Here is a 57,002-nt window from a genome sequence, read left to right as displayed (position 1 = left end):
TCGCCATTGATCATTTTCCAGATGTGCTGCCATGTTTCCGGCTTCAGCGCATCCAGCGCCTTGCCGTCGCCGATGACGCCGTAACCGAACATGACACCGAGTACAGCCGCAATTGCGACGCCGAGCAAGAACAGCAGCACGCGCAGCCAGATCGGGATCAGCCGGATCTGGACCCAGCGGCCTACCTCTTGCTTGCTGCCTTGCGATGCAGCCTGTTTTCCTGCCGGTTTGTTCTTGACAGCGGCATGCGCCTTTTCCCGCTCTGCGGTCCGGTTCGTCGCCCTGAACACTTTTCCGTTTGTGCGTTCTGCGGACGGGACGAAAGCCGCCGAAGCACTTTTCTTTGCTGTTGCTTTCTGCCGTTCGACAGTCCGGTTGGTCGCACGGAATGTGCGCTCATCGCCTGAGCGGCTGATTGTCCGGCCTGTTTGCCGCTTGCCGGTATTCTGTTCTAGCTTGTCTTTTCCAGTCATTGCAATCTCCCTAATCCATGCACTGATTTAGCCTTTGACGAATACCGTCCGCTGGCGATCCAGCATAATGCCCGTGCCTGTCACGACGCAACCTGGCGAATCGTCTGCCAAGTAGACCGGTACCTTCACCTGCTCGGACAGGAGGCCGTCGATTCCATGGAGAAGCGCACCTCCACCGGTCAGAATGATGCCGCGGTCGATGATATCGGCCGATAACTCCGGTGGCGTCTTTTCCAGGACGTTCTTTGCGCCCTGTACGATCATCATGACCGATTCCCGGATAGCCCCCGCAATCTTGTCCGAATCCACCGTTACGGCACGCGGAAGGCCGCTGACGAGGTCCCGCCCACGGATGTCAATCGTCTTCTTTTCGGAACCGGGCAGCGCCGTCCCGATCTCTTTTTTAATCAGTTCCGCTGTCGGTTCCCCGATCAGCAACTGCTCATGCTTTTTGATGTATTGCAGAATGTCCGCATCAAATGTGTTGCCGCCGACTTTGACGGACTGGCTGGTGACAATACCGCCCATTGACAGCACCGCGATATCAGTCGTTCCGCCGCCGATGTCGATGATCATGTTGCCGCTCGGCTGGAAGATGTCCATACCGGCTCCGATTGCGGCCACCTTCGGCTCTTCTTCTATGTATACTCGACGCGCGCCTGCCTTGAGCGCGGCATCCTGGATCGCCTTCTGCTCGACCGCGGTCACTTGGACCGGGCAGCAGATCAGGATTCTCGGCTTCCGGAGAAAGCCCTTTACACCGAGACGATCGATAAACTTCGTCAGCATGGCTTCTGTCATGTCAAAATTGCCGATGACGCCGTCTTTTAGCGGACGGATGGTCTGGATGGTCCCCGGCGCACGGCCGAGCATCCGGTACGCCTCGTCACCGACTGCCAGCACCTGTTTCGTTTTCAGGTCGACCGCGACGACCGACGGCTCGTTCAGCACAACTCCGCTTCCTTTCACGTGGATCAGCGTGTTTGATGTGCCGAGATCGATTCCGATATCCCTGTAGAACATATCCGTGCTCCTTCCGTCCATCTCCCGTATGATTTCTGTCTTGTCCCATTTTATCATAGCGGCCAGACAATGAACATACGGGAATCACCACTCTCGTCCCATGAAAAAAGCGCCCCGGCGTTCCGGCAGAACGCCGGACGCGGACCACTTTTTCAGGAATTCGGGGCCGCCGGTTCCTTGCACCCTTCCGACCCGGTGCGGGTGCGGCGCCACTTGTCGCGCGTCGCCTCGCCTCCGCGCAGATGCCGGATCGCCTTATGGTAGGCGAGCACCTCCGCGACTTCACGTGCCAGCTCCCCATCCACATTTGGGAGCCGCTCCGTCAGATCCTTGTGGACGGTGCTTTTGGAATACCCCGTCGATCGGGCAAGCGCCCGGACGGTCGCCCTCGTCTCCAGCAGCAATTCCCCCAACTTCAGGCATCGGCGCCGGATATGTTCGTGCACGTTCTCTTCCTTTCCTCATGTAGGAACGCTTTTCACAACATATGCCGCCGCAAACGGATTCAGACCGGATTGGGTAAAATCGGCTTTGGGAAGAAAGGCGGAGACGAATTTTTTTCTGGCGGATTGTTTTGTACAGAAACCGGACAGCGGAAAGTGCAGCGATGTCTCAATGAAGTATGGCAACTTCCCATCTCAGAACGGCATCGTCTCAACGCTCCCGTCCTAAAAACGGGAAAACCGGACAGCCCGACTCTCGGTCGGCCGTCCGGCTCCAATCAGAATGCCAGGTAATTGCCCGGGTTGACGGCAACGCCGTCTTTTTTCACTTCGAATAACAGATGATTGCCGGCAGTCGGGTTCCACTCGTTAGCGGCAGTGGTCCCAATTGTCTGGCCCTGTGCAACCTGGTCGCCCTTTTCAACAGTAATGCCTGTCACCGAGCCATACGTCGTTTCCAGACCGTCCGCATGCTTGAGGGTGACTTTGTTGCCCATGAATTCATCGACCACCACTTCTTCCACTGTTCCGCTCAGCGCAGCCTTCACTTCGAAAGGCTCGTCATTGTTCGAAAGTGTCACGCCGCTGTTTGTCACATACGTCTGACTAAAGACGAGAAGGGCTTTTTCTCGCTGCTCTGAATCTGCTTCCATGTCATAGTATTCCTGGATAACGGATACGCCATCGAGAAGCGCTTCATCAAACGGGAACTTCATGGTTTCGTTTGATGCATTGGTCTCCACTGTGACGTCACCGCCCCCTGCCGGATTGCCCGACTGAGACACTTCAACCTTTTCATCTGCATCGTTCGTAACTGCCTGATAGGTCCAGACCATCCCTACGAATAAGACCGCGAATCCTGAATAGATGGCAGGCCACAACCAGCTTTTGCGATTCTTGTTCTTCTGAGAAGGATTATTCGGTTTCTCTTCTCTCATTATCATCACCTCAACCGCATTGTTGGCAGGTTAAGGGGATTTTAAACACTCAGGATCAGCCGCTTCCAATTTTTTTATTGTCGTTCCCTCATAATAGTGGAATAAAATCTTTTCTGCGGGCCATCCTTCGCGCGCGAAGGCCTCAGCCCCGTACTGGCTCATTCCGACGCCATGGCCATAGCCTTTCGTGAATACATGAACAATTTTCTTTACAGGGTCGTAGGCGATATCAAAGTCCGTGGAGGGTAAGCCGAGCTTGTCCCGCATCTCACGTCCATCCATCGTAAATCCGTTTGCTTCCGCCTGCTGGACACGTCCCGTCTCGTTCCGCTTCAGGCGGAGGGTCCCGAACATGGCGGCATTCCAGTCGCCTCCGAGTTTTTTATTCCATTGGCTGAGCGTGAATGTCTCCGAATCCTCGAACCTCGGTGACATATCCGCATCCTCGGGACTTTCTACGCTACGCAAGTACGGGATATCCGTCCCTCCGTAGTTTTTTGCAGTTTCTGTTTTTCCGTTGCTGGTAGAGTGGAACATGGCGGAAATGAGCTCCCCTTCATGGATCAGCACTTTGCCTTCCGTCTCGGTCACCGCTTCCCTCACTTTCCGCTCGTTTTCCGGATACCCCTTGTCCCACTCCTTTTTCCGCTCTGCCTCAGGCCTGTACACCTGATGGGCGGTGTCCTTCCGGATCGTTTCCTTGCCGCCGGACGTGACCCGGAGCGCGTATGTGCGTGCTGCAATTGCCTGTGCCTTCAGCGCTTCCTTGCTGAAACCGGCTGGCATCTCGCCCGAGACGACGCCGACAACGTACTCTTCGAGCGGAACCGGTTCAGGCTCGCCCTCCACAGTCAGGAACACTTCGCAAGCGGCACCTGTTTCCGGGGCCTGGGTCTCTTCCGGTCCGGCAGGCGGCTTGACCACTGCCGTACCTTCCGTTTTCTTCAGCAGGATCGGCATGCTGAACAGAAAAATGATTAGTCCGAGTGCAATCAACTTTTTCATACCTGATTCTATGTGCCCGGCGGAAGAGATATGAAAAAGCGGACCGGCTCAAAGCCGGTCCGCCTTTATTATAGATAGATAAGGAATAAGATTATTGCATGATTGGCGTTGGCGCCGGCAGTGCCGGCCTTCCACGAGGTGCAGGAGGGCGGGCGCCGCCCTCCCGAAGGATCATACCAGTTCCTTTTCCTTTTCATCTGCTGTTTCGTCGTCGTTCACCCGGATAATATCTGCACCAAGCCGCGCAAGCTTACCGTGGAAATCGACATAGCCGCGGTCCAGGTGGATCAGTTCCGTCACCCGTGTGATGCCTTCCGCTGCCAGACCGGCCAGAATCAGCGCAGCTGCGGCACGCAGGTCAGTAGCCGCCACTTCGGCCCCCTGCAGGCTGGACGGGCCGTTCATGATGACGGAACGTCCTTCGATCTTGACGTTTGCGTTCATGCGGCGGAATTCTTCGACATGCATGAACCGGTTTTCGAATACCGTTTCTGTAAGGACTCCGGTACCTTCCGCTGTCAGCATCAGTGCCATCACCTGGGACTGCATGTCTGTCGGGAAGCCCGGGTACGGCATCGTCTTGATATCCACCGAACGGAGCGGCTTTTCAGCGCGGATGCGCAGGCCGTCATCAGTGTCTTCAATTTCGATGTTCATTTCCTTCAGCTTTGCGATGAGTGCGGCATTGTGTTCAGGAACCGCATTCTCGATGATGACATCACCTTTCGTGATTGCGGCTGCCACCATGAATGTACCGGTTTCGATCCGGTCAGGGATGATATGATGGGTTGCTCCATGCAGAGACTTGACGCCCTCGATGCGGATTGTGTCCGTACCTGCACCGACGATACGGCCGCCCATCTCATTAATATAGTTTGCCAAATCGACAATTTCCGGCTCTTTTGCCGCGTTTTCGAGAATCGTCGTCCCCTCTGCCAGTGCAGCCGCAGACATGATGTTCTCTGTAGCGCCGACACTCGGGAAGTCCAGATAGATGCGGGCACCCTTCAGGCGGCCATCCACTTTTGCTTCAACATACCCGTTGCCCGTCTTGATTTCGGCGCCCATTGCCTCAAAGCCCTTCAGGTGCTGTTCAATCGGACGGGAACCGATTGCGCAGCCGCCCGGCTGTGCAACGCGCGCAAAACCGTTGCGTGCAAGCAGCGGTCCCATGACGAGGATGGATGCCCGCATCTTGCGGACATATTCAAACTGCGCCTCGCTGGACAGCGGGGCGGATGCATCGATCCGTACTTCGTTCTGCTCCGCATTGAATTCGACCGTCGCGTTCAGACTCCTCAATACTTCATTGATGGTGTATACATCCGACAAAATCGGGACATCCTTGATGATGTTCGTTCCTTCCGTTGAAAGAAGTGCGGCGGCAAGAACCGGCAGAACCGCATTCTTCGCCCCTTCGACACGAACCGACCCATTCAGCGGCCGTCCGCCCTTAACAATAATTTTTTCCAATATAAGTCCCTCCGGCTTCTCTCTCGTATCCATATGATCCATAATCTGATTTTTCTTGTTTTCTCGACAACAGCGGACCGCGACTGAGGCCTTCAAACCAGCACTTCGCGTGTCCATTTTAAAAACACAAACCATTAACAGTTTACAATGCTTCCAGCACCGTTTCAAGATTTGAGCTGAGCTGACGGCCCTGGTAAATCCTAATTGTGAACACATTCACCATACTATACGTCGATTCTTCTGTTTTTGTGTCGGTAAGCGCCCACCGGCCGGTACGGGTCTTCTTACCTAATTTGTTCATTCCCTATGAAGTTTGTCTCAAACAGCTTTCTGCCTTTTTTATGATCTGTCCCTCATGGACCGAGGCAGGAACAGGCTTTCCCGTTGCTCCGCACGCCCGTCCATGAAGGACAGCACTCAGCCTAAAAGGCCGGGTAGCTGCCTTGACCAATAGGATATGTCCAGGAAGAAATTCGATACAGCCGAACCGATGGCGATACTTAGCAGAATATACAGGAGCTGTGCCTGGAACACTTTGTTTTTCCGGATCCAGCTTTCCGGCATGATTGCCTGCAACGCGTAAAACGCGATGGCAATAAAGAAAACATGGGAAATTAGCCCGGTAACGGATTGGAAGGCAAAATATTGGTCCATCTCCTCTTCCGCCTTTCTGTATGGATTTTTCCGGATACATCACTTATGATCTCACATGGCATTCAATGCTGCAGAAAAAAGAAAAGAAAGCGGGCAGATCAGTTCTGCCCGCTCTTCTTTGTGATGATATCGTTAGATTTTGCCTTTCGCGACGTCCAAACGGTTCATCGCGCGTCTGAGTGCCAACTCTGCACGTTTGGCATCCAGGTCCTCCTGCTTTTGCTGAAGACGTTCCTCGGCACGCTTTTTCGCCTCTATGGCTCGGGCCGCATCGATGTCTTCTGCCAGCTCGGCGGACTGGGCGAGGATCGTGACCTGATCCGGACGGACTTCCAGGAACCCGCCGCTGACCGCCACACGTTCGGTGGATGAGTCTTTGTTCAGGCGGACCGCGCCGATCTCAAGAGGCGCAACCATCGGAATGTGGCCGGGAAGGATTCCCAGCTCACCAGTCGTGGTGACTGCGATGACCATGTTTGCATCCGAATCATATACCGGACCGTCGGGAGTGACGATATTCACTTTGATTGTGCTCATGCTTTTCCCTCCTGGTCAGGATAATCAGACTTCTACGCCCATTTCCTTTGCTTTCTCGATAACTTCCTCGATGCGCCCGACGAGTCGGAATGCATCTTCCGGCAGGTGGTCATAGCGGCCTTCGAGGATTTCCTTGAAGCCTTTGACCGTTTCCGCTACTGGAACATACGAACCTTTCTGGCCCGTGAACTGCTCAGCAACGTGGAAGTTCTGGGAAAGGAAGAACTGGATACGGCGCGCACGGTCGACGACAAGCTTGTCTTCGTCGCCGAGCTCGTCCATACCGAGGATTGCGATGATGTCCTGAAGCTCACGGTAGCGCTGTAGCGTTTGCTGGACCTGAGTCGCGACTTCGTAGTGCTCTTCGCCGACGATTTCAGGGGAAAGCGCACGGGAAGAGGACGCCAGCGGGTCAACCGCAGGATAGATCCCCATCTCCGAGAGCTTACGCTCAAGGTTTGTCGTTGCGTCGAGGTGGGCGAATGTCGTTGCAGGAGCCGGGTCGGTGTAGTCATCGGCAGGGACGTAGATTGCCTGGATCGATGTGACGGACCCTTTGTTTGTGGATGTGATCCGCTCCTGCAATTTACCCATCTCGGTTGCCAGTGTCGGCTGGTAACCAACCGCGGAAGGCATGCGGCCGAGAAGGGCCGATACTTCAGAACCGGCCTGTGTGAACCGGAAGATGTTGTCGATGAAGAGAAGAACGTCCGCGCCTTTTTCGTCACGGAAGTATTCAGCCATCGTCAGACCCGTCAGAGCAACACGCATACGCGCACCCGGCGGCTCGTTCATCTGGCCAAAGACCATTGCCGTCTTCTTGATAACACCGGAGTCGGACATCTCGAAGTAGAGGTCGTTCCCTTCACGGGTACGTTCTCCGACACCCGCGAAGACGGAAATACCGCCGTGCTCCTGTGCGATGTTGTTGATGAGTTCCTGGATCAGGACTGTCTTGCCGACACCCGCTCCGCCGAACAGGCCAATCTTACCGCCTTTGATGTAAGGAGCAAGCAGGTCGACAACCTTGATGCCCGTTTCAAGGATTTCGACGTCTGTCGTCAGTTCCTCGAATTTTGGAGCATCCCGGTGGATTGAGTCGCGTCGTTCGGATGCAGGAATTTCCTCGTTCAGGTCGATCGTGTCTCCAAGAACGTTGAAGACACGGCCGAGTGTGATGTCTCCGACAGGAACCGAAATCGGTGAGCCTGTGTCGGTGACGACCGCCCCGCGCTGAAGGCCATCCGTGGAGGACATGGCGATCGTGCGGACGGAGTCGTCGCCCAAGTGAAGGGCAACTTCAAGCGTCAGTGTTTGCGCCTCTTCGTTCGGGCGCGCAATCTGGACTGTAAGGGCATTGTAGATCTCAGGCATGTTGTCGCCGTCGAATTTTACGTCGACGACCGGACCCATGACCTGGAGGACATGTCCTTGGTTCATGCTGTTCCCTCCTGTCTGTATGCTGCGGGAGCCATGCATGGACAGGGCCGGCGCTTATTCGAGCGCTGCGACCCCGCCGACGATCTCAGTGATTTCCTGGGTGATCGCTGCCTGGCGCGCACGGTTGAATGAAAGTGTCAAATCGTCGATCAATTCCTTCGCGTTGTCGGTCGCCGCCTTCATCGCGGTCATCGACGAAGCGTGCTCGGAAGCCTTGCCGTCAAGCAGAGCGCCGTACATCAGGCTTTCCGCGTATTGCGGGAGGAGCACTTCGAGGATGGCTTCCGCTGAAGGCTCGAACTCGTAGGAAGCGGTCGATTTCATCGAAGAGAGGTCAGTCAGCGGAAGGACCTTTTTCTCGGTCACTTCCTGGCTGATCGCACTGACAAAGTGGTTGTAGTACATGTACAGCTGATCGTACTCACCGTCGATGAATTTGCCGACCGCTTCACGCGTGACGTCTTTGATCTCGGCAAAGGTCGGGTGATCCGAAACGCCGATGACGCTCTGGATCACGTTATATCCGAGCTTGTTAAAGAAATCAACGCCGTTGCGTCCGATGGAAAGGATGACGACTTCATCTTTGGATGTGTGCCGTTCACGGATTTTGCCGAGAGCCGCCTTCAGGACGTGGGAGTTATAGGCTCCGACAAGTCCGCGGTCGGAAGTGATGACGAGATAGGCGGTCTTCTTGACCGGCCTGCTCTCGAGCATCGGGTGTGTCGCATCCGGTGCGCCGGCTGCAATCGCCCCGATCACTTCCTGGATCTTCTCCATATACGGGTTGAACGACTTTGCGTTCAGTTCCGCCTTGCTCAGTTTGGAAGCCGATACCATGTGCATCGCCTTCGTGATCTGGCTCGTTTTTTTCGTGGAGTTGATCCGGCTCTGGATTTCGCGTAATGATGCCATCGGTTGTTCACCACCTTCTCGTTATTGGATCTGCCGGAACTCAGTCTTCGGAGCGGACGAATGTTTTCTTGAATGCGTCAAGAGCTGCTGTCATTTCTTCATCAGCCGGAAGAGCTTTTGTTGTGCGGATATGATCCAGTACGTTCGTGTGGTTGCTGTCGAGCCAGCTCAGGAATTCCGCTTCGAAGCGGCGGATGTCCTGGACAGGGATGTCATCAAGATGGCCGCGGGTCAGCGCGTAAAGGATCGCGACCTGCTTTTCGACTTTGATCGGCTTGTTGAGGTCCTGCTTCAGGACTTCAACCGTGCGCGCACCGCGGTCGAGCTTCGCCTTGGTTGCGGCATCGAGGTCCGAGCCGAACTGTGCGAACGCTTCGAGTTCACGGTAGGCAGCCAGGTCAAGACGGAGCGTACCGGCAACCTTCTTCATCGCCTTGATCTGCGCGGAACCGCCGACACGCGATACGGATAGACCCGCGTTGATCGCCGGGCGTACACCCGAGAAGAACAGGTCGGACTGGAGGAAGATCTGTCCGTCAGTGATCGAGATGACGTTCGTCGGGATGTAGGCGGAGATGTCCCCTGCCTGTGTCTCAACGAATGGCAGTGCCGTAATGGAACCGCCGCCGAGGTCGTCGTTCAGCTTCGCTGCACGCTCAAGAAGGCGCGAGTGGAGGTAGAAGACGTCACCCGGATAAGCTTCGCGGCCCGGAGGACGGCGGAGCAAGAGGGAAAGTTCACGGTAGGCAGCAGCCTGCTTGGACAGGTCATCGTAGACGATGAGGGCGTGCTTGCCCTGGAACATGAATTCTTCAGCCATCGTTACCCCTGCATAAGGCGCGAGGTAAAGAAGCGGTGCAGGGTCGGATGCGCCTGCGGAGACGACGATCGAGTAGTCGAGCGCGCCGTTTTTGCGGAGGGTTTCCACAAGGGCACGGACCGTCGATTCTTTTTGTCCGATTGCGACGTAGACACAGATCATGTTCTGGTCAGCCTGGTTGATGATCGTATCGACCGCAACCGTCGTTTTACCGGTCTGGCGGTCACCGATGATCAGTTCCCGCTGCCCCCGGCCGATCGGAACAAGTGCGTCGATCGCCTTGATACCGGTCTGGAGCGGCTCATCGACCGACTTACGTGCCATGACGCCTTGCGCCGGGCTTTCGATCGGACGTGTTTTTGTCGTGTTGATCGGTCCGAGTCCGTCGATCGGCATGCCGAGCGGGTTCACGACGCGGCCGATCAGTTCTTCACCGACCGGAACTTCCATGATCCGGCCTGTGCGGCGGACTTCGTCGCCTTCCTTGATGTCCGTGAACGGTCCAAGGATGACGATACCGACGTTGTTTTCCTCGAGGTTCTGCGCCATGCCCATGACACCATTGGAGAACTCCAGGAGTTCACCGGCCATGACGTTATCGAGGCCATGCGCGCGTGCGATTCCGTCACCGATGGTGATAACGGTACCGACATCGCTGACTTCCAACTCAGATTGGTAGTCCGCAATCTGCTGTTTGATGAGAGCGCTGATTTCTTCAGCTTTGATGCTCATGCATGTCACCCCTTCATTTCAAAAGATTATGCATTCACGAGATCACGCTTAAGGTGATCCAGTTTAGTTCTGAGGCTGTTGTCGTAGATCCGGTTACCGATACGGATACGCAGTCCGCCGATCAGCGACGGATCCACGATGTTCACGATGCGGAGCGACTGCTTGCCGACCTTGCCGGCAAATGCAGCGGAAAGTTCCTGCTGTTCCGTATCGGATAGCGGCCGGGTGGAGTACACTTTCGCTTCCGCGATGCCTGCTGCCTCGTCCACGAGGGAGATGAAGTCGTTTGCGACATTCACCGTCTCATTGAGGCGGCCTGCATCGGAAAGTACGTAAAGTGTATTGAGCGTCAGCTGGTCCGCGCCGTTGAACAGCTTGGCCAGAAGCGCCTTTTTCTCCCGGTTCGAAAGTTTGGGGGAAGTCAGGAGCGTACGGAGCTCGCGCGTTTCGGCGAATACCTTGCGGACCTCGCTCATTTCGGCGCTGATGACTTCCGTCTTCCCTTTTTCGCGGGCCACTTCAAACAGCGCGAGCGCATAGCGCTTGGCTACAGTGGACTCGCTCATCGGCTTTCCCCTGCCTTCTGGATCGTCTCCTCGATGAGGGCACGGTTGTCCTCTTCAGAGACTTCCTTGCCAAGAACCTTCTCTGCAGCCAGGATGGACATCGAGACGAATTCTTCGCGTACGGCCTGGATGGCCTTTTCTTTTTCGTTGGCGATTTCTGCCGCTGCATTTTCTTTCAGGCGGGCTGCTTCCGCACGAGCGGTTTCCATGATATCCGCACGCTGGGCGTCACCCTGCTGCTTTGCATTCTCCACAATCGCCTGTGCTTCAGTACGCGCTTGTTTGAGGAGCGCGCGCTGCTCTTCCAGCAGCTTGGCGGATTCGGCGCGGCTCTTTTCCGCTTCGTTGATTTCGGAAGCGATCAATTCGGCGCGCTGGTCCATGATGCCCATGAGCGGGCCCCATGCGAATTTCTTGAGAAGAAGCATGAGCAACGTGAAGAAGAAGAGCGTGGCGAGGATATCACCGGTGTTCAGTTTATCCAAAATCCCATCGCCGGCTGATGCCGCCAATACGAACTGGTCCAAAGACACGATTGTCTCACTCCCTTCGGAAACTAGGGAAGCCGGCAGGCCGGCTCCCGTCAGATAGTGTTGCCTTCAATATCCGTACATAAAGGAATGGCGAAGGGTTCAATCAAAGCTCTTCGCCATTTTTTCGCATTGCCCTATAATTATCGACCCATTACGATAAACGCGATAACAACTGCGATGATCGGAAGGGCCTCGACGAGTGCGACCCCGATGAACATGGTCGTCTGAAGGACGCCGCGCGCCTCTGGCTGACGTGCAATACCTTCTACTGTCTTGGATACGATGAGACCGTTACCGATACCGGCGCCAAGTGCGCCCAATCCTACTGCGAGTGCTGCTGCAAGAAGACCCATTTTATAATTTCCTCCTAAAAAGTTGGTTTTGTTTTGTCGCCCGCTAAGCGGGAATTATATGATCAATGATCTGTCTGCACCTTGTGAGCCATGTAGACCATCGACAACATAACGAAGATGAACGCCTGGATGGTCCCGATGAAAATCGAGAAGCCCTGCCAGGCCATTGCCGGGATGATGGCTCCGATGAAGCCGCCAACACCTGCAGTTGCAAGGCCCGCGAGAAGTCCGATGAGGATCTCACCCGCATAGATGTTTCCGTAAAGACGAAGGCCGAGTGTCAGCGTGTTTGCGAATTCCTCGATGATCTTAAGCGGCGTCATGAAAGCGAGCGGCTTTGTGAAACCAGTGAGGTAGTTCTTCACGCCAGTCATCTTGACGCCATAGTAATGCGTCAGGACGAGAACCATGACTGCGAGAGTCATGGTGATGGTCGGATCCGCGGTCGGAGATTTCCACCAGAGCACGTGGTCATACGCAATGGCGAATGGAAGACCGAGCATGTTCGCGACAAAGATGAACATGATGAGCGTCAGGGCGAGCAGGTGGAACCGGCCGCCTGTTTTCCAGTCCATGTTGCTCTTGATGATCCCCTTCACGAAATCCATGACCCATTCCATGAAGTTCTGCATGCCTGTCGGCTTCAGTTTCATATTGCGGGTCGAGATGAACGCAATGAGGAAGACTACGAGGCATGTCACCGCCAACATGAGGATGTTGGACGGGTTGAACGTCAGCCCAAGAAATTCCCACTTGGGGTTTACGTGGTTCATTATATGTTCACCTCTCTTTCCCCCCAGGATCCGGGTGTTTCATTTGCGAGATGATCCGCTCTGCCAAAAGGAACAGATAAGGAATCATCAGGCCGATCACCGTGGCGATCAGATTGAATGTCTCCGGCAGTGAAACCGCGATGGCGGCAGCTGCAATGCCCGAGGCGAAGCGGAGTCCGGAACCCAGTGAGGGCGCCTTTTTCCCATTCGCCAAGGCACGGTCGAACCGTTCCATCCTCCTGGTAAGGATCCAGAAGTTATACAGACCGAAAAGGACCCCGAGGATCAACCCGGCAAACACAGTCGGCCAAGGGGAAAATCCCCAACCGAGGGCAAGCATTGCGAGCAAAAAAAAGAGAGCCCTCTTCTGCCTATTATGGATTTGCCGTAAATTCTCCATTTTTCGAGGTCCTCCGCATCTTGTTTTCCGGACGTTTCCGACTGTCGGAGCGAGTATGATAGAATGCAGTCTTAGCAAGTGCACAAGCGTAGAAAAACGCCTGAAACCCTTGTCATTCTTACCCTTCAAAAGCATACAATAGGGGTATTTTGATGTCAATTGATTCCCGTGAAATTATTCACAAGCGACCACGTTTGTCAAAGATTCGACAAATTCATGACAGACATCCGCGAAAGGCTCTTGAGCCTTCTGCGGGTGTTTTTTAGCGCTTATGCTGGAGGAATTCCAAGAGGGCCCCGACGATCCGTTTCGAAGCATGGCCGTCACCGTATGGATTGGACGCATGCGCCATACGGTCGTAGGCTTCCCTATCGCTGAGCAGTTCATCCGCCAGCCTGTATATGGTCTCCTCATCAGTTCCTGCAAGCTTCAATGTGCCGGCTTCGATTCCTTCCGGACGTTCCGTCGTATCCCGGAGGACTAGCACCGGCTTGCCGAGCGACGGTGCTTCTTCCTGGATGCCTCCGGAGTCGGTCAGGATCAGGTGTGATCGTGCCGCGAAGTTGTGGAAGTCGACCACCTCAAGCGGTTCAATCAGGCGGACACGCGGATGGCCCGCCAGGATTTCATCAGCCACTTCCCTGACCGCCGGGTTCAGGTGCACTGGATAAATGACCCGGGCGTCTTCATGCTTGTCCAGCAGGCGGCGGATCGCCCGGAACATATGGCGCATCGGCTCACCGAGATTTTCCCTGCGGTGAGCAGTCATGAGGATCAGGCGGCTTTCGGATGCCCAGTCAAGAAGCGGATGCCCGTAGTCGTCCCGCACCGTCGTCTGCAGTGCATCGATTGCCGTGTTCCCCGTGATGACGATGCGGTCCTCCGGCTTCCCTTCCGCGATCAGGTTTCCCGCAGACTTTTCGGTCGGTGCAAAATGCAGGTCTGCAAGGACGCCCGTGAGCTGGCGGTTCATCTCCTCGGGATAGGGGGAGTACTTTTCCCAGGTCCTGAGGCCCGCCTCCACATGACCGACTGACACATGGTTGTAGAAGGCGGCAAGACTCGCAATGAAGGTTGTCGACGTGTCCCCGTGGACAAGCACGATGTCAGGCTCCGCTTCCTTCATGATTCGGTCAAGCCCCTCCAGGCCCCGGGCCGCAACATCGGTGAGCGTCTGGCGGGCCTTCATGATGTTCAGGTCATGGTCCGGCGTGATGCCGAATGCGTCCAGAACCTGGTCCAGCATTTCACGGTGCTGGGCAGTTACGGCGACGATCGACTCGATCGTCTCAGGATGCTTTTCCAGTTCAAGGACGAGCGGCGCCATTTTAATGGCTTCCGGGCGGGTACCGAAGATCGTCATCACTTTCCAGCGTTTTCCCAATACAGTCAGACTCCTTACTTGGTCCCGAACAGGCGGTCTCCGGCATCGCCGAGGCCCGGTACGATATAGCCGTGGTCGTCAAGTTTTTCATCAAGCGCCGCGATATAGATATCTACGTCCGGATGGGCTTCCGCCAGTACCTCGACCCCTTCCGGCGCCGCGATGAGGCACATGAATTTGATGTTCGTCGCGCCGCGCGACTTAAGGGAGTCAATCGCGGCAACGGCCGAGCCCCCCGTCGCAAGCATCGGGTCGACGACAATGAACTCACGCTCACCGACGTCGGAAGGGAGCTTGGCGTAGTATTCCACCGGCTTGAGTGTGTTCGGGTCGCGATACAGGCCGATATGGCCGACTTTTGCGGTCGGAATGAGTTCAAGGATCCCCTCCACCATGCCGAGCCCTGCGCGGAGGATCGGCACAATGCCTAGCTTCTTGCCGGCGAGCACGTAGGATTCCGCGGTCATGACCGGCGTCTCCACTTCCGTCTTCCTGAGCGGCATTTCCCTCGTGATTTCATAAGCCATCAATGTGGCGACCTCATCGACCAGCTCGCGGAATTCCTTGGTTCCCGTATTGATGTCACGGATGAACGTCAGCTTATGCTGGATCAGCGGGTGGTCGAACACATGCACTTTTCCCATTGTTTCACTCTCCTGTTCAGTACCGGCATGGCCGGCCTGTTTGTACAGCCGGGCAAGATCCCGGCAACCTTTACAACCTCGTTTATTATAACAGTCACACGGGCTCATGCACAGTGCCGGAGGAAACAGGCGGAAGGGGCGGCGGCACCTTCGCCGGAGTGTCGAGTGGCCGATATTTAGCAAGCGAACTTCTTGGTTTCGTACGCGAACCCGGAGGCTCGGGACTTTTCGTGCGCAATCCCGGAACCGTGACATCGCGCTTTCCCCCTTTTAAAAAGGAGCCATCCCCCTCAACCGGGGAATGGCTCTTTGCCTGATCAGCGTTCTGCTGCAGCGGTTTCTTGTTTTGATTCGTAAAGCGGGAACTTCGCAGTAAGAGCCGCAACGCGCTCTTTGGCTTCCTGCTTTACGGATTCGTCTTCATGGTTTTTCAGGAGCTTGGCCATGATTGCGCCGATTTCCTTCATTTCTTCTTCCTTGAAGCCGCGGGAAGTGACGGCCGGCGTGCCGATGCGGATGCCGGATGTGACGAACGGCTTTTCAGTATCGAACGGAATCGTGTTTTTGTTGACCGTGATGCCGGCTTCGTCAAGCACATGCTCTGCTACCTTGCCCGTGATGCCGACAGAGCGGAGGTTCAGAAGAAGCAGATGGTTGTCGGTGCCGCCCGATACAAGGTCGATGCCTTCCGCTTTCAGGGATTCGCCGAGCGCCTTTGCGTTCTTGACGACCTGTGCGATGTATTCCTTGAACTCAGGTTTGAGCGCTTCGCCGAATGCTACCGCTTTTGCGGAGATGACGTGCATGAGCGGGCCGCCCTGAAGACCCGGGAAGATGGACTTGTCGATTTTTTTCGCGAACTCTTCAGTTGTCAGGATGATGCCGCCGCGCGGTCCGCGGAGTGTTTTGTGTGTCGTGGATGTAACGAAGTGTGCGTACGGAACCGGGTTCGGGTGAAGTCCTGCAGCGACGAGCCCTGCGATGTGTGCCATGTCGACCATGAAGTAGGCACCGACTTCATCAGCGATTTCGCGGAACTTCTTGAAGTCGATTTCACGAGGGTATGCACTGGCACCTGCTACGATCATCTTCGGCTTGTGCTCCAGCGCTTTTTGGCGGACATCTTCATAGTCGATCTTCTCGTCGTCTTTGCTGACGCCGTATTCAACAAAGTTGTATTGGACGCCGGAGAAGTTGACCGGGCTGCCATGTGTAAGGTGGCCGCCGTGGCTCAGGTTCATCCCGAGAACCGTGTCGCCATGCTCGAGCACTGTGAAGTATACAGCCATGTTCGCCTGGGCACCGGAGTGCGGCTGGACGTTCGCGTGCTCTGCGCCGAAGATTTCCTTCAGGCGGTCGCGTGCGATATTTTCCACAACGTCAACGTGTTCGCAGCCGCCGTAGTAACGCTTGCCCGGATAGCCTTCCGCGTACTTGTTGGTCAGGACTGAGCCTTGGGCTTCCATGACTGCTTCGGATACAAAGTTTTCGGAGGCGATCAGTTCGATGTTGTCTTGCTGGCGCTTTTTCTCGGCCATGATCGCCTCATATACTGCCTGGTCCTGGGACTTCACGTGTTCGAGTTTCATTCTTCATTCCCCTTCCATTTCATCTGTTTGTGATGATTCGAAACCAAGGTCATCCTCTTCCTCTTCTTGCTCCTGCACATAGACGGCGCGGGCGCCGCCGATCAGTTTTGGCCTCGTTGTGGCGGCCGTGACGACCGCGTCCCCGATTTTCTCCACCGTCGTCCGGAGCGGGACCGCGACCGGGCGCAGTTGCATCCCGATGAGTGTCTGGCCGATATCGATGCCCGCATGCGCCTGAACACCTTCCACGACGACCGGGTCGTCCATCTGGCGGTAGGCATAAGCGGCCATCGAGCCGCCGGCCGTCTGTACCGGAATTACCGAGACTTCATCCAGACCGTATTTCTCTGCCGCTTCGCGCTCGAGTGTCACTGCGCGGTTAATATGCTCACAGCTCTGAAACCCGAGCCAAAGGCCTTTCCGGTCGGCGAATTCACGGAGCGGGCCATAGAGGATGGAAGCGATATCCATCGCGCCGGCCGTGCCGATCCGGCTCCCCGCTACTTCAGAGGTGGAGCACCCGACGACAAACAGCCGGCCCGGGCGGAACTCCGCCTGCTCCTCCAGCTGGCCCAAGACCTCCTCCAGCTGAAGCTTCCATAATTGACGCGCATCCAAGAAGACCAACTCCCTTCAGTGCGGAAAAATTATTGCTCCAGCTGCTTCAGCTTTTCAATACGGCGCTCGTGACGGCCGCCCTCGAACTCGCCCTCGAGCCAAGTTCGGGCAATTTCCCTCGCCAGGCCGGGACCGACAACACGCTCGCCCATTGCAAGCACATTGGAGTCATTGTGGCCGCGGGTTGCCTTCGCGCTGAATACGTCGTGGCAGAGCGCACAGCGGATGCCTTTGATCTTGTTTGCTGCAATCGACATGCCGATGCCTGTCCCGCAGATCACGATGCCGCGGTCGAATTCCCCATCAGCCACGCGCTGTGCAACAGGCTTGGCATAGTCAGGATAATCGACGGACCCGTCATCTTTCGGTCCGAAGTCCTCATATTCAATACCCATATCATTCATCAGATCGATGATCTCGGCGCGCAACCGGTTGCCGCCGTGATCGGAAGAAATCGCTACTCTCATCCGCTTCCCTCGTTTCCGATATATTTCAACACCATCATATCATTATTTGACAAATAAAAATACAGCCCATAAATGGACTGTATTACATATTGCGCCGCAGCGAATCAGCGAGAACCGAGATCGCGTTGCGCAATTCTTCGAATGTGTGCCTGTAATCTTCCTGGTTGCCGCCGTACGGGTCAGCGATGTCCCGTTCCCCGATACCTGTATAGGCATTGAGAGTGAACGTCTTGCCAGCCGCCTCCCGGATTGTCTGCTCGAGCATGCGCTTATGAGAATCTGTCATCGTAAGGATGAGGTCCGCCCACTCTACAGCTTCCCGGTCCGCCGGAGCGGACGGTCCCGGCTCCTCGAAGCCCGCCTCCCGGATCAGAGCTGCCGAATGTCCGGAAACCGGCGCCCCCGAAAAAGCGGAGATGCCCGCGGACCGGACGGAGACGCCCGTGATCTGTTCCGCTTTCAGAATCGCTTCCGCCATCGGACTGCGGCAAGTGTTGCCTGTGCAGACAAAAAGAATATTCAATCCAATCACCGCCATTGTGCCCGTCCATCCCCCGATCAGCCGATCAGGGGAATAATCCCCATGACCGCCAGGCCGATGCCGCCTGCGATCCGGAGCTTCCGTCCCCCGAGCAACGCAACGGATCCACGAACATAAAGCGCCGCGCAGGACAGGACAAATGCGCTGACCCCTGCACTGAGGATGAATCGGACCATATCTAATTGAAGCATACCAAATGACAGGCTGACCGAAAAGGAATCGATACTGAGCAGTGCCGCAAGCAGATGGGGCGGCATTCTCATATCTGCCCCTTCCTCGCTCAACATCATATGAAGACCGAGAAAAATCAGCATCAGTGCAGACAGATAGATTCCGAGTCCCGCCAAAAGTTCAGCCGCCGCTCCGCCCGCCACGAATCCCGCGACCGGGAAAGCCATATGGAGCAGTCCTGTCCAGGCAGCAAGCAACAGCCGCTTGCGCCGGAGCGGCAGGACCGTATAGACTGCCGCCACGTCCATCGCCGTCAAAAGACCCGCTACCGGTTCCTGCCACATCCGTTGTCCCCCCGTTCCGACTCTGTCCAGCTTATGCGGGACGGAATGGGTGTATGTTCGCGGTCAGTTGCGGAACAGGCGCCCGCCGGCCGCCTTGTTCAGTCGGTTCATGACGGCACCGCCGATTCCTTCATCATTAACTGTCGTTGCAAGGATAATGTCGGCATCCGTCCCGTCGCAGGCACGGAGCGATGCATACAGTTGCACGGAGACGGATGCCGGATCGTTTTGGCGGCCTGTCCGGAAGTACCAGTCCGCCCCGGTTCCCCCGAAATCTTCCGGAGCGACAAGGGCAACCCTTTTGCCTTCCCCGTGAAGGAGGCGGACGGCATTACGGATCTGCTCCCGGTCCGGACCGATCAGCCAGACAGGTGCCTCCGGGGAGTAATGGGTATATTTCATCCCCGGTGAGCGCGGCGCTTCATCTTCCACATCTCCCGCATCTGCAGTCTGATTGACATCGCCTATGACCGGCCGGAGCATCTCCGCCGTGACAGCGCCCGGACGCAGGATCACCGGAGGGTTGGATGTAAGATCCAGGACAGTCGACTCGATACCGATACCTGTCGGGCCGCCGTCAAGTATGTAGGGGATTTTGCCATCCATGTCAGAAGCAACATGTTCTGCGCGTGTCGGGCTTGGCTTGCCGCTCGTGTTTGCGCTTGGAGCGGCGACCGGAAGACCGGACGTTTGCAGCAGCCCGAGTGCTGCGGGGTGGGCCGGCATCCGCAGGCCGACCGTGTCCAGCCCGGCTGTCACGGAAGGAGCAAAAACGCCGGGTTTTGCCCGGACGATGAGCGTCAGCGGCCCCGGCCAGAACGCTTCCGCGCATTTCCATGCCACTTCAGGTACTTCCGCCGCATAACGTTCGAGTTCCCCGGCCGTGCCGATATGTACAATCAGCGGATTGTCGGAAGGTCGCCCCTTGGCGCGGTAAATGTCTCCGACCGCCTTTTCGTTTGTCGCATCCGCTCCTAGGCCGTAGACGGTCTCTGTCGGAAACGCGACGAGGCCTCCATTTTTCAGGATTTCGGCTGCGTCCCTGAACAGCAATTCATCGCCCTGTCCCGTTAACTGTGTCATGACCGTATCCATTTCGGCATCACTTCCTTTCCGCCGGCATTATCCGAACAGCGACTTCAGCCATTCGACGATGAAAAAGGTAACCGGCTCCTCTTCTGTTTCCTCTTCTTCTGCCGCAATTTCTCCCGGTTCGCATACATCCGAGAAAAGTGCGCACCACCAGTTGTCTCCGCGGCCGCTCCCGACAGTCACGACGATAGAATCCGCCATGGTCTGCGGGATCATTCCCCCATTCACCACTTTTGGAGGGAAGAAAGCCGCCCCATACATGACGCGTACGGGCGCTCCGCCAGAGACCGTTTCGGCAGCATGCGTCATTTCCGGAATCAATGCTTTGATGCCGGACGGGTCCGTGAGCTCAGCCTGGCCGAGCACACGGCTGATTTCGTCGGCCACGCCTGCCTTCACCTGCTGGGCATCCGCCGTGTTGCTGTCAGCGATGACCCGGACCCGGAACGTTTCCCGAACCTCTTCTCCCGCCGCTCCGGACAGCAAGATCAGCGCGCACTGCAGCGCGATCAGCAGAAGCATGAATTGAATGAACGGAAGGACGGCAAGCAAGACTGCGCGGTGGCTGCCCTTCCTCTTAATATTGTAATCTGTCAGCATTTGATCGACCTCCTTGACCGCATTGTGGGCAGGAGGCCGGTAATCTATTCAATCAAACTGGAATTTTATTGTCCGGTAAAGCCCCCGGGAATCTCACAGAACACCATCCGGTCTTTGCCGTTGATATCCCTGACAATCTCAACTGCTGCATGCGGGAAGGCGGCCTGGAACATCTCGCGTACAGCTTGTCCCTGATCATGGCCGATTTCGACCCCAATGAATCCCGGGGCAGCCATCAGATCCGGCAGCGTTGCGGCAAGCGTCCGGTAATGGGCAAGGCCCTTTTCCTCCGCAAAGAGCGCGCTGTGCGGCTCGTAGCCAGTCACCGTATCCGACATTTCCGATTCATCGACGGGATCGATGTACGGCGGATTGGATAACACGATATCCCACTCCTTGCCGGAAAGCGGTTCAGTCATATCCCCTTCAAGAAAAGACACTCTTGCACCCAATTGCACCGCATTGTGCCTCGCGACACGAAGAGCGGAAGGGGAAATATCCGTTGCAGTGACCTCTGTACCCGGGCGCTCCAATTTGAATGTCACCGCAATCGCGCCGCTCCCCGTACCGATGTCAGCCATACTGAGACCGTCTTTTCCGGGCCAAATCCGCTCGGCTCGGGAAAGAGCACAGGATACCAGTTCTTCCGTCTCGGGGCGGGGAATGAGAACATCCTGTGTGACCGTGAATGAGCGCCCGTAAAACATTTCACTGCCCGTTACATACTGAAGAGGCACGCCCGCAGCCATTTCGTGAATGCCGGAAAAGAAACGGCTCCGCTCTTCTTCCCCGACCTGTTCTCGCAGCCGGATCAGGAATTGCGTACGGCTTACGTTCAGCACATGCATCAGCAACAGCTCTGCGGCATGCACTTCGCGACCGGTTTCGGATAATCTCTTTTTTCCTTCCGCGAGGATTGCGGCAGCCGTATCACTCTGCCGCATCAAGCGACTCCAGGCGCACTGCCTGCTCTTCCATGATCAGGGCATCCACCACTTCATCGAGCTTCCCGCTGATGATTTGATCCAGCTTTTGGATGGTCAAGCCGATGCGGTGGTCGGTCACGCGGTTTTGCGGGAAATTGTAAGTCCGGATCCGCTCGGAGCGGTCCCCTGACCCGACTGCGGATTTGCGGATCGCGTCATACTCTGCCTGTGCTTCCCGCTGGAACTTGTCATACACTCGCGCACGCAGCACTTTCATCGCCTTTTCCTTGTTCTTGATCTGAGATTTTTCATCCTGGCACGAGACGACGATCCCTGTCGGCAGGTGCGTCAGGCGCACTGCGGACATCGTCGTGTTGACCGACTGGCCGCCCGGTCCGCTTGATGCAAATGTGTCCACACGGATGTCCTTGTCATGGATGTCGATTTCCACTTCTTCTGCTTCCGGAAGACAGGCGACTGTTGCAGTGGAGGTGTGGATGCGGCCGCCGGACTCCGTCTCGGGCACACGCTGTACACGGTGGGCTCCGTTCTCAAATTTGAGGCGGGAGTAGGCCCCGTTTCCGCTGATCATGAAAATGATCTCCTTGAAACCGCCGAGACCCGTCGGCGAAGCATCGATCACTTCCGTCTTCCAGCCTTTGGACTCGGCATAGCGGCTGTACATGCGGAAGAGGTCTCCCGCGAAAAGTGCAGCCTCATCCCCGCCGGCAGCTCCCCTGACTTCCATGATGACGTTTTTCGAATCGTTCGGGTCTTTCGGCAGAAGCAGCAGCTTCAGCTTCTCCTCCATCTCCCCGATGTCTGTTTCAAGATCCGAGACTTCTTCTTTCACAAGCTCCTTCATCTCGGCGTCCAGCTTGTCATCGAGCATTTCCTTTGCACCCGATAGTTCATCCGATGCTTTTTTGTATGCGCGATAGACTTCCACCGTCTCAGCGATTTCCGATTGTTCCTTTGAATACTTCCTCAGAAGATCAGTGTCCTGGACAACCTCCGGGTCACTCAGCAGTTCATTCAGTTTTTCATAGCGGTGTTCCACCGCCTGAAGGCGTTCATACATAAGGGAATCCATCCTCCCGCAACATCAAATTATTTGCAGGGGCCTCAGCGGTCCCCTTGGCAAGTTTTCGGTTCATTCATCCCATCATTATAACCTAAAAAGCACCCGGCCGTCATCGGCCGGGTGTATCGGTCTAACATGTGCGTTTTAGTTTTCTGCGTCGGAGCGGCTTTTTACGGACACTCCATTCGGCACTTCATGGTGAAGGCGGCACCGTGGCTCGTATGCTTCATCTGCCCCGACAAGGATAACCGGATCATCGTAATGTGCCGGCTTCCCGTCGATCAGCCGTTGTGTCCGGCTGGCCGGTGATCCGCAGACCGCACAGACTGCCTGCAGCTTCGTGACCAGCTCGGCTGTGGCCATAAGCTCCGGCATCGGACCGAACGGCTTTCCTCGAAAATCCTGGTCGAGTCCTGCGATGATGACCCGGTAGCCGTGGTTCGCGAGTTCCGCGACCGTGTCGACGATTCCTTCATCGAAAAATTGGGCCTCATCAATTCCGACCACATCTACGGTGTCATCGATATGGCGCCAGATGTCAGCTGCTTTGGCAACCGGGAGTGCGACAATCTCATTCCCGTTATGGCTGACGACCGCCGTCTCGCTGTAACGGTCATCAATGGCCGGCTTAAATACCGCGATCGATTGTTTGGCAAACTGGGCCCGGCGGACACGGCGAATCAGTTCCTCGGATTTTCCCGAGAACATGCTGCCGCTGATCACTTCGGCCCAGCCTCCCTGCATTGATACGAACATCCGGTTTTCCCCTTTCAAACTCAGGGGCAATCCCCCGATCCTGGCATTCCAGATTCTCATCTTAACGGATTTCCTGAAGGATTTCCTGTCTTTATTTTTGGCGGCGGATGTGTTATAGCATGTCAATGCTGACCGCCATTCAGACACGCAAAAACCCGCCCGCCGTTGACGCGGCGGACGGGCTTTATGCAGGTATTACTCCTGGCCTTCTTCTTTGAGGCCATATTTTTTGTTGAAGCGGTCGATACGGCCGTCGGCTGCAGCGAACTTCTGGCGACCCGTGTAGAATGGGTGGCACTCGGAGCAGACTTCAACTTTGATGTCTTCTTTTACGGAACCAGTTTCGAAGGTGTTGCCGCAAGAGCAAGTCACTTTCGCTGTTTTGTATTCCGGATGAATGGCTGTTTTCATGAAATTCTTCTCCTCTCGCCCTGAACCATCTGGAACAGAGTTAAATTATCGTACTGCAGCCTTACACGACCATACAGGCGAGCCGTATATGCTGTCAGATAGTCACAAACTTACATCACACAGTATAGCATCGGAATCGGAGCAATGCAACTGATAAATTCGGGCTTTCGCCCGGACGTTTTGGCAGTTGTGACAGGATGTTAACGTCTCACTGGAACATGTTACCGTCTCACCTCAATACCGCAACGGTTCATCTTCCTGCGGCCGCATGCGCATTGATAACCGGTCATCAAAGCAGTCCCTTGCCGCCCCGCTTTTCTTTCATTTCCCTGTTCAGGAGTTCAAAGAATTCTTCGTTGCTTTTCGTGCTGCGGAGTTTTTTCAGGAAGCGTTCGGCAAAATCGGGCGTGTCGGAGAATGTGCGGCGGATCGCCCACAGCTTGTCCAGCCGCTGTTTCGGCAGGAGAAGTTCCTCTTTCCTGGTGCCGGAGCGGCGGATGTCCAATGCCGGGAAGATGCGACGTTCGGCAAGATGGCGGTCCAAGTGCAGTTCCATGTTGCCGGTCCCCTTGAACTCCTCATAGATGACATCATCCATACGGGATCCCGTCTCAACAAGCGCTGTCGCAAGGATAGTCAGGCTGCCGCCTTCTTCAAGATTGCGCGCGGCGCCGAAAAACCGCTTTGGCCTGTGGAGCGCGGCCGGGTCGATCCCTCCGGACAGTGTCCTGCCGCTTGGCGGGATGACGAGGTTATAGGCACGGGCAAGCCGTGTGATCGAGTCCATCAGGATGATGACGTCCCGCTTGTGCTCGACAAGGCGCATCGCCCGTTCAAGCACGAGTTCAGCCACACGCACGTGGTGGTCGGGCAGCTCATCGAACGTCGAGCTGACGACATCCGCATCGACAGAGCGTTCAATGTCGGTGACTTCTTCCGGGCGTTCGTCCACAAGAAGGACGATCAGCTCTGCCTCGGGATGGTTTTCCGTAATGGAATTGGCGATCTCTTTCAACAGCTGGGTCTTCCCCGCTTTCGGTTGCGCGACGATGAGGCCGCGCTGGCCGAAGCCGACCGGGGAGACAATGTCCATGATCCGGGTGGACAGCTTGTCAGGCGCCGTCTCGAGTTTGATCTGCCTTTCCGGATAAAGCGGAGTCAGTGCCGGGAAGTGGACGCGCTCTTTCGCGACTTCCGGGTCTTCGCCGTTGACCGCCCCGACCTGCAGGAGGCCGTAATAGCGCTCATTTTCCTTAGGGGGACGGACTTTTCCGCTCACCCGATCACCGTTTCTCAGGTCAAACCGTCGGATTTGGGATGCTGAAATATAGATATCTTCCATGCTTGGCGAATAGTTGATCGGACGGAGGAAACCATAGCCTTCTGTCGGTATGATTTCAAGTACGCCTTCCATGAAAAAGTAGCCTTCCTGCTCGGCACGGGACTTCAGTATTGCAAAAATAAGTTCTTTTTTCGTCAGTTTGCTGTAGTAGGAGATGTTCAATTTACGGGCTAGCCCGTAAAGTTCCTTGAGGGTCTTTTCCTGCATGCCAGCCAGTGTGAGCTCTTCCGCCATTGGGCGGTCACCTCTTTTCGTTCAGTTGGGGGATGGCAGCCGCCCGCAGGCGTTGCGAAGTGATGAAGAAGGAGATGCCCGGCGTTTCCGCCGGGCACAGATTGATCAGTATTCCATAACGTAGTGCGGTTTTTTCTGAAGGCTGTGCCGCCCCTCGACAAAGCGCACCGTGCCTGACTTGGCACGCATGACAAGGGAGTGTGTCGAACCATAGGCGCCTTTGAACTGGACACCTTTCAGAAGCTCGCCGTCCGTTACGCCGGTTGCAGCAAAGATGGCGTCGTCACCTTTGACGAGGTCTTCCATCCGGAGCACTTTATCGATTTCGATGCCCATCTTATTGCAGCGCTCGATTTCCGCTTCATTGGACGGAACGAGGCGGCCCTGAATCTCTCCGCCGAGGCATTTCAGGCCGACCGCGGAGATGACTCCTTCCGGCGCACCGCCGGAACCGAACAGGATGTCCACCCCTGTGTCGTCGAACGCTGTGTTAATCGCGCCGGCGACATCGCCGTCATTGATCAGTTTGATGCGCGCGCCGGCATCACGAATTTCCCGGATGATTTTCGCGTGGCGCTCACGGTGCAGAACCGTCGCAACAACATCCTCGATGTCTTTGTTTTTTGCCTTTGCGACAGCCCGGAGGTTGTCGATAATCGGGGCATCGATATCGACCCGGCCGACAGCCTCGGGCCCGACTGCGATTTTTTCCATGTACATGTCCGGCGCGTGGAGAAGGTTCCCGCGGTCAGCAACGGCAAGGACTGCCAGCGCATTCCAGCCGCCGGACGCAACGATATTCGTTCCTTCAAGTGGGTCGACCGCGACATCGACCGCAGGACCTGTGCCGGTGCCGAGTTCTTCTCCTATGTAGAGCATCGGTGCTTCGTCCATTTCGCCTTCGCCGATCACAACCACACCCTGCATCGGGATGGTATCAAAAACGGTGCGCATCGCACTTGTCGCTGCGTCGTCCGCCTCGTTCTTCAGTCCCCGTCCCATCCAGCGGGCAGAGTTGAGTGCGGCCGCCTCAGTGACACGGACCAGTTCCATCGATAAGCTGCGTTCCATCGTGCACTTCCTTTCTCCCCGTCTGGCGGGGAAAGCAAAATCAATTTTGCGGTCCGACCGGCAGGAAACCTGCCGCGGCCGCTGTTTCGTTTAAAATGATCAGGTCAGTGATTACCGCTATCTTTCACGGATGTGGCACCCTCCGGCAGACGAACCTTGCGAATGTCCGCACCGAGTCCGCCCAGTTTGCCGATCAGGTTGGAGTACCCGCGTTCGATATGGTGGATCGCCTGCACTTCCGTCTCGCCTTCTGCAATCAGTCCGGCAAGCACGAGCGCTGCCCCCGCTCTTAGATCGGTCGCCCTTACGGATGCCCCCTGAAGGTGCACCGGGCCCGCGATGATCGCCGAGCTTCCTTCGACACGGGCGGACGCATTCATGCGACGCAATTCATCGATATGTTTAAAGCGCGCGGAATAAACGGTATCGGTTACAACCGAAGTTCCCTCAGCTTGCGTGAGAAGGACAGACATCGGCTGCTGGAGATCGGTCGCAAATCCCGGATACACGAGCGTCTTCACATCGACCGCCTTTAGAGGACGTGCCGGTTTCGGAATGATGATCCGCTCCTCTTCTTCGATGACATCAACGCCCATTTCGCGAAGTTTTGCCGTCAGGGCCTCAACGTGGAACGGGATGACGTTATCAACCGTGACACCGGCCCCCACCGCGGAGGCCATGATCATAAAAGTGCCCGCTTCAATCCGATCGGGAATGATCGTATGGGTGGTTCCTGACAACGATTCCACACCCTCGATCCGGATGATGTTTGTCCCGGCACCTTTGATTTTCGCTCCCATGTTCGACAACAGTGTGGCGACATCAATGATCTCCGGTTCTTTCGCGGCGTTTTCAATAATCGTACGGCCTTCGGCGAGAACAGCCGCAAGCATGATGTTGATTGTAGCGCCGACGCTTGCCACATCCAGGTAGATTTTCGCACCCCGCAGCTTTTCGGCACGCAGGTAAATCGAGCCGTGTTCATTCGTCACTTTCGCGCCGAGTGCTTCGAATCCCTTGATATGCTGGTCAATCGGACGCGGTCCCAGGTGGCAGCCACCCGGAAGGCCGATCACTGCTTTGCCGAAACGGCCGAGCATCGCTCCCATCAGATAGTAGGAAGCGCGCAATTTCTTGACATTGCCGTTCGGGAGCGGCATGGCGATCATTTCCGAAGGGTCTATCGTCATCGTCCCGTCCCGGAACGTGACCGCCCCGCCGATTTCCTCGAGCAGTGCTTTTAGTGTAAACACGTCAGCGATTTCGGGCAGGCCTTCGATCGAGACTTCCGAGCCGGCCAGGATGGAGGCAGGGATAAGGGCGACTGCGCTATTTTTGGCGCCACTCACCTTAATGGTGCCTGTCAGATCCCGTCCGCCGTTGATTTTGTAAACGTCCATATCATTTCCCTCGTTCCGAAAAAGTTCCGTCACTCGGCAGTCCGCTTGTTCCAGTCCGCGAGAAACGCTTCAAGGCCCTTGTCCGTCAGCGGGTGGTTAAACATCTGCTTTAGTACTTTCAGCGGAGTAGTCGCGATGTGTGCACCGTTTAGCGCAGCGTCCGTGATATGCTGCGGGTGGCGGATTGATGCCGCGATGATTTCCGTTTCGATGCCGTGCTGGATAAAAATTTCGGAAATGGTTGCAATGAGATCCATCCCATTGTGGCCGATGTCATCCAGGCGGCCGAGGAACGGCGAGACGTATGTTGCGCCCGCGCGAGCCGCGAGAAGCGCCTGGTTGGCGCTGAAGATGAGGGTGACGTTCGTCTTGATGCCCTCTTTGGCAAACGTGGAGCACGCCTTGAGTCCTTCCGGCGTCATCGGAAGCTTGACTGTGATATTCGGTGCGATTGCCGCAAGTTCGCGACCTTCACGGACCATCTCTTCTGCTTCTGTCGCGATCACTTCCGCGCTGACCGAGCCCGGAACCAATTCCGCAATCTCTTTCAGGCGGTCATGGAATGGCACGTTTTCTTTGGCGACGAGCGACGGGTTTGTCGTCACGCCGGATAAAATGCCCCATGCATGGGCTTCCTTGATTTCGTCAAAGTTGGCTGTATCGATGAAGAATTTCATGTTTGGTTCCTCCCTGGAGTTTCACTGATGAATGGAAAGAAGGAGATGATGCCCCGCACCTCTCCTGTTTTCTCCCCTGTTTTTAAGCTTTCCCGGAACTGCCGAATTCACGCATCTTGCCTTGGACGGTTTCCTTGATGGCTTCGCGTGCAGGACCGAGGTATTTACGTGGGTCATAGACCTGCTTGTCATTATCCAGGATTTCACGGATGACTTTAGTCGATGCAATCTGGTTCTCGGTGTTGACGTTGATTTTAGCCGTACCGAGGGAGATGGCGCGCTGGATGTCTTTAGTCGGAATGCCTGTACCACCGTGGAGGACAAGCGGTAGATCCGACTGCTTTGAAATTTCTTCCATTTCCTTGAACCCGAGATTCGGTTCGCCTTTGTACGGGCCATGTACCGATCCGAGCGCAGGCGCGAGGCAGTCGATATCCGTCTGCTTCACAAGCTCTTCGCACTCTTTCGGATCCGCATAGATGACGCCGTCCGCGATGACGTCATCTTCCTGGCCGCCGACGACACCAAGCTCCGCTTCAACGGATGCGCCATGTTTGTGGGCGTATTCGACGACTTCTGCCGTGATTTTGATATTTTCCTCAAGCGGCTTCGAAGACGCATCGATCATCACCGATGTGAAGCCTGCGTCCACCGCTTCTTTACATTTTTCAAAGGAAGATCCGTGGTCCAGATGGATGGCAACAGGAACAGTCGTTCCATAAGACTCCATCAGGCCTTTCACCATCGGCACAACAGCTTTAAAGCCGCCCATGTATCTGCCCGCGCCCTCAGAAACGCCCAGGATGACCGGGGATTTCTCTTCTTCGGCCGCCTGCAGGATTGCCTGTGTGAATTCAAGGTTGTTGATATTGAATTGGCCGACCGCATAGCCTTCTTTTCTCGCTTTATTCAGCATGTCCGTCATGGAAACAAGTGCCATACTCGATTCCTCCTTCGAAAATGGGAAGTCAGTATTTCGTTTTTACACCTTCTCATCATAACAAAAACAGGCAGTGTCCGCCACTGCCCGCCGGTCACGCGAGGATTCCGCCAATCTCGCTCCGAAGCTCGTGAATATCAAACGGTTTGGTAAAGTACTTCTCTGCGCCAAGCGCCTTTGCCGCATCAATCTGCTCCTGCTCCCCGTATGCGGTCATCATGAAAACCGGTATATCGGGTCTTTGTGATTTGAAATCCCTCAGTACTTCAATACCGTCCATCCCAGGCATTTTCATATCAAGCAGCACGCAGTCCGGCGGCGTGTCTTTGAACCGTTCAATCGCTTCGTATCCGTTTTTGGCGACGGACGTTTCGTACCCGTCACGCTTGAACACTTCTTCCAGCAGAAGGCGGATGCCGTTCTGGTCATCAACGATTAATATACGTTTCATAGGACAGTCCCTGCTTTCATAATATTCTATATTCTCTTTTATTCAAGATAATTCTAACATTACCTCTCGGATTTACGGAATACTTTTGCATCCGCAAAGTTTCTTTTCCTCCGCACAGCTTTTGGATGCTGCAGCAGCTTCCTTTATAATGAAGCCGGAGGGATTCAAATGAAAATGCTGACTACACAAATGTCCGGGCTGCTCCAACGCATCTCCGGGAGCGAAGAAGAAATGATCGGGATGACGGCCCGCCTGCTTGCCCAGGCGACAGCCGGCGAAGGACGCGTGTTCATCGCCGCGTTCGGAGAGCTAGGTGCCGTGAGCGCAAACGCAATCCGAGGACAAGAGCCGCTAAAAGGGGCCGTACGTTATCACGGTGAACAAATCGACAGCACTGACCGGGTATGGATTCTTACGCGCAGCGCTTCTGACGAAGAAGCACTGGAGCTTGCCCGCCGGCTGTCCGAGCAGTTCATTCCGTTTGCAGCCGTGGCAGACGAGCCGGAAGACGCGGAAGGCAATGAACTCGCCGAACTGGCATCTGCTTATGTGTCACTTGGCGTGAAGCGCGGTCTGCTTCCATCGGATGATGGCGGGCGCACCGTGTTCCCCCATGCATTGGCTGCCCTCTTCGTCTACGAAGCTGTTCGGATGGACTACGAAGATTTATTGGCAGAATACAGCTGAACCCCTTGCCCTGTTGTTGCACAGGGCATTTTCTATGTATGACTGTTGTGTAACCTATCATAAATCAAAACTGATATGTTGAATACCTCTATCTGTAAACATATGGTGTTTCTGATAGAAGTCGGACATCAGAAGACAACCCATGTCGTTGTGTGCAACGCTAAGCATTGCGCATCAGCATGTGAACTGTTTTTTGACAGCCCAGTTTTTTGCAAGTATCACCCAATGTCCGTGACATTTGCAAAATGGCGTCTTGAATTTAAGTTTTCGGAAAGCCCTATCGCAGAGTAAGCCTCATATCGGATTGAAGCGGAGGCCCCGAGACACCTGCGGGAAAAGCGTTGGCCAACAAAGCTCTTCCTGCTACCAAAACTCAGTTTTGGTAAGCAAGGGCCCGCAGCGGAAATCCGGAGGATTCTCCGGAAAACAAAAAACTGCAGACAAAGGAGTAATCCACTCACTTTGTCTACAGTCTGACCAGGCCCCGCTTTTAGCAGGGGCCTGGCTTGTCCGTTGTTCAGTTTTCGCCGATCGATGCGCGGATGAATTCGCGGAAGAGCGGCTGCGGGCGGTTCGGCCGGGAGATGAATTCCGGATGGAACTGGCAGGCGACGAACCATTTATGTTCAGGCAGCTCGACGATTTCGACGAGGCGGCCGTCCGGGCTGAGACCGGAGAAGACAAATCCCGCTTTTTCGAAAGTTTCACGGTATTCGTTGTTAAATTCGAAACGGTGGCGGTGGCGTTCGTAGACGAGATCCTCACCGTATGCTGCGTGTGCCTTGGTGCCCGGCTTCAGTTTGCACGGATAAATGCCGAGGCGAAGCGTGCCGCCGAGATCTTCAAGGTCTTTTTTATCCGGCATGATATCGATGATCGGGAATGCGGTCGACGGATCGAGTTCCGAGGAGTGAGCGCCTTTCATCTTCATGACATGCTGGGCATATTCTACAGATGCGAGCTGCATGCCGAGGCAGATGCCGAAAAATGGCACATTGTTTTCACGCGCGTATTCGACAGCAGCGATCTTGCCGTCAATGCCGCGGTCCCCGAAGCCGCCCGGCACGAGTACGCCGTCAACATCGGACAGAAGCTCCGCAGCATTTTCGCGGGTGATGTCCTCGGCATTGATCCATTTCACGTCAATCTCCGCATCGAAGGCAAATCCGGCGTGGCGCAGTGCTTCGACAACCGAGATGTAGGCGTCCTGAAGCTCCACGTACTTGCCGACTAGGCCGATTTTGACCGTTTTGGAGAGCGACTTGACTTTATCGACAAGTGCCACCCAATCATCAAGTTCCGGCTTAGGTGCTTCCAGGCGCAGATGATCGAGGACGAGGTCATCCATCCCCTGCGCGTGAAGCCGGAGCGGAATCTCATAGAGCGTCTCGGCGTCGCGGGATTCGATGACTTCTTCCGGACGGATATCGCAGAAAAGGGCGATCTTATCCTTCATGTCCTGAGGAACCGGCTGCTCGGTACGGACAACGATCAGGTTCGGCTGGATTCCGAGACCGCGCAGTTCCTTGACACTGTGTTGAGTCGGCTTCGTCTTCATCTCACCTGCCGCGTGGATAAACGGAATGAGCGTACAGTGAATGTACATGACTTCGTTGCGGCCGAGGTCGGAACGGAGCTGACGGATTGCTTCCAGGAACGGCAACGACTCGATATCGCCAACGGTGCCGCCGATTTCGGTAATGACGACGTCCGCGTTCGTTTCCTTGCCGGCGCGGAGTACGCGCTGCTTGATCTCATTCGTGATGTGCGGAATGACCTGTACGGTTGCGCCGTTATAGTCGCCGCGGCGTTCTTTCTTCAGGACGGTGGAATAAACTTTCCCCGTTGTCACCGCAGAATACTTCGTCAGATTGATATCGATGAATCGCTCGTAGTGGCCGAGGTCGAGGTCGGTTTCCGCGCCGTCTTCCGTGACATACACCTCACCGTGCTGGTAAGGGCTCATCGTCCCCGGGTCCACATTGATGTACGGATCGAATTTCTGGATAGTCACTTCAAGGCCGCGGTTTTTCAAAAGGCGGCCGAGGGATGCTGCCACAATTCCCTTCCCTAATGAAGATACGACACCGCCGGTTACAAAAATATACTTGGTCACTTCAAAATCTCCTCCTGTCATTCCCAAAAACAAAAAAGGCCCCCCTGCAAACCGTTCTGCAGGGGAGCGCATACGCACATTTCAATCTCCTCAATCAGAGGAGCCCGAATTAAATCATAAACCGGTGATCATGATACGTCAAGGTTAAACTTCTTCTTCCTCTTCCTCTTCCTCATCTTCGTCGGCAAGATCGATCTCGCCGTCGAGGAGCTCTTCGTCGTCCTTGTCATCATCGAGCTCGTCGACGTCCTCTTCTTCCTCGTCCTCAATTTCGAAGTCTTCTTCTTCGTCATCTTCGGCGAACTCGTCAAAGTCCTCATCAAAGTCGACGTCCTCGTCGTCCTCGATGATTTCTTCGTCATCGTCCTCTACGGCTTTTGCTTTCGCTTTCCGTTTCCGGGTTTTGACCGAAGGAGCAGTCTCTTCCTCGATCTTGTCGACCGGGTACCACTCACGGAGCGCCCAGCGCCCGTCACCGAGTGCAAGGAAACGCCCGTCAATATTCATATCTGTATAGAAGCGGACGAGGCGTTCCTTGGTCTCTTCCTCCGACAGACCGACCATCCGGCCGAGTTCTGCCATAAGGGCAGGGAACTCCATCGGCTCGCGGCGCTCTTCCAACAGAGCGAAGGCAAGGTCGATCAGGGCTTCTTCTTTTAACTGTTCCTGTGTTAGATCTTGAAGGTTCATCAGGAGCACGTCCTTTCTGCATGCGTTGGCATAATCACCATTATATACAATGGGGTTCCCGCTATGCCACCGTCAACTTTTGTTTTTAAGCGTTCTCCATCCGCTGAAGAACAGATAAAACAGCTGCGCGGACAGCAGAATCAGCGGAGCCGCGGCAAGACCATGGTTGTATAGGGCTATGGACAGGACGATCAGGATCACCATAATGACCACGTGATAGGACGTTTTCAACGGGAGCCCTCCTCTGCGCTACTTCCTACATTATACATCAGAAGAAAAAATAGATGTCCCGCAGAAGCGGGACATCGGAAATTTTTTCTTGTCGGAAACCGTCTTCCTCTTACATATTCCTGCGGTATTGTCCTCCGACTTCATATAGGGCTGCCGTGATCTGGCCGAGGCTGGCGACCTTGACCGTATCCATGAGAGCCTCAAAAATGTTGCCCCCTGTGACGGCCGCGTTTTTCAGGCGGTCGAGGGCCTCCTGCGTGCGGTCGCCATGGCGCTCCTGGAACGACTTCAGATTGCGGATTTGAGTTTCTTTTTCTTCTTTCGTCGCACGGGCAAGCTCCATATTGTCGATATCTTCCTCGGATGGCGGGTTCGGATTCAGATAGGTATTGACGCCGACAATCGGCAGTTCACCCGAATGCTTGAGGTGTTCGTAATACATCGACTCTTCCTGGATCTTGCCGCGCTGATATTGGGTCTCCATCGCACCCAGGACGCCGCCTCGGTCATTCAGGCGGTCGAATTCGGCCAGCACGGCCTGTTCGACAAGGTCGGTCAGTTCCTCGATGACAAACGAGCCCTGGAGAGGATTTTCGTTTTTCGAGAGTCCATGCTCTTTCGTGATGATCATTTGAATCGCCATCGCACGGCGCACCGACTCTTCTGTCGGCGTCGTGATGGCTTCGTCATAGGCATTCGTATGGAGAGAGTTGCAATTGTCCTGCAGGGCCATGAGCGCCTGGAGCGTCGTCCGGATGTCGTTAAAGTCGATTTCCTGAGCGTGCAGGCTCCGGCCCGATGTCTGGACGTGGTACTTCAGCTTCTGGCTGCGCTCGTTCGCGCCGTATTTCTCGCGCATCGCAATCGCCCAGATGCGCCGTGCCACGCGGCCGATCACCGTGTATTCCGGATCAAGGCCGTTCGAGAAGAAGAACGACAGGTTCGGCGCGAAGTCATCGATGTTCATGCCGCGGCTCAGATAATATTCCACGTAAGTGAAGCCGTTCGCCAGCGTGAAGGCAAGCTGGGAAATCGGGTTGGCCCCCGCTTCTGCTATATGGTAGCCGGAGATGGACACCGAGTAATAGTTGCGGACCTTGTGGTCGATAAAGTACTGCTGGATATCCCCCATCATGCGGAGGGCGAACTCAGTCGAGAAGATGCATGTGTTCTGGCCCTGGTCTTCCTTCAGGATGTCGGCCTGGACGGTTCCCCGTACAGTCTGGAGCGTCTGTTCACGCACTTCTGTGAACTCTTCCACATTCAGGGTGCGGCCGAGCTCCTCTTCCTTCTTCTTTACCTGCTGGTCGATCGCTGTGTTCATGAACATCGCGAGGATGATCGGCGCCGGGCCGTTGATCGTCATCGAGACCGATGTTGACGGTGCACAAAGGTCGAAACCGTCGTACAGCTTTTTCATGTCTTCAAGCGTGCAGACCGATACGCCTGACTCGCCCACCTTGCCGTAAATGTCCGGGCGGTAAGCCGGGTCTTCGCCATACAGCGTGACCGAGTCGAATGCCGTGGACAGGCGCTTTGCATCATCATCCTTGGAAAGATAATGGAACCGGCGGTTGGTCCGCTCCGGCGTCCCCTCTCCCGCAAACTGTCGCTTCGGATCCTCCCCCTGGCGCTTGAACGGGAACACGCCAGCCGTGTACGGGAAGGAGCCCGGCACGTTTTCCGCATACACCCAGCGGAGGATTTCTCCGTAATCTTTGAACTTCGGCAGGGCGACCTTTGGAATCTTCAGGCCGGCCAGGCTTTCCGTACGAAGGATCGTGCGGATTTCCTTGTCCCGGATCTTTGTGATGAATTCTTCCCCGGAGTAGGCTTCCTTCAGGCTTTCCCAGTTCTCGAGGATACGCCTGGACTCTGTCGTCAGCTCACTATTCACCCCGTCGACCAGCGACTGGAGAGATGCCTCAAGTGCCTCATCCCCGCCTTTTTCGCGGATCATGGCGAGTGCTCCTTCCAGCTGGAACAGCCTGCGGCCAAGCTCTGCCTGCTGTTCCGCGCGCTTGTGGTAGTCACGGATCGTATCGGTGATTTCGCGAAGGTAATAACGGCGGTCATTCGGGATGATGACGTTCTGCTTTTGTGTCTTGACGGACTGCTTGTAAGACGTTTCCCAGCCGAGGCCGAACTTGTCGTTCAGGACATCGACGATGGCCGCGAACAGCGAGTTGGTGCCCTTATCGTTGAACTGGCTTGCGATGGTGCCATACACCGGCATCTCGTCAAGCTGGCGGTCCCACAGCAGGCGGCTCCGCTGGTACTGCTTCTGCACTTGGCGGAGAGCATCTTCGGACCCTTTGCGCTCAAACTTATTGATCGCGATCAGGTCTGCGAAGTCGATCATATCGATTTTCTCGAGCTGAGTAGGCGCACCGAATTCACTCGTCATCACGTACATCGAGGCGTCCGCGATTTCTGCGACCTCGGCATCGCCCTGCCCGATTCCGCTCGTTTCGACGATGATCAGGTCAAAGCCTGCCGCACGGACCACATCCAGCACATCACGGATGGCACCCGACAGTTCGGAGCGGGATCCCCGTGTCGCCAGGCTCCGCATGTAGACCCTGTCGCTGAAGATCGCGTTCATGCGGATCCGGTCGCCGAGGAGCGCGCCGCCCGTTTTCTGCTTGGTCGGGTCGATTGACAGGATGGCGACTTTTTTGTCCGGCAGTTCATGGAGGAACCTGCGGATCAGCTCATCGGTCAGCGAGCTCTTGCCTGCGCCCCCTGTGCCCGTAATACCGAAAACAGGTGTGTTTTTCGACTTTTGCCGGACAGCTTCCAGCACCTTCTTTGCTTCATCGGTCTGGTTCAGATGCGCGTCTTCCGCCAGTGTAATCAGGCCGGACAGGAGCGGTACATTGTCCGCAGCCAGCTCCTCCGGATGGCCGAGGTCCTTTTTCTCGGACGTTTTGTAATCACACTGCTTCAACATTTCATTGATCATGCCCTGGAGGCCGAGCCGGCGCCCGTCTTCCGGCGAAAAGATGCCCGAGATTCCGTAGTCGTGGAGTTCCTTGATCTCCCTCGGGATGATGACGCCTCCCCCGCCGCCGTAGATGCGGATATGCGGCGCGCCTTTTTCCTTCAGGAGATCATGCATGTACTTGAAATATTCGACGTGGCCGCCCTGGTAGGAAGAGATCGCGATCCCCTGCACGTCTTCCTGGATGGCCGCATTGACAACTTCCTCGACCGACCGGTTATGGCCGAGATGGATGACTTCCGCCCCGCTTGCCTGCAGGATGCGGCGCATGATGTTGATCGAGGCATCATGGCCGTCGAACAGGCTGGATGCCGTCACGAACCGGACATGGTTCACCGGCTTGTAGACTTCAACTTGTGCAGTTGTCATTTTGCTTCCCCCTTCTGCAGACGGCCTGCCACCCCGTAGAGCAGCTGGTCCGTCAGCATATCGATGAATTCCCCTAATGTGAACTGTTTGCGGAGCGTCCAGCGGCGGAACGCCCACATCTGCCCCTGGACAATGATATGGTGTGCGCCGAGCCGGGCTTCCTTCTCGGAAAGCCTGATCTCGCCCGCTTCGGAGCAGCCGGCCAGCATCCGCTCGAACATGCCCGCCATTTCAAGCTCCTTTTCCAGTACATAGCTGAGTGCTGTTTTCGGCAAGGACTTTGTTTCCTGATACATGACCGTGAATTCGTCATCCATTTCATCGATCGTTTCGATATAGAGTCGGATGGCGTCCTTCAGGCCTTCTAGCGTGCCCTGTTTTTCAGCAAGCTGGGACAGGCGGTCATTGACTTCCTCATAGATGCGGTCGCAGACCAGATACAGGACGTCTTCCTTTGTTCGGATATATTCATAGAGCGTGCCGATGCTGAAGCCCGCTTCCTTCGCGATTTCCCGCGTGGTCGTGCGGTGGAACCCCTTCTCCCTGAACAGCTTCACCGCTCCGCGGATCATCTGGTCGCGGCGCTTCTCGATCAGTGACTCGTCTTTGACCGACGACTTGACCTCATGGCGCACCGACGTTTTCTTTCCGGTCATTTCGTCAGCATGCGGGAGATGACGAGGCGCTGGATCTCTTGCGTGCCCTCGTAGATCTGCGTGATTTTCGCGTCACGCATGAATCGCTCGACCGGATAGTCCTTCGTGTAGCCGTATCCGCCGTACACCTGGACCGCTTCCGTCGTCACCTTCATCGCGGTGTCGCCCGCCATGAGTTTTGCCATTGCGGACTCTTTGCCGTACGGGTGGCCGTTCGACTCGAGCCACGCTGCCTGATACGTGAGGAGACGGGACGCCTCGATCGACGTCGCCATGTCGGCGAGCTTAAATCCGATGCCCTGGTTTGCCGCGATCGGCTTGCCGAACTGCTCGCGCTCCTTCGCATAGGCAACCGAGTGGTCAAGTGCGCCCTGTGCAATACCGACCGCCTGTGCGGCGATGCCGTTGCGGCCGCCGTCCAGCGTCTTCATCGCGATGATGAAGCCCTGGCCCTCTTCGCCCAGCAGGTTTTCGGCAGGGACTTTACAGTTGTCGAGGACGACTTCCGTTGTCGGTGACGAACGGATACCGAGCTTTTTCTCCTTTTTGCCGACCGAGAAGCCTTCAAAATCACTTTCGACGATAAACGCACTCGTGCCTTTGTGCTTGGAAGAAGGATCGGTGACCGCGAAGACGATGTACGTGTCGGCAATGCCGCCGTTCGTGATGAACATCTTGGAACCGTTCAGGATGTAGTGGTCGCCGTCCTTTTTCGCAGTCGTCTTCATGCCGCCCGCATCGGACCCGGACCCTGCTTCCGTCAGGCAGTAGGCACCGATTTTCGAGCCTTCCGCCATCGGACGGAGATACTTCTGCTTCTGCTCTTCCGTGCCGTATTTATAGACCGGCCAGCCGGCCAGAGACGTGTGTGCGGACAGGACGACGCCTGCGGACGCATCCACACGGGAAAGCTCCTCGACCGCAATGACATACGCGAGGAAATCGGAACCGATGCCGCCGTACTCTTCCGGCCACGGAATGCCCGTCAGGCCGAGCTCCGCCATCTTGTGGAACAGCTCCACATCGAAGCGCTCTTCCTCATCACGCTCCGCCGCAGTCGGCGCGATATCTTTTTCTGCAAAGTCGCGCACCATTTTCCGGATCATTTCATGTTCTTCGGACAATTTAAAGTTCATTTCGTCTTCCACCTTTCGGTCAACGGCCGTGCCGTTTATTAGTACTTTCATAGAGCGCGTGGTACGGGGCGCAACAACCGGCAGTCGGCAGCCTTATTGATCTTTTATGGTCCGGTTCTGATCTTTCGCCGTGGCTTCATGATCTTTAGACCGCCCTCTCTGATCTTTCATGCAACCGGGCCAGGATATGCGCCCAACGTGTAATCTCGCAGCCCCAACGGGTAATCTCGCAGCCCCAACGTGTAATCTCAAGAAGTGAACGTGTATTCTTGAAGCACTAACCTGTAATCTCGATGTGCAACCCCTCACCTCGTGAGGGGTTGCCGCCAAACGCCCGCTCTTGGGCAAACATCTCACTTTGTGAGATGTTTACTGATGACTATCTTCTGGATCTCGCTCGTGCCTTCATAAATCTGAGTCACTTTCGCATCACGGAAGTAGCGCTCCGCCGGATAGTCTTCTGTATAGCCGTATCCGCCGAATACCTGGACGCCTTCAATCGCGCAGTCCATGGCCGCCTGGGAGGCGAACAATTTCGCCATTGAAGCTTCCTTGCCGGCGGGTACGCCGCGTCCGTACAGGTCCGCTGCCTGATAGACGAGGAGGCGTGCCGCTTCGACGGATGTCGCCATGTCGGCGAGCTTGAAGCCGATTCCCTGATTGGCTGCAATCGGCTTGCCGAACTGGACTCGTTCCTTTGCATAGGCGACGGCCGCTTCTGTTGCGGCTTCCGCGATGCCCAGTGACTGTGCGGCAATGCCGATCCGGCCGGCATCCAGATTGGCGAGGGCGATCTTGAACCCTTCGCCTTCCTGGCCGAGCACATTCTCCACCGGCACGTTCATATCCTCGAACGTCAGCTGGACGGTGCGGGAGCCATGGAGTCCCATCTTCTCTTCGTCCTTGCCGATGACGAAACCAGGCGTGCCTTTATCGACGATAAACGCCGTGACACCGCGGCTGCCCGCTGCCGGATTCGTGTTGGCGAAGACGATGTAGACATCCGCCTCGCCCCCGTTTGTAATAAACACTTTGGAACCGTTCAGGACGTAATGGCCGTCTTTTTTGACCGCCTTTGTCTTCATCGCGCCGGCATCGGATCCGGAGGACGGTTCGGTGAGGCAGAATGCACCGAGATACTCGCCAGACGCCATCTTCGGGATGTACGTCTGTTTCTGTTCTTCCGTTCCGAACTTCAGGATCGGATTGATGCCGACCGATGTGTGGACACTCAGGATCACACCCATGACGGCGCTTGCTTTGGACAGTTCATGGATCGCGATGATATAGCTCATATAATCCATTCCGGAGCCGCCATACTCTTCGGGCACCGTGATGCCCATGAGTCCCAGCTCGCCCATCTTTTCAAGCAGCGGGCGGGGGAACTCGCCGGCTTCCATCCTCGGAACAAACGGTTCCACCTCGTTTTTCGCAAAGTCGCGCACCATCCGGCGCATCATGTTCTGTTCTTCGTTGAATGCAAAATTCATGGTGTGCACCTCATTTGATAAATGCTGTACGGACGGACCGGCTTATTCGTAGATGTAGAAGCCGCGGCCTGACTTTTTGCCGAGCCAGCCGGCGTTGACGTATTTGCGGAGAAGCGGGCATGGGCGGTATTTCGGGTCGCCGAAACCGTCATGCAGCACTTCCATGATGTACAGGCAAGTGTCCAGGCCGATAAAGTCCGCAAGCTGGAGCGGGCCCATCGGGTGGTTCATGCCGAGTTTCATCACTTCGTCGATGGCTTCTTTTGTTGCGACTCCTTCGTAAAGCGTGAAAATGGCCTCGTTGATCATTGGCATGAGCACGCGGTTCGAAACGAATCCCGGGTAGTCGTTCACCTCAACCGGCGTCTTGGACAGCTTCCTCGTCATGTCCTCGACCGCCTGGTACGTCTCGTCGGTCGTGGCGAGGCCCCGGATGATTTCAACGAGCTTCATGACCGGCACCGGATTCATGAAGTGCATCCCGATAACCTGTCCCGGCCGCTTGGTGACAGCAGCGATTTCCGTGATCGGCAACGCGGACGTGTTCGTCGACAAAATTGCATGCTCCTGCGCATGTTCGTCAAGCTGCTTGAAAATCGACTGCTTGATCTCCATTTTTTCGACTGCCGCCTCGATGATCAGATCGGCATGTTTCGCATCGGAAAGATCCGTCGATTTCCGGATGCGTCCGAGTGCCGCGTCTTTTTCTTCCTCTGTCATCCGGCCCTTTTCCACTCCGCGGGAAAGGTTTTTCGTGATGACACCGAGTCCTTTTTCATAGGCTTCTTCGCTTATATCGTTTAGGGTCACGTCGAACCCGGCCTGGGCGCACACCTGTGCGATGCCGCCGCCCATCTGTCCGGCTCCAATGACCATGACATGTTTGATGTCCATGTTTACTCCCCCTGTTCCTGTTTCGGCACTTCGATCATGACGGCATCCCCCTGGCCGCCGCCCGAGCAGATTGCTGCAATGCCGACACCGCCCCCGCGGCGCTTGAGCTCATGTGCGAGTGTCAGGATGATTCGCGCGCCGCTCGCACCGATCGGATGGCCGAGCGCGACTGCGCCGCCGTTGACGTTGACTTTCTCCGGATCAAGTCCGGCGATTTTCGCACTGGCGAGCGAGACGGCCGCGAACGCTTCGTTAATCTCGAACAGGTCGATTTCCTCTAGTGACTTCCCTGTCCTTTTCAGGATTTCATTGATGACGAGTCCCGGTGTCTGCGGGAAGTTCTCCGGTTCGACGGCGACTTCCGCATGGGCGATGATCTCAGCCAGCACGTCCTTGCCTTCTTGAACCGCACGGTCCGCATCCATCAGGACAAGCGCACAGGCGCCGTCGTTCACGCCCGGTGCGTTGCCGGCCGTGATCGTGCCTTCCTTGCCGAATGCCGGCTTCAGCTTCGCGAGCGTCTCGGAAGATGTATCGCGGCGAGGCGCCTCGTCTTCCCCGACGAGGATGGTCTGCCCTTTCCGTGCGGGTACCTCGACCGGGACAATCTCTTCGACAAACAGGGCTTCATCGATCGCCTTCACGGCGCGTTCATGGCTGCGGAATGCCCATTCATCCTGGGCTTCGCGCGTCAGCTCCATCGTTTCCGCAGTGCTGTTCCCGTATGTGCCCATATGAACCCGGTCCGGGTGGAACGAGCAGGACAGCCCGTCATGGATCATTCCGTCGACCAGCGGTGCGTCCCCCATTTTCAGGCCAAAGCGGCCCTTCGGCATATAGTACGGCGCGTTCGACATTGATTCCATGCCGCCCGCCACGATCACCTGCTCCTCACCGAGGCGGATCAGCTGGTCGCCGAGTGTTACCGCGCGCATGCCGGATGCGCAGACTTTATTGATCGTTTCGGTCTTCGCCTTCCACGGGATGCCTGCCTTGTTCGCGGCCTGCCGGGACGGGATCTGACCCTGGCCGCCCTGCAGGACGGTCCCCATGATGACTTCATCAACGTCTTCCGGTAATGTTCCGGTCCGTTCCAGGGCTGCGCGGATTGCCACTCCTCCAAGATCGCTTGCCGTCTGGGACGCAAGAAGCCCGCCGAATTTGCCGAATGGTGTTCGTGCCCCGCCAAGAATCGCCGTTCTTGCCATGATCGATTTCCCCCTTTTCATGATGAGAGCGTTTTCATATTGTCCGGATTAAATGCCGGGCAGCGCCTGCCGCAGAGTGACTGAACGCTCGCTCGACATAATCTCCAAGAAAAAGGGAGTGACACGGCACTCCCTCTTCCATTTGTTTCATTGTATCGAATTTTCAAAGAATCTGCAACGGCTTACTGGAGAATCGGTTCTTCCTCTTTTTCTATCGCCGGTTCCAGGTTGTCCCCGAAAATGGAGCGTTCGAGAAGTTCCGCAACATCGTATGTGCCGACCTTGTCTTCCACTTCGACCGCCTTCGTGCCGTCAGAGATCATGGTCAGGCAGTATGGGCAAGCGGATGAAATAACGGACGGATTGACTTCCAGCGCCTGTTCGGTCCGTGCGACGTTGACCCGGTGGCCCTTGTCTTCTTCCATCCACATGAGGCCTCCGCCTGCGCCACAGCACATGGCATCCTGTCGGTTCCGGACCATCTCGACAAGTTCGACGCCCGGAATGGACTTCAGAATCTCACGCGGCGCGTCGTACACATCGTTATAGCGTCCGAGGTAGCACGAATCGTGGAACGTAATCTTTTCGTTCACTGCGTACTTCGGTTTCAGCTTGCCTTCCATCAGGAGCTTGTGCAGAAACTCTGTATGGTGGTAGACGATGGCCTGATAACCGAAGTCCGGATATTCGTTCTTGAAGATGTTGTAGGCGTGCGGGTCAATCGTGATGATTTTCCTGACGCCGTTCTTTTCAAATTCCTTGATGTTCGCTTCAGCCAGCTCTTGGAACAGGAATTCGTTTCCGAGGCGGCGAGGCGTGTCGCCGGAGTTCTTTTCCTTGTTTCCTAGGATAGCGAACTTGACGCCCGCTTCATTCAGAAGATGTGCAAACGACAGCGCGATTTTCTGGGAACGGTTGTCGAATGCCCCCATCGCGCCTACCCAGAGCAGGTACTCGAAATCTTCTCCGGATTTTTTGGCTTCCTTGACCGTCGGGATGTGGAGGTCCGGACGCGCATCGCGCCAGTTCTCCTTTTCCTTCCGGTTGAGGCCCCAGGGGTTGCCCTGGCGTTCGATGTTCGTCATCGCGCGCTGTGCGTCCGCATCCATGCGGCCTTCCGTCATGACGAGGTAGCGGCGGAGGTCGATGATTTTATCGACGTGTTCGTTCATGACCGGGCACTGGTCTTCACAGTTCCGGCAGGTTGTGCACGCCCAGATCTCTTCTTCCGTGATGACGTCCCCGATCAGGGACGGGCTGTAGATATCACCGATGACCGCGCCTTCGGCACCTGCCGCCACCGCGAGCTGGTTGCCGCGTGTGTCATTGAACATGAACGGCGGCACCCACGGTTTCTGCTTGGTCGTGACCGCGCCGGTATTGGTCAGGTGGTCGCGCAGCTTGGTGATCAGGTCCATCGGCGACAGCATCTTGCCGGTGCCGGTTGCCGGGCACATGTTTGTGCATCGGCCGCACTCCACGCAGGCATAAAAGTCAAGCATCTGGAGCTGCGTGAAATCCTGTATCTTCCCGACGCCGATCGACGGCATCTCTTCGCCGCCTTCTTCTTCCGAATCGTCTTCCTCAAGCGAGGCGAAGTCGATCGGCGCAAGCTTGCCTCGGCGGTCGAATCGCATGAGATACGTGTTGGCAGGACCCGCGATCAGGTGGGCGTGCTTTGATTGCGGAACATAAACGAGGAACGCGAGCAATGTCAGCAGGTGCACCCACCATGCGACAAAGAACACGGCGGCTGCCGCTGTCGGCGACATCCAGCTGAATGCGGAAGCGATCGCAGAGGCCATCGGTTCCGTCCAGGTCGTCCCGTGGCCGTGCCAGATCATGTTCATGCCGTTTGCAACGAGTGTCGACAGCATTAGTGTCCCGATAAAGATCAGAACGAGGCCGGCTTTCCAGCCCCGGCGCAGCCGGACGAGCTTCTCAACATAACGGCGGTAAAATGCCCAGACGACAGCGACGAGAATCATGAAGACAACAATTTCCTGGAAGAAGGTAAAGATCGGATAGACCGGTCCGAACGGCAAGTGGGAATCCGGCTTCAGCCCTTTCCAGATCAGATCGATTGCTCCGAACTGCACAAGAAGGAATCCATAGAAGAACATGACGTGGATCGTTCCGCTCTTCTTATCCTTCAGGAGTTTTTTCTGCCCGAAGACGTTTGTCCAGATCGCGCGCATCCGCTCGTCGACCTTGGCATCAAACTCCTCTTTCTTCCCGAGCCTGATAAAGTCAATGCGTGTTTTGACCACGTATGTGAACAATCCGAGCGCGTACGCAGTGACGGCCAGGAACAGAATCCAGTTGGCGATAAGCAATGGGTTCACAATGGCCCCTCCCTTTCCGGTACCGGCCGGCATTGAATCCGCTTTCACACGGTACAGTCCAAAGCCTGCTCCGGTATCTCTTTTATGACTCCAGTGTAATAATGAATGAGCATTCAGTCAATAACAATTTTAGAATTTTGTCCCGAGTAGCAAAAGTGAGGCATCGTGTTCCCAAGTTTACGGGAACTCGCATGCCTCTGCAATGTCTGTTTTTCTATTGATTGTCAGGGCGCTATAAAGAAATCTCCATCACGCCTCCAGGTCAGCCGACTTCATCGAAGTAGTTCCCGAAATGTCCCGATGCTTCCGCCTCTTTTCCCGGAACCACGCGGACGAACACAGCGGTCGCAGGTCCAGCGGAAGCCGCGGGATCGGCTCCCTCCGTCAATCGGGTCATGGGCCGTCCCGTCAGGCGCTCCCACTCCGCTCCGATTCCGCCTGACCCGGCCGGCCAGACGGCGTTAATGAGTTCCCCGTCAAGTGCACGTTTTACTTTCCCGAGATCTGCGCACTTTTCCGGCTCCCGGATGACAGCTTGGCCGACAAGCGGGCGGCCGTACAGAAACCAAGTCCCGCCTGACTCCTTGAGATCGCGGAACTTCCTTCCGATCATCGTCACGGCCATCGCCGATTGGAGCATTGCCATGTTCGTCTCGGAACTTCCCGATACCGGCGGAATGCCGAGCGCGCTTTCTGAGAACGCCCGCCGGATTCCGGAAAGATAGTCGTCCCAACTGGCGCCCCCCGTAAAATTATGAAGGATGACGGCAATCGGCTCCGCCCCGGCCGCCCATTGCTCGAGCAGTGTCACCCGCGCTGAGAAGTAGCCGACAAGATCATCCGGTGCCCGGACCGCATCGCTCTCCTTCATGCCGATGCCGCCCGAATTGTCCGTTGTGGCGACCAGCCCGCCGCCAAGGTCTAGGGCATTCCTCAACGTGCCGCCTCCTTACGCGCCGCGACGTTCCATACAACCGGCATGACGGCGCCGGCTATGACGGCATTCACCAGTGTCGCAGCCGGGATCGTGACGATCGCCGTCCAGAAAAACGCCGGTGACACAAGCCAGTAAAACGGCAGGACAGCAAGCACACCGTTTCCGACCAGGAAAAACCCCCACTTAAGAAGGTTCCGTCCATGAAGGTGCAGCCAGGCGAATCCACCGATCACGACAAACATTTCGGCGGCAATCAGCAAATGAAACGGCCCAAGTGGAGTCCCGCCGGTCACCGCGGATATCAGATGACCGATCATCGCAGCCGTCCCTGCAGCTGCCGGCGGCAGGAAAACCGCCGACAATAGTGCCGGTGCGGAATCCAGCGCCGCCGATCCGATGCCCATCGGAATTTTCACAAGCGCGCCGACCGCGCACAGTGCCGACACCATTGCAGTCAATGCCAGCAAACGGGTGCGCTTCATTCTTCATCATCCTTTTTCCCGGTCCGTTTCGTATTGCGGAACACCTTGGCGCTCCTTGCGTATTCGACATCGGCCCGGCCAACCCGGAAGTTTGCGATACGTGCCGCGGCAAACAGATAGTCAGACAGCCGGTTGATGTATTGAAGGGCGGTTTCCGGCACGCTTTCCCCGGCGTTCATCAGCCGGACCACCTGACGTTCCGCCCTTCTTGCCACCGTCCGGGCAATGTGGAGAGTCGCAGCCGGATCAGTCCCGCCGGGAAGAATGAACCGCTCCAGTTCCGGTGCTTCTTCTGTCAGCTCATCAATTCTCTTTTCAAGCCGTTCAATGGAAGACGGGTGGAGTTTCTCTTCCCGTTTTTTGGTGACAGTTGCCAGGTCTCCCCCGCAGTCAAACAACTCATGCTGGATATCCTCCAGGTCTTCAAGCAAATCACCGAACAGCTCTTCCGGCAGCTCGGCCATCGCTTTTCCGATAAATGAATTCAATTCGTCCGTCGTGCCATAAGCTTCCACACGGAGGTGATCCTTGGCCACTCTTGCACCAATCAGCCCTGTCATTCCTTTGTCTCCCGTTCGCGTGTAGATCCCCATCCTGATCATCCTCCTGCAGATTCACTTTAATTCTTGCGCAAGGCCATACCAGATTCGCGTAACCCGGCCGGCTTCCCGGAACAGCCGCTGATTCAAACGGCCGCACACATCGCGCAGCCAGCGGGTATGCGGATCAGCAGGGACAATGCCCCTGCCGATGTCCGTCACGATGATGGTCAGCCTTTCCCGGTCCGCGGCTTGGACAAAGCGGAACACGTCTTCCATGGCAGTTTCTTCATTCTCGTGATTGGCCGATAGGTATGATTCAAGCCCGGCCAGCACCACCCGGCCGGAGAGCGATTGCGGCAGCCGGGAAAGTTCTCCGGCCTCGATCCATTCCACTTGTTCACCGGCAAGCATTTCCCTTACATATTCGCGCTTCCCGTTATGGGCACCTCCGATAACGACGTGCACCGGTGTCCCTCCTCCCATGATTTATGGCCGGGCCACTCCATCTTGTATATTCCGCCCGGCGGAACGGTCCAGCCGAAAAACGGCCGCCGCTCCGGCGCAAGCCGAGCCAGCAGGATCCTGGCCGGGCCTGCGTGGGTGACGATAGCCGCCGAACGTCCCTTTTGCTCCTTGAGCTGGTCAATTCCACTCATCACACGCGCTTCCAGGTCGGCAAACGGCTCGCCGCCGGGCGGGTGTACCGCGGCCGGATCGTCTATCCAGCCGCGGTAGCGGACATCCTCTTTCAGGTCATCATACGTTTTCATATCCCATTCCCCGAAATTCGCTTCCCGGAATTCCTTCCTGGCTTCGTATGGCATTCCAGGAAACAGCATCGCGGCTGTCTGCCGGCAGCGGAGCAGGTCGCTGCCTATCAGATAATCCGTAGCGAATCCGGCCGGTCCGGTTTCCGTGCAGACGGGAACATCGCTCCATCCGACATAACGGCGCTCCCGATTGGCCGCTGTTTCAAGATGGCGGATCAGGTACAGAACAAAAGGATTGTCCATAAAAGCATCTCACACCCTTCGATAAATGCACCGGCCAGATCACCGGTTGCCCCTCCGAAATTCCTAGCCGTCCAGCTTCTGAAAAACAGCACCGCCACGGGTACCGCGATGGCGGCAACGACCGGAAACAGTAAGCTGCCGGACCACACTGCAGCCGCCGCTCCGCCTGAAGCAAGAAGCACTGCGGCAGGGAGGGCGAGAGGAAACCGTCCCAGTTTCTCCATGAAGAAAACAAGCAATCCCGAATGCTTTGCCTGTTTGGAAACCGACAGATAGATGGCAAGCCCCGCCCGTGCCGCGAACGGCACGAACACGACAAAGGCCGGCACCAGCCCGCCCCGGCTGATTAAATCTGTCAGAACCGCGAGCTTCCCCAGAAGCAGAAACAGGAGAGCCATCGTGCCGAATGCCCCGATCCGCGAATCTCCCATGATTTCCAGCCGTTTGTCCCGTTCCCGGTAGGAAAAGTACGCATCTCCCGTATCCGCCCATCCGTCAAGATGAAGGCCGCCGGACAAGGCGGCTGACAGGAGGACCAAAACAAATGCGGTCAGAAAGGGGCCCGTTCCGCCCGGGCCTGAAGCGAGAGCCGCCGCAGACCAGGACACGGCGCCGATCATGGCTCCGACCATCGGATAAAGGGTGAGCATCCATATCGTCTCTTTTCGTCCGATCGGCAAGCTTTTACGAACAGGCACCGCCGTGAAAAACTGGACAGCGAGGAGAAGTCCGCGGATCATCTGTTGTCTCCCCCGAAAATCAGCTGCCGGATGCGCGGCCAGTCCGCATGCTTTCGAAAATGCGCGGCCCATTCATCATACTGCGGTTGTTGCATGTCTTCTGCATGACCGAGAGAATCTTCTTCCTCGATTCCATGGTTTTCCAAATACGGAATCACGCCCAGTACGGGAAGGCCTGTGCGTTTCTCCAGAAATTCGATGCCGCTCCTGAACAGCCGGATATCCCCCCGGAACTTGTTGATGAGGAGTCCCCTGACCCGGTCCCGGTCCCGCGGGTCCAGCAATTCGAGCGTGCCGATGATCGAGGCGAACACCCCGCCCCGCTCGATGTCCGCGACGAGCAGTACCGGGACATTCGCTTCTCTGGCGACCCGCATGTTCACGAGTTCCCGGTCGTTCAGGTTGACTTCCGCCGGGCTGCCCGCGCCTTCGATCACGATGGCATCAAACTGGACGCCAATCAGTTCGAGTGACTTCCGAATCACTTCCAACCCTTTCCGGAAAAAGCGCTCCCGGTATTCCATCCCATCCATCCGGCCAAATGGACGGCCGAGAAGCAGGATATCGGCAGCCGTATCATCCGCTGGTGCCAGAACAATCGGGTTCATCTCAGCCACCGGACGGGTCTTGGCCGCTTCAGCCTGCACACACTGCGCCCCGCTGATCCGGAGGCCGCCGCCAATGTCCATTGTGAAGGACGACATATTCTGTGACTTAAAAGGCGCTGTCCGGACTCCCTCATCAGCGAGCAGCCGGCAGATGGCCGTGCATGTCATGCTTTTTCCAACATGCGATGCGGTGCCCTGGATCATGATCCCGTTCATCCAATCCCCCCTATCCGGTTTTCCGGCTTCCGCAGGAGCGGGATGCCCGCGTCCATTTCGTACGCAAGGTCCGCCGCTTCCACGAGCTTTTGATGAATTCGCCCTAGCAATTCCGAATAAGCCCGGATGTCCGCCGAATCCGGCAGCGGCTCGTCCAGCACTTCATTGGAGACCACAACGACCGCAGTCGCCTTGTCGGTCATTTCGGACAAGGCTCCGAGCAGTTCCGAAATCTTTTTCTCTATGCATCCCGTCCGGCTGTGGCAAGGCTGGCCGCTTTCAATGCCTTCATACATTTCATTGGCCAGCCATGTCGTCATGCAGTCGATCAAAAGTGCGTCCCCTTCGCGGATTATCGGCAGGATGCCCGGGAGATCCAACGGGCGCTCAATCGTCTCCCACAGTTCCGGCCGTGCAGCACGGTCCTGGCGGTGGCGCCGGATGCGGCTGTTCATCTCTTCATCCGCCGGTCTGCCCGTTGCGACATATATGAGGCGGCCGGATCGTTGGGCCCCCAGCCAATTTTCGGCAAATGCCGTCTTGCCGCTTCTGACGCCTCCATTTACAAAGACGAGTGTTCCCCGAACCATCCGGCAAGCGCCTCCTTCAGAACCTTCATCTTTTCCGGCTCCTTGATGCCCACCCGGAACCACGCACCATCCATGCCAAGGAAGTTTTCCGTGTGACGGAGGACGATGCCCTGCCTGAGCATTTCCCTATAAAGCCCGGCAGACCGTTCAGGGCGGAAACTGATGTAGTTCGTTTCGCTGTCGGTCACGGTGCATCCTGCCGTTTCCAGAAATCCGGCAAGCTGCCGTCTTTCCTCTTTGCAATACCGGACTGTCTGCCGGCGGAATGCTTCCTCCACAAAGCACAGCTTTCCGATCCTGGCGGCAATCCCATTGACATTCCAGTGCGGAACCGCTTTCCGGTGGCTTGCGATCCGTTCTTCGGAACCGATCATATAGCCGAGCCGGATGCCGGCAATACCGTACATTTTCGTCATTGACCGGACGACGACCGCATGAGGAAATTCCTCAAGGTGAGGGATAACCGAGTGCTCTTCCCCCGCAAAATCCATGAACGCTTCATCGATCACCAGCTCGCACCCGGTCCGAAGCCCGTGTTCCGCCAGCCGGCGGACAGTCTCTGCGGAGAGCCGTACTCCGGTCGGATTGTTCGGATTGCAAAGGTACAGCACATCCGATTCCTCCATCTTTTCCATCACTTGGTCCTCCGGAAAATCCGGGATTGCCGGGTCCGTCACGAGATCGGTGCAACTGGCACCCTTTGACAGCAGTGTAGCCTTGTATTCGGAAAACGTCGGGTGAATCAGGAGAGCGGTGCGCCCGCGGTACCGTTCCGCAATGACCGAAAATAATTCGGCGGCACCGTTACCGGCCAGCACCCGCTCGGCCGGCACACCGTGATAGTCCGCAGCGGCCGAGCGGAACGGCTCGCCGGCAGGGTCCGGATAATGCGGCAGCGCCGAAAGCAGTTGTGGCCAGCTTTGCCGGACCCCTTCCGGAACACCGAGCGGGTTCACGTTTTCACTAAAGTCGAGCACCCGGTCCGGCACTCCCATGCCGAGCCGGTCATACAGGCGGAGCGGATTCGCCCCGTGTTCAGGTAATTGCAACGGCGATTCCTCCGATCGTTAAGCCGATTATGATAAACGCCCATGACGCGGCGTGCATCGCGCGCAGGGATTCCGGAATATCCGCGGCCTCAAGCGGACGATCCGGACGGCCCATTCTTGCGCGTTCGGACGGCACCCCCTGATACGTGTTCAGCCCGCCGAGTTCAACTCCGAGCTGCCAGGCAGTGGCCGCTTCCAGCCAGCCGCTGTTCGGGCTTGGATGCTTGGCGGCATCACATCGCCATCCGGCGAGCCGCTCCCGGAACGGCAGCCCGCTCCTCTTCGGAGTGACGAGTAAGATAAGAACCCCCGTCAGCCTAGAGGGGATGAGATTCAGCACGTCATCAGCTTTTGCCGAGAAATAACCGAATTCCCCGTGCCGTTCGTTCCGATAACCGACCATTGAGTCCAGCGTGTTGACCGCCTTATAAACCCAAATGCCCGGCGCCCCGAGCAGCAGTGCCCAGAAAAGCGGCGCCGTCACGCCATCAGACGTGTTTTCAGATACGGTCTCCACCACTCCCCGCACAATTTCGGACTCGGGAAGAGAATCGGTATCCCGTCCGACAATCCAGCCGAGCTTTTCCCGGGCTTCCGGAAGATTGCCTTCCGCAAGAGGACGATACACGTTCAACGCGGCCTGAGCGAGGCTTTTCCGGGCAAGGCCTGCCGCGATCATCAGAGACTCCGCCACAATGCCCGCCGCCCGGTGGATGCCGTAAAACAGCCAGACGGCGGCAACCGACAGGAGGCCGGACAATACGGCGGTGATCATGAGCAACAGCAGCCCTTTGGCACGGCGGTTGCCGCCCGTATTCAGCCGGGTGTCCAAAAAGTTGATGAGCCGCCCGATCCAGCGGACGGGATGCGGCCATCCGGGAGGGTCACCGATTATCCGATCAATCAGGAAACCGGACAGGCAGGCGATCAGGTGGTTCAGGACCATTGGCCGCCCCTCTCCAGGCCCGACTTCCGGATGCGGTACCGGCGGATCGCTTCGGCGGTGCATTCAAACACACCGCTGCCGATCGCTTGCCCAAGTTCGGTGACAGTCCCGGCATACGGGTAACGGATGCCTGTCTGGGTGGCCGCGATCAGCAGGCTGTCGGTCGACGTTCCGGTTGCCACCGTCCCGGTCAGCGGATCGAGCACCTGCTCTGTCTGCATCGCCTTCGCCTTCGCTTCGGTTGCGGTGATCATTCCCTGGATCATCGCTTCTTCCGACAGATGACCGTTCACGACCACCCAAGTATTGATGGTTCCTGCGTAAGCGTCCCGGGAAGCGCCGAGCGAAGCGTCCACGGCATTGCCGACTCCCGCTGTCACGCAAACGATAACAGGAGTATCCGATGGACCGTATTCTCCGATCACAGCGTCTTCTGTCATGGCCGCCGTCATCATTGCCACCGTCTGGGTGAGCGGGAAACCGGTTTCATGCAGCCAGTCCCTCATCTCCGCCTCCGCATTATCCGTAACATAGCCCGCGTCAACTTTCCGGTTGACGAAATGGCGGAACCAGCCGGCGCCCGCCCGGTACACAGCGGAAGATACCGTCTTCAGAGGAATCCGGCTATCGAGATAGATAAACTTGCTTGATACTGCAAAATCGGTTTTCCTGATGATTTCCAATTTGTTTTCCGGTTCTTTGGCCGGAAGCAGCGTGATCTGAGGCTTCGGGATTTTCGGATGCATCCCTGCCCTGACCCGTGCTGCGTACACCATTTCCATCTTTTGTTCATCAATCACTTCGTCCGGAGTTCCGAGCGCAGCCACTTCTCCCCGGTCCATCAGCAGCAGCCGATCACAGTACAAAGAGGCCAGGTTGACGTCGTGGAAAACAGAGATGACAGTCAGCCCATTTTCGGTCGCCTGGCGCCGGATGGTATCCAATAGTTGCTGCTGATGCGCAATATCCAGATGGTTGGTCGGCTCGTCCAGCAGCAGCACAGGCGCTTCCTGGGCCAGTGCCTGGGCGACAAACACCCGCTGGCGCTCGCCTCCGGACATGAACTCAATTTCCGTATCCCGGTACTTGGCAATCCCCATCTGGTCCATCGCTTTTTGGACTGCGCGCTCATCCTCTTCGGACCAGCCGGCAAACAGGCCGGTCTGGTGGGGATACCGGCCGAGTGACACAGTCTGATACACGGAATGCGAAAACGTATCCGCCTGCAGTTGGGGGAGAACGGCGACCTGCCGGGCAAAAGCCTTTCGCGAATACCCGGAAATGGGCTTCCCCCCGATTTCGACCGACCCGGAATCTGCCGGAAGCAGCCCGCTCAGCATTTTCAGAAGCGTCGATTTGCCGCTCCCGTTTGGCCCGAGAATTCCGAGCACCGTGCCCGCTTCCACCATAAACGAGACTGACCGGACAACCGGCGTGCCGTCATACCCTCCTGTTAATTCTTTGACATCAAGCATGCCGGACCTTCCCCTTTCTCCGCTGTCTGTAGAAGATGAATGCAAACACCGGTGCCCCGATAAACGAAGTGATTACGCCGACCGGCAGCTCAGTGGGCGAAATGATCGTCCTTGCCACGAGATCACAGAGCACGAGCAGAGAGGCTCCGTTAATGAAGGATAGCGGCAGCAGATGCCGGTGGTCACTCCCCCATAAGATCCGTGTCATATGCGGCACAACAAGCCCGACAAATCCGATTGTCCCGGATACGGCAACCGCTGAACCGGTAAGAATTGAGCCCCCGCCGAGAATCATCCATTTGCGCTTCCGTACGTCTACACCGAGATGATGGGCCCGTTCTTCGCCGAACAGCATTGCGTTCAGCTCCCGCCGGCAAAGCCAGAGCAGAATTCCGCCGACCAGAAGAAACGGCAGGATCATCCAAACGTACTTCCAGCCTCTCATCGATACACTGCCAAGCAACCAGCCGATGATTTGCCGAAGCTCTTCTCCGGTCAGGGCAATCATGAGCGACAGCACCGAGCCGAGGAACGATCCGAAGATGACCCCTGTCAGGATGATCGTTTCCATCTTGAGTGACCGGTCGACCGCCCTGGAAAAGCCGATTACAAGCAGGAGCACCGCCATCGCGCCCGCCATGCTGAATACGGGCAGGGTATAGGCACCGAACAATCCGATACCGAAAAAGAGTGTCGCCACAGCGCCGACTGAGGCACCGGACGACACTCCAAGGGTGTACGGGTCGGCAAGCGGGTTTTTCAGAAGACCCTGAAACGCCGCCCCCGCCAAGGCAAGCGAGCCTCCGACGAGCCCTGCAAGCACCACCCTCGGCATTCGGATTTTCCATAGGATGTTCGCGGCTGTTTCATCCGCGCCCGGGTCCAGGAGCACCCGGAGCGGAATCTTCACCGATCCGACGGAAACGCCCAGCCAAAGCGCCAGCAGGAGAACGGCAGCCGATACGATGTATGCGGCAACCGGCTGCTTCGTCTTATGCTGCCTGATCTTCTTCATCTTGTTCTGCTTCCCCGAAGATTTCCGGATAAACCGCCTTTGCCACGGCTTCCAGGCCGTCGGCAAGACGAGGGCCGGTGCGGCTTGTGATGTTTTCATCAACTCGTACGACCGCCTTGTCCTTGATTGCCGTGATGGCGTCAAATCCTTCCCGGTCGTAGACCGCATCGACTGAGCTGTCGTCCCCGTACATGACCATGATGACATCCGGATTGCGATTGACGATTTCCTCCGGATCCATCATGACCCAGCCTTCCTGGTCGGCCGCGACGTTTTCCGCGTGGATGATGTCCAGGAACTGCTGCATGAATGTGCCCGATCCCGGCGTATAAATATCGGGTGCAGGCGAGGTTTCGACAAACACTTTTTTCTTGTCGGTGACTGCTTCCGCTTTTTCCTTGATCTCATCCACTTTGGCTTGCATGTCGCTGACGATATCTTCGGCTTCGGCGGAATAGCCGGTCAGCTTGCCGATTTGCTGGATGGTTCCGTAAGTTTCATCAAAATCCATAGCATTTTTTACGACAAACACGGTGAGGCCCGCATCGCGAAGCTGTTGCAGGCCTTCTTCTCCCGTACCAAGACCTGATTCATGGGCAAGAACGAGGTCCGGCTGGAGTTCGATGATCTTCTCCACGTTAAACTCCATCCCGCCGATTTTTTCGATGCTCTGGACTTCTTCCGGGTAGTTGTCATAGTCATTGACTCCGACGACCGTTCCCCCCGCTCCCACTTCGAACAGGATCTCTGTATTGCTCGGAATCATGGAAACAATTTTCTCAGGCTGCTTATCCAGTGTGATATCATTCCCGACGGCATCGGTTTCAGTGACCGGGAAGGTTGCTTCCCCATCCGCTTTGCCGCTTTGTTCAGCTGCCTGCTGCTCTGTCTCTTCGTTCTGGTTCTGCGCTTGATCCGCACTGTCATCTGCCGAGCCGCATGCTGTCAGAAACAGTGCGATCACGAGCATGAGAAGCCATTTGTTCCATCTGCTGTTCATCTCTGTTTTCCCCCTATTCATTGTTGTCCTGCTTGAAATTGAAAAGCCCCCGCGCAGGGCGGGGGCAGAGATACCGGCAGGACGGACACGCGGAAAAACGACCGCAGCCTGCACAGGCAGGCGCCGTTCCACACCGGCCTGTCCTCGCAGGCGCTATCGGGTGCTTTCCGCTGGGGCAGGTTTCCTGACTTGCGGCGTATAGCCGCTTACAGTGGCGGGACCGTGCCGGACTCTCACCGGCTTCCCTTTTACCCCCGCGATCGGGGCACCTCAGCGTCATCCGGCGAAAAATCGTGCCGGATATTCAATTCCTTATCAATTTAATCAGATGGCGCGGTTTTTGTCGAGGGCTGCCCGGGAAAAGGCGGGAGGCTTCACAGTATGTTAACGTCTCAGTAAACTACCCCAACGTCTCACGGACTTTTCGCCGCTGCATGAAAACCGGCCCCTTCAGCAGAAGCCGGAGGGGCCGGTCGATCGTTACATCCGTTCCGGTGCGGCGACTCCGATCAGGCGGAGTGCATTCGCAACGGTCGTGCGGGTTGCCGTGACAAGCGCAAGGCGCGCTTCCGACAGCTCCTTGTTGTCAGGGTCGACGACTTTGTCGGTCGAGTAGAACGTGTGGAATGCGGATGCCAATTCCTGTATATACGTCGCAATCCGGTGTGGCGAGCGGAGCTTTGCCGAGTCCGCGACAACTTGAGGGAAGTCGCCGATCTTCTTCATAAGATCGATCGCCTTCTCGCTGTCTTGGAGCATGCCGACATTCTCATCCGAACGGAACAGACCGGCTTCGTCCGCCTGGCGGAGAATCGAGCAGATGCGCGCGTGGGCATACTGTGCATAGTAGACTGGGTTTTCGTTGGACTGGGACACCGCAAGATCGAGGTCAAAGTCCATTTGGGAATCGCCGGAGCGCATGATGAAGAAGTATCGGACCGCATCCAGTCCGACCATGTCGACGAGCTCGCGCAGTGTTACCGCCTTACCCGTCCGCTTGCTCATCTTGAACTTCTCGCCGTCTTTGTACAGCTGGACCATCTGGGACACCAGCACTTCAAGTGTGTCCTTGTCGTATCCGAGTGCCTCGATTGCTGCCTTCATACGCGGGATGTAGCCGTGGTGGTCAGCGCCCCAGATGTTGATCAGCTTGTCGAAGCCGCGCTGGAGCTTGTCTTCGTGATACGCGATATCCGGGGTCAGGTACGTATAGGTGCCGTCCTGCTTGATGAGGACCCGGTCCTTGTCGTCTCCGAATGTCGTCGAGCGGAACCAAGTGGCCCCGTCTTCCTCGTAAACATGGCCGTTTTTCTTTAGCTTGCCGAGTGCCTCATCAATCTTGCCGGACTGATAAAGCGTTGATTCGGAAAACCAGTTGTCAAACGCCACACGGAAATCGGCCAAGTCCCTCTTGATCTTGTCCAACTCGATGCCGAGGCCATGCTTGCGGAACCACTGGAAGCGTTCTTCTTCAGGCATCTTGGCAAACTTGTCGCCATGCTCCTGCGCAAGCGCATTGGCGATCTCGATGACGTCCTTGCCGTGATAGCCGTCTTCCGGCATCTCGCGCTGCTCGCCGAGCGCCTGGAAATAGCGGGCTTCGATCGACAAAGCCAAGTTGTTGATCTGGTTGCCGGCATCGTTGATGTAGTATTCGCGGGAAACGTCATAGCCTGCAAAATCGAGCACGTTACAGAGCGCGTCACCAATTGATGCGCCACGCCCATGCCCGAGGTGAAGATCCCC

60 protein-coding genes and 1 riboswitch (2 of these 61 only partly in view) are annotated in these 57,002 nt (G+C 56.4%); of the genes, 1 reads left to right on the top strand and 59 read right to left on the bottom strand.

Annotation, left to right across the window (positions count from 1 at the left end; genetic code table 11):
- From KHA84_RS04055 to KHA84_RS03885, 35 genes are all read right to left on the bottom strand, one after another.
- Positions 1-473 carry the 5' portion of a DNA-directed RNA polymerase subunit beta gene (locus KHA84_RS04055; protein WP_213422251.1) on the bottom strand. The gene continues 7 nt to the left of window position 1, outside the view, so only the first 473 of its 480 coding nucleotides appear in the window; its start codon is at positions 471-473; its stop codon lies off the left edge, out of view.
- 27 nt (positions 474-500) lie between these two features.
- Positions 501-1,496 (bottom strand): rod shape-determining protein, encoded by a 996-nt coding sequence (gene mreB / locus KHA84_RS04050; protein WP_213422250.1) that lies wholly within the window; start codon positions 1,494-1,496, stop codon positions 501-503.
- Positions 1,497-1,648: 152 nt separating this feature from the next.
- On the bottom strand, positions 1,649-1,942 hold the full coding sequence (locus KHA84_RS04045) for a sporulation transcriptional regulator SpoIIID (RefSeq protein ID WP_213422249.1): 294 nt from the start codon (positions 1,940-1,942) through the stop codon (positions 1,649-1,651).
- A gap of 275 nt (positions 1,943-2,217) precedes the next feature.
- Complete coding sequence (locus KHA84_RS04040; protein ID WP_213422248.1) at positions 2,218-2,877, bottom strand: M23 family metallopeptidase; 660 nt, start codon at positions 2,875-2,877, stop codon at positions 2,218-2,220.
- A 30-nt stretch (positions 2,878-2,907) separates the two neighbouring features.
- Complete coding sequence (spoIID, locus tag KHA84_RS04035; protein ID WP_213422247.1) at positions 2,908-3,882, bottom strand: stage II sporulation protein D; 975 nt, start codon at positions 3,880-3,882, stop codon at positions 2,908-2,910.
- Positions 3,883-4,053: 171 nt separating this feature from the next.
- On the bottom strand, positions 4,054-5,355 hold the full coding sequence (gene murA / locus KHA84_RS04030) for a UDP-N-acetylglucosamine 1-carboxyvinyltransferase (RefSeq protein ID WP_213422246.1): 1,302 nt from the start codon (positions 5,353-5,355) through the stop codon (positions 4,054-4,056).
- Positions 5,356-5,772: 417 nt separating this feature from the next.
- Positions 5,773-6,009, bottom strand: a complete 237-nt coding sequence (locus tag KHA84_RS04025) for a DUF1146 family protein (protein WP_213422245.1) — start codon at positions 6,007-6,009, stop codon at positions 5,773-5,775.
- 132 nt (positions 6,010-6,141) lie between these two features.
- Entirely contained in the window at positions 6,142-6,546 is a 405-nt protein-coding gene (locus tag KHA84_RS04020; protein WP_213422244.1) for a F0F1 ATP synthase subunit epsilon, read from the bottom strand.
- 24 nt (positions 6,547-6,570) lie between these two features.
- A complete protein-coding gene (gene atpD, locus KHA84_RS04015) occupies positions 6,571-7,986 on the bottom strand; it encodes a F0F1 ATP synthase subunit beta (RefSeq protein WP_213422243.1) in 1,416 nt (471 codons plus the stop codon).
- A 54-nt stretch (positions 7,987-8,040) separates the two neighbouring features.
- Positions 8,041-8,898 (bottom strand): ATP synthase F1 subunit gamma, encoded by an 858-nt coding sequence (atpG, locus tag KHA84_RS04010; RefSeq protein WP_213422242.1) that lies wholly within the window; start codon positions 8,896-8,898, stop codon positions 8,041-8,043.
- Positions 8,899-8,938: 40 nt separating this feature from the next.
- Positions 8,939-10,450, bottom strand: a complete 1,512-nt coding sequence (gene atpA, locus KHA84_RS04005) for a F0F1 ATP synthase subunit alpha (protein ID WP_213422241.1) — start codon at positions 10,448-10,450, stop codon at positions 8,939-8,941.
- Positions 10,451-10,476: 26 nt separating this feature from the next.
- Complete coding sequence (locus KHA84_RS04000; protein WP_213422240.1) at positions 10,477-11,016, bottom strand: F0F1 ATP synthase subunit delta; 540 nt, start codon at positions 11,014-11,016, stop codon at positions 10,477-10,479.
- Positions 11,013-11,549 carry a F0F1 ATP synthase subunit B gene (gene atpF / locus KHA84_RS03995; protein ID WP_213422239.1) on the bottom strand — a complete coding sequence of 179 codons (537 nt, stop codon included), beginning with the start codon at positions 11,547-11,549 and terminating at the stop codon, positions 11,013-11,015. Before atpF ends, KHA84_RS04000 begins: the two co-directional genes overlap by 4 nt.
- 140 nt (positions 11,550-11,689) lie before the next feature.
- Positions 11,690-11,902, bottom strand: a complete 213-nt coding sequence (gene atpE / locus KHA84_RS03990; protein ID WP_092097468.1) for a F0F1 ATP synthase subunit C — start codon at positions 11,900-11,902, stop codon at positions 11,690-11,692.
- A gap of 62 nt (positions 11,903-11,964) precedes the next feature.
- Positions 11,965-12,675, bottom strand: a complete 711-nt coding sequence (gene atpB, locus KHA84_RS03985) for a F0F1 ATP synthase subunit A (protein ID WP_213422238.1) — start codon at positions 12,673-12,675, stop codon at positions 11,965-11,967.
- 7 nt (positions 12,676-12,682) lie between these two features.
- The gene (locus KHA84_RS03980; protein WP_213422237.1) at positions 12,683-13,075 is read right to left on the bottom strand and encodes an ATP synthase subunit I; all 393 of its coding nucleotides are present in this window, start codon (positions 13,073-13,075) and stop codon (positions 12,683-12,685) included.
- 262 nt (positions 13,076-13,337) lie between these two features.
- A complete protein-coding gene (gene wecB / locus KHA84_RS03975; RefSeq protein WP_213422236.1) occupies positions 13,338-14,459 on the bottom strand; it encodes a non-hydrolyzing UDP-N-acetylglucosamine 2-epimerase in 1,122 nt (373 codons plus the stop codon).
- A gap of 14 nt (positions 14,460-14,473) precedes the next feature.
- Positions 14,474-15,103, bottom strand: a complete 630-nt coding sequence (gene upp, locus KHA84_RS03970) for a uracil phosphoribosyltransferase (protein ID WP_213422235.1) — start codon at positions 15,101-15,103, stop codon at positions 14,474-14,476.
- Positions 15,104-15,420: 317 nt separating this feature from the next.
- On the bottom strand, positions 15,421-16,692 hold the full coding sequence (locus tag KHA84_RS03965; protein WP_213422234.1) for a serine hydroxymethyltransferase: 1,272 nt from the start codon (positions 16,690-16,692) through the stop codon (positions 15,421-15,423).
- A gap of 3 nt (positions 16,693-16,695) precedes the next feature.
- Positions 16,696-17,310: a TIGR01440 family protein gene (locus tag KHA84_RS03960; protein ID WP_213422233.1), complete on the bottom strand. Its 615-nt coding sequence runs from the start codon at positions 17,308-17,310 to the stop codon at positions 16,696-16,698.
- Between the two features lie 29 nt (positions 17,311-17,339).
- On the bottom strand, positions 17,340-17,777 hold the full coding sequence (gene rpiB / locus KHA84_RS03955) for a ribose 5-phosphate isomerase B (protein ID WP_213422232.1): 438 nt from the start codon (positions 17,775-17,777) through the stop codon (positions 17,340-17,342).
- An 82-nt stretch (positions 17,778-17,859) separates the two neighbouring features.
- On the bottom strand, positions 17,860-18,315 hold the full coding sequence (locus KHA84_RS03950; protein ID WP_213422231.1) for a low molecular weight protein arginine phosphatase: 456 nt from the start codon (positions 18,313-18,315) through the stop codon (positions 17,860-17,862).
- A gap of 20 nt (positions 18,316-18,335) precedes the next feature.
- On the bottom strand, positions 18,336-18,833 hold the full coding sequence (locus tag KHA84_RS03945) for a manganese efflux pump (protein WP_213422230.1): 498 nt from the start codon (positions 18,831-18,833) through the stop codon (positions 18,336-18,338).
- A gap of 63 nt (positions 18,834-18,896) precedes the next feature.
- The gene (locus KHA84_RS03940; RefSeq protein ID WP_213422229.1) at positions 18,897-19,928 is read right to left on the bottom strand and encodes an L-threonylcarbamoyladenylate synthase; all 1,032 of its coding nucleotides are present in this window, start codon (positions 19,926-19,928) and stop codon (positions 18,897-18,899) included.
- Between the two features lie 27 nt (positions 19,929-19,955).
- Positions 19,956-20,525, bottom strand: a complete 570-nt coding sequence (locus tag KHA84_RS03935; protein WP_213422228.1) for a stage II sporulation protein R — start codon at positions 20,523-20,525, stop codon at positions 19,956-19,958.
- Positions 20,526-20,590: 65 nt separating this feature from the next.
- On the bottom strand, positions 20,591-21,469 hold the full coding sequence (gene prmC, locus KHA84_RS03930) for a peptide chain release factor N(5)-glutamine methyltransferase (RefSeq protein WP_213422227.1): 879 nt from the start codon (positions 21,467-21,469) through the stop codon (positions 20,591-20,593).
- The gene (gene prfA, locus KHA84_RS03925; protein ID WP_213422226.1) at positions 21,456-22,532 is read right to left on the bottom strand and encodes a peptide chain release factor 1; all 1,077 of its coding nucleotides are present in this window, start codon (positions 22,530-22,532) and stop codon (positions 21,456-21,458) included. Before prfA ends, prmC begins: the two co-directional genes overlap by 14 nt.
- Positions 22,533-22,679: 147 nt before the next feature.
- Complete coding sequence (locus KHA84_RS03920) at positions 22,680-23,291, bottom strand: thymidine kinase (protein WP_213422225.1); 612 nt, start codon at positions 23,289-23,291, stop codon at positions 22,680-22,682.
- A gap of 195 nt (positions 23,292-23,486) precedes the next feature.
- Positions 23,487-23,702 (bottom strand): 50S ribosomal protein L31, encoded by a 216-nt coding sequence (rpmE, locus tag KHA84_RS03915; RefSeq protein WP_092097453.1) that lies wholly within the window; start codon positions 23,700-23,702, stop codon positions 23,487-23,489.
- A 289-nt stretch (positions 23,703-23,991) separates the two neighbouring features.
- Positions 23,992-25,278 carry a transcription termination factor Rho gene (gene rho, locus KHA84_RS03910; RefSeq protein WP_213422224.1) on the bottom strand — a complete coding sequence of 429 codons (1,287 nt, stop codon included), beginning with the start codon at positions 25,276-25,278 and terminating at the stop codon, positions 23,992-23,994.
- 105 nt (positions 25,279-25,383) lie between these two features.
- Positions 25,384-26,349 (bottom strand): class II fructose-bisphosphatase, encoded by a 966-nt coding sequence (gene glpX / locus KHA84_RS03905; protein ID WP_213422223.1) that lies wholly within the window; start codon positions 26,347-26,349, stop codon positions 25,384-25,386.
- 104 nt (positions 26,350-26,453) lie between these two features.
- Complete coding sequence (locus tag KHA84_RS03900; protein ID WP_213422222.1) at positions 26,454-27,749, bottom strand: UDP-N-acetylglucosamine 1-carboxyvinyltransferase; 1,296 nt, start codon at positions 27,747-27,749, stop codon at positions 26,454-26,456.
- A 29-nt stretch (positions 27,750-27,778) separates the two neighbouring features.
- The gene (gene fsa / locus KHA84_RS03895) at positions 27,779-28,426 is read right to left on the bottom strand and encodes a fructose-6-phosphate aldolase (protein WP_213422221.1); all 648 of its coding nucleotides are present in this window, start codon (positions 28,424-28,426) and stop codon (positions 27,779-27,781) included.
- Positions 28,427-28,508: 82 nt separating this feature from the next.
- The gene (locus tag KHA84_RS03890; protein WP_213422220.1) at positions 28,509-29,366 is read right to left on the bottom strand and encodes a class II fructose-bisphosphate aldolase; all 858 of its coding nucleotides are present in this window, start codon (positions 29,364-29,366) and stop codon (positions 28,509-28,511) included.
- Positions 29,367-29,460: 94 nt separating this feature from the next.
- A complete protein-coding gene (locus KHA84_RS03885) occupies positions 29,461-29,817 on the bottom strand; it encodes a response regulator (RefSeq protein ID WP_213422219.1) in 357 nt (118 codons plus the stop codon).
- A 168-nt stretch (positions 29,818-29,985) separates the two neighbouring features.
- Here KHA84_RS03885 and KHA84_RS03880 point away from each other — a divergent pair, with 168 nt between their 5' ends.
- Positions 29,986-30,504, top strand: coding sequence for a DUF2529 family protein (locus tag KHA84_RS03880; RefSeq protein WP_213422218.1), 519 nt, complete (start codon positions 29,986-29,988; stop codon positions 30,502-30,504).
- Positions 30,505-31,021: 517 nt separating this feature from the next.
- On the opposite strand, the gene KHA84_RS03875 is transcribed toward KHA84_RS03880, so the two are convergent.
- The 24 genes from KHA84_RS03875 to argS form a co-directional block, all read right to left on the bottom strand.
- Positions 31,022-32,620 carry a CTP synthase gene (locus tag KHA84_RS03875; RefSeq protein WP_213422217.1) on the bottom strand — a complete coding sequence of 533 codons (1,599 nt, stop codon included), beginning with the start codon at positions 32,618-32,620 and terminating at the stop codon, positions 31,022-31,024.
- Positions 32,621-32,764: 144 nt separating this feature from the next.
- Positions 32,765-33,310 carry a DNA-directed RNA polymerase subunit delta gene (gene rpoE / locus KHA84_RS03870; protein ID WP_213422216.1) on the bottom strand — a complete coding sequence of 182 codons (546 nt, stop codon included), beginning with the start codon at positions 33,308-33,310 and terminating at the stop codon, positions 32,765-32,767.
- 72 nt (positions 33,311-33,382) lie between these two features.
- On the bottom strand, positions 33,383-33,541 hold the full coding sequence (locus KHA84_RS03865) for a hypothetical protein (RefSeq protein WP_213422215.1): 159 nt from the start codon (positions 33,539-33,541) through the stop codon (positions 33,383-33,385).
- A gap of 109 nt (positions 33,542-33,650) precedes the next feature.
- Positions 33,651-36,914, bottom strand: a complete 3,264-nt coding sequence (gene icmF, locus KHA84_RS03860) for a fused isobutyryl-CoA mutase/GTPase IcmF (protein ID WP_213422214.1) — start codon at positions 36,912-36,914, stop codon at positions 33,651-33,653.
- Positions 36,911-37,570, bottom strand: coding sequence for a TetR/AcrR family transcriptional regulator (locus tag KHA84_RS03855; RefSeq protein ID WP_213422213.1), 660 nt, complete (start codon positions 37,568-37,570; stop codon positions 36,911-36,913). The genes icmF and KHA84_RS03855 overlap by 4 nt, the downstream gene beginning before the upstream one ends.
- Positions 37,567-38,706, bottom strand: a complete 1,140-nt coding sequence (locus tag KHA84_RS03850) for an acyl-CoA dehydrogenase (protein WP_213422212.1) — start codon at positions 38,704-38,706, stop codon at positions 37,567-37,569. The genes KHA84_RS03855 and KHA84_RS03850 overlap by 4 nt, the downstream gene beginning before the upstream one ends.
- A 353-nt stretch (positions 38,707-39,059) precedes the next feature.
- Positions 39,060-40,196 carry an acyl-CoA dehydrogenase gene (locus KHA84_RS03845; protein WP_213422211.1) on the bottom strand — a complete coding sequence of 379 codons (1,137 nt, stop codon included), beginning with the start codon at positions 40,194-40,196 and terminating at the stop codon, positions 39,060-39,062.
- Between the two features lie 42 nt (positions 40,197-40,238).
- On the bottom strand, positions 40,239-41,090 hold the full coding sequence (locus tag KHA84_RS03840; RefSeq protein ID WP_213422210.1) for a 3-hydroxybutyryl-CoA dehydrogenase: 852 nt from the start codon (positions 41,088-41,090) through the stop codon (positions 40,239-40,241).
- A 2-nt stretch (positions 41,091-41,092) separates the two neighbouring features.
- Positions 41,093-42,298 carry an acetyl-CoA C-acetyltransferase gene (locus KHA84_RS03835; protein ID WP_213422209.1) on the bottom strand — a complete coding sequence of 402 codons (1,206 nt, stop codon included), beginning with the start codon at positions 42,296-42,298 and terminating at the stop codon, positions 41,093-41,095.
- Positions 42,299-42,480: 182 nt separating this feature from the next.
- A complete protein-coding gene (locus tag KHA84_RS03830; RefSeq protein WP_213422208.1) occupies positions 42,481-44,643 on the bottom strand; it encodes a heterodisulfide reductase-related iron-sulfur binding cluster in 2,163 nt (720 codons plus the stop codon).
- A 262-nt stretch (positions 44,644-44,905) separates the two neighbouring features.
- Positions 44,906-45,580, bottom strand: coding sequence for a hypothetical protein (locus KHA84_RS03825; RefSeq protein WP_213422207.1), 675 nt, complete (start codon positions 45,578-45,580; stop codon positions 44,906-44,908).
- Entirely contained in the window at positions 45,577-46,062 is a 486-nt protein-coding gene (locus KHA84_RS03820) for an ECF transporter S component (RefSeq protein ID WP_213422206.1), read from the bottom strand. The genes KHA84_RS03825 and KHA84_RS03820 overlap by 4 nt, the downstream gene beginning before the upstream one ends.
- Positions 46,059-46,655 carry a cob(I)yrinic acid a,c-diamide adenosyltransferase gene (locus KHA84_RS03815; protein WP_213422205.1) on the bottom strand — a complete coding sequence of 199 codons (597 nt, stop codon included), beginning with the start codon at positions 46,653-46,655 and terminating at the stop codon, positions 46,059-46,061. Before KHA84_RS03815 ends, KHA84_RS03820 begins: the two co-directional genes overlap by 4 nt.
- Positions 46,656-46,676: 21 nt before the next feature.
- Entirely contained in the window at positions 46,677-47,069 is a 393-nt protein-coding gene (locus KHA84_RS15490) for a bifunctional adenosylcobinamide kinase/adenosylcobinamide-phosphate guanylyltransferase (protein WP_213422204.1), read from the bottom strand.
- Positions 47,021-47,617, bottom strand: a complete 597-nt coding sequence (locus tag KHA84_RS03805) for a histidine phosphatase family protein (RefSeq protein WP_213422203.1) — start codon at positions 47,615-47,617, stop codon at positions 47,021-47,023. The genes KHA84_RS15490 and KHA84_RS03805 overlap by 49 nt, the downstream gene beginning before the upstream one ends.
- The gene (cobS, locus tag KHA84_RS03800; RefSeq protein WP_213422202.1) at positions 47,590-48,357 is read right to left on the bottom strand and encodes an adenosylcobinamide-GDP ribazoletransferase; all 768 of its coding nucleotides are present in this window, start codon (positions 48,355-48,357) and stop codon (positions 47,590-47,592) included. Before cobS ends, KHA84_RS03805 begins: the two co-directional genes overlap by 28 nt.
- Positions 48,354-49,181 carry a cobyric acid synthase gene (locus KHA84_RS03795; protein WP_213422201.1) on the bottom strand — a complete coding sequence of 276 codons (828 nt, stop codon included), beginning with the start codon at positions 49,179-49,181 and terminating at the stop codon, positions 48,354-48,356. Before KHA84_RS03795 ends, cobS begins: the two co-directional genes overlap by 4 nt.
- Positions 49,178-49,771, bottom strand: a complete 594-nt coding sequence (locus tag KHA84_RS03790) for a bifunctional adenosylcobinamide kinase/adenosylcobinamide-phosphate guanylyltransferase (protein WP_213422200.1) — start codon at positions 49,769-49,771, stop codon at positions 49,178-49,180. Before KHA84_RS03790 ends, KHA84_RS03795 begins: the two co-directional genes overlap by 4 nt.
- Positions 49,744-50,820, bottom strand: coding sequence for a threonine-phosphate decarboxylase CobD (gene cobD, locus KHA84_RS03785; RefSeq protein ID WP_213422199.1), 1,077 nt, complete (start codon positions 50,818-50,820; stop codon positions 49,744-49,746). The genes KHA84_RS03790 and cobD overlap by 28 nt, the downstream gene beginning before the upstream one ends.
- Complete coding sequence (gene cbiB / locus KHA84_RS03780; protein ID WP_213422198.1) at positions 50,807-51,766, bottom strand: adenosylcobinamide-phosphate synthase CbiB; 960 nt, start codon at positions 51,764-51,766, stop codon at positions 50,807-50,809. The genes cobD and cbiB overlap by 14 nt, the downstream gene beginning before the upstream one ends.
- Positions 51,757-53,241, bottom strand: coding sequence for an adenosylcobinamide amidohydrolase (locus KHA84_RS03775; protein WP_213422197.1), 1,485 nt, complete (start codon positions 53,239-53,241; stop codon positions 51,757-51,759). Before KHA84_RS03775 ends, cbiB begins: the two co-directional genes overlap by 10 nt.
- The gene (locus tag KHA84_RS03770; protein WP_213422196.1) at positions 53,234-54,256 is read right to left on the bottom strand and encodes a FecCD family ABC transporter permease; all 1,023 of its coding nucleotides are present in this window, start codon (positions 54,254-54,256) and stop codon (positions 53,234-53,236) included. The genes KHA84_RS03775 and KHA84_RS03770 overlap by 8 nt, the downstream gene beginning before the upstream one ends.
- The gene (locus KHA84_RS03765) at positions 54,234-55,256 is read right to left on the bottom strand and encodes an ABC transporter substrate-binding protein (RefSeq protein ID WP_213422195.1); all 1,023 of its coding nucleotides are present in this window, start codon (positions 55,254-55,256) and stop codon (positions 54,234-54,236) included. The genes KHA84_RS03770 and KHA84_RS03765 overlap by 23 nt, the downstream gene beginning before the upstream one ends.
- A 157-nt stretch (positions 55,257-55,413) precedes the next feature.
- Positions 55,414-55,544, bottom strand: a riboswitch (cobalamin riboswitch).
- A 192-nt stretch (positions 55,545-55,736) separates the two neighbouring features.
- Positions 55,737-57,002 carry the 3' portion of an arginine--tRNA ligase gene (gene argS, locus KHA84_RS03760; RefSeq protein WP_213422194.1) on the bottom strand. 405 nt of this gene lie beyond the right edge of the window, so the window shows 1,266 of its 1,671 coding nt (coding positions 406-1,671); its start codon lies beyond the right edge, outside the window — the gene reads right to left on this strand; its stop codon occupies positions 55,737-55,739.

Source organism: Bhargavaea massiliensis (assembly GCF_018390575.1).
GTDB classification, from domain to species: domain Bacteria; phylum Bacillota; class Bacilli; order Bacillales_A; family Planococcaceae; genus Bhargavaea; species Bhargavaea massiliensis.
This window is presented reverse-complemented; position numbering and strand designations above follow the sequence as displayed.

Excerpts from the sequence above, each read along its gene's own strand:
- mreB (WP_213422250.1), bottom strand. The coding sequence starts at position 1,496 with ATGTTCTACAGGGATATCGGAATCGATCTCGGCACATCAAACACGCTG.
- KHA84_RS04040 (WP_213422248.1), bottom strand. The coding sequence starts at position 2,877 with ATGAGAGAAGAGAAACCGAATAATCCTTCTCAGAAGAACAAGAATCGC.
- spoIID (WP_213422247.1), bottom strand. The coding sequence starts at position 3,882 with ATGAAAAAGTTGATTGCACTCGGACTAATCATTTTTCTGTTCAGCATG.
- KHA84_RS04025 (WP_213422245.1), bottom strand. The coding sequence starts at position 6,009 with ATGGACCAATATTTTGCCTTCCAATCCGTTACCGGGCTAATTTCCCAT.
- KHA84_RS04020 (WP_213422244.1), bottom strand. The coding sequence starts at position 6,546 with ATGAGCACAATCAAAGTGAATATCGTCACTCCCGACGGTCCGGTATAT.
- atpD (WP_213422243.1), bottom strand. The coding sequence starts at position 7,986 with ATGAACCAAGGACATGTCCTCCAGGTCATGGGTCCGGTCGTCGACGTA.
- atpG (WP_213422242.1), bottom strand. The coding sequence starts at position 8,898 with ATGGCATCATTACGCGAAATCCAGAGCCGGATCAACTCCACGAAAAAA.
- atpA (WP_213422241.1), bottom strand. The coding sequence starts at position 10,450 with ATGAGCATCAAAGCTGAAGAAATCAGCGCTCTCATCAAACAGCAGATT.
- KHA84_RS04000 (WP_213422240.1), bottom strand. The coding sequence starts at position 11,016 with ATGAGCGAGTCCACTGTAGCCAAGCGCTATGCGCTCGCGCTGTTTGAA.
- atpE (WP_092097468.1), bottom strand. The coding sequence starts at position 11,902 with ATGGGTCTTCTTGCAGCAGCACTCGCAGTAGGATTGGGCGCACTTGGC.
- atpB (WP_213422238.1), bottom strand. The coding sequence starts at position 12,675 with ATGAACCACGTAAACCCCAAGTGGGAATTTCTTGGGCTGACGTTCAAC.
- KHA84_RS03980 (WP_213422237.1), bottom strand. The coding sequence starts at position 13,075 with ATGGAGAATTTACGGCAAATCCATAATAGGCAGAAGAGGGCTCTCTTT.
- upp (WP_213422235.1), bottom strand. The coding sequence starts at position 15,103 with ATGGGAAAAGTGCATGTGTTCGACCACCCGCTGATCCAGCATAAGCTG.
- KHA84_RS03965 (WP_213422234.1), bottom strand. The coding sequence starts at position 16,692 with ATGAAACTCGAACACGTGAAGTCCCAGGACCAGGCAGTATATGAGGCG.
- rpiB (WP_213422232.1), bottom strand. The coding sequence starts at position 17,777 with ATGAGAGTAGCGATTTCTTCCGATCACGGCGGCAACCGGTTGCGCGCC.
- KHA84_RS03950 (WP_213422231.1), bottom strand. The coding sequence starts at position 18,315 with ATGGCGGTGATTGGATTGAATATTCTTTTTGTCTGCACAGGCAACACT.
- KHA84_RS03945 (WP_213422230.1), bottom strand. The coding sequence starts at position 18,833 with ATGTGGCAGGAACCGGTAGCGGGTCTTTTGACGGCGATGGACGTGGCG.
- KHA84_RS03940 (WP_213422229.1), bottom strand. The coding sequence starts at position 19,928 with ATGGATACGGTCATGACACAGTTAACGGGACAGGGCGATGAATTGCTG.
- KHA84_RS03935 (WP_213422228.1), bottom strand. The coding sequence starts at position 20,525 with ATGCTGACAGATTACAATATTAAGAGGAAGGGCAGCCACCGCGCAGTC.
- prmC (WP_213422227.1), bottom strand. The coding sequence starts at position 21,469 with ATGCGGCAGAGTGATACGGCTGCCGCAATCCTCGCGGAAGGAAAAAAG.
- prfA (WP_213422226.1), bottom strand. The coding sequence starts at position 22,532 with ATGTATGAACGCCTTCAGGCGGTGGAACACCGCTATGAAAAACTGAAT.
- KHA84_RS03920 (WP_213422225.1), bottom strand. The coding sequence starts at position 23,291 with ATGTTCGTATCAATGCAGGGAGGCTGGGCCGAAGTGATCAGCGGCAGC.
- rpmE (WP_092097453.1), bottom strand. The coding sequence starts at position 23,702 with ATGAAAACAGCCATTCATCCGGAATACAAAACAGCGAAAGTGACTTGC.
- rho (WP_213422224.1), bottom strand. The coding sequence starts at position 25,278 with ATGGCGGAAGAGCTCACACTGGCTGGCATGCAGGAAAAGACCCTCAAG.
- glpX (WP_213422223.1), bottom strand. The coding sequence starts at position 26,349 with ATGGAACGCAGCTTATCGATGGAACTGGTCCGTGTCACTGAGGCGGCC.
- KHA84_RS03900 (WP_213422222.1), bottom strand. The coding sequence starts at position 27,749 with ATGGACGTTTACAAAATCAACGGCGGACGGGATCTGACAGGCACCATT.
- fsa (WP_213422221.1), bottom strand. The coding sequence starts at position 28,426 with ATGAAATTCTTCATCGATACAGCCAACTTTGACGAAATCAAGGAAGCC.
- KHA84_RS03890 (WP_213422220.1), bottom strand. The coding sequence starts at position 29,366 with ATGGCACTTGTTTCCATGACGGACATGCTGAATAAAGCGAGAAAAGAA.
- KHA84_RS03885 (WP_213422219.1), bottom strand. The coding sequence starts at position 29,817 with ATGAAACGTATATTAATCGTTGATGACCAGAACGGCATCCGCCTTCTG.
- KHA84_RS03880 (WP_213422218.1), top strand. The coding sequence starts at position 29,986 with ATGAAAATGCTGACTACACAAATGTCCGGGCTGCTCCAACGCATCTCC.
- rpoE (WP_213422216.1), bottom strand. The coding sequence starts at position 33,310 with ATGAACCTTCAAGATCTAACACAGGAACAGTTAAAAGAAGAAGCCCTG.
- icmF (WP_213422214.1), bottom strand. The coding sequence starts at position 36,914 with ATGACAACTGCACAAGTTGAAGTCTACAAGCCGGTGAACCATGTCCGG.
- KHA84_RS03855 (WP_213422213.1), bottom strand. The coding sequence starts at position 37,570 with ATGACCGGAAAGAAAACGTCGGTGCGCCATGAGGTCAAGTCGTCGGTC.
- KHA84_RS03850 (WP_213422212.1), bottom strand. The coding sequence starts at position 38,706 with ATGAACTTTAAATTGTCCGAAGAACATGAAATGATCCGGAAAATGGTG.
- KHA84_RS03845 (WP_213422211.1), bottom strand. The coding sequence starts at position 40,196 with ATGAATTTTGCATTCAACGAAGAACAGAACATGATGCGCCGGATGGTG.
- KHA84_RS03840 (WP_213422210.1), bottom strand. The coding sequence starts at position 41,090 with ATGGACATCAAACATGTCATGGTCATTGGAGCCGGACAGATGGGCGGC.
- KHA84_RS03835 (WP_213422209.1), bottom strand. The coding sequence starts at position 42,298 with ATGGCAAGAACGGCGATTCTTGGCGGGGCACGAACACCATTCGGCAAA.
- KHA84_RS03820 (WP_213422206.1), bottom strand. The coding sequence starts at position 46,062 with ATGAAGCGCACCCGTTTGCTGGCATTGACTGCAATGGTGTCGGCACTG.
- KHA84_RS03815 (WP_213422205.1), bottom strand. The coding sequence starts at position 46,655 with ATGGGGATCTACACGCGAACGGGAGACAAAGGAATGACAGGGCTGATT.
- KHA84_RS03805 (WP_213422203.1), bottom strand. The coding sequence starts at position 47,617 with ATGGACAATCCTTTTGTTCTGTACCTGATCCGCCATCTTGAAACAGCG.
- cobS (WP_213422202.1), bottom strand. The coding sequence starts at position 48,357 with ATGATCCGCGGACTTCTCCTCGCTGTCCAGTTTTTCACGGCGGTGCCT.
- KHA84_RS03795 (WP_213422201.1), bottom strand. The coding sequence starts at position 49,181 with ATGAACGGGATCATGATCCAGGGCACCGCATCGCATGTTGGAAAAAGC.
- KHA84_RS03790 (WP_213422200.1), bottom strand. The coding sequence starts at position 49,771 with ATGGTTCGGGGAACACTCGTCTTTGTAAATGGAGGCGTCAGAAGCGGC.
- cbiB (WP_213422198.1), bottom strand. The coding sequence starts at position 51,766 with ATGGTCCTGAACCACCTGATCGCCTGCCTGTCCGGTTTCCTGATTGAT.
- KHA84_RS03775 (WP_213422197.1), bottom strand. The coding sequence starts at position 53,241 with ATGCTTGATGTCAAAGAATTAACAGGAGGGTATGACGGCACGCCGGTT.
- KHA84_RS03770 (WP_213422196.1), bottom strand. The coding sequence starts at position 54,256 with ATGAAGAAGATCAGGCAGCATAAGACGAAGCAGCCGGTTGCCGCATAC.
- KHA84_RS03765 (WP_213422195.1), bottom strand. The coding sequence starts at position 55,256 with ATGAACAGCAGATGGAACAAATGGCTTCTCATGCTCGTGATCGCACTG.